Source organism: Micromonospora sp. CPCC 205739 (assembly GCF_036906795.1).
GTDB lineage: Bacteria > Actinomycetota > Actinomycetes > Mycobacteriales > Micromonosporaceae > Micromonospora.
Window position 1 is genome coordinate 1 of the sequence record NZ_JBAKHS010000018.1, and the last position, 56437, is coordinate 56437.

General features: G+C 74.2%; 52 protein-coding genes (1 of these 52 cut by a window edge). 23 read left to right on the forward strand and 29 right to left on the reverse strand.

The genetic code is table 11. From position 1 onward, the window contains the following. Nucleotides 1-97: 97 nt before the first annotated feature. From V6U88_RS22730 to V6U88_RS22750, 5 genes are all read right to left on the reverse strand, one after another. Nucleotides 98-571 carry a hypothetical protein gene (locus V6U88_RS22730; RefSeq protein WP_334455945.1) on the reverse strand — a complete coding sequence of 158 codons (474 nt, stop codon included), beginning with the start codon at nt 569-571 and terminating at the stop codon, nt 98-100. An 82-nt stretch (nt 572-653) separates the two neighbouring features. After that, the gene (locus tag V6U88_RS22735) at nt 654-2063 is read right to left on the reverse strand and encodes a GH1 family beta-glucosidase (RefSeq protein WP_334455947.1); all 1410 of its coding nucleotides are present in this window, start codon (nt 2061-2063) and stop codon (nt 654-656) included. Nucleotides 2064-2068: 5 nt separating this feature from the next. Further along, nucleotides 2069-2908: a carbohydrate ABC transporter permease gene (locus V6U88_RS22740; RefSeq protein WP_334455949.1), complete on the reverse strand. Its 840-nt coding sequence runs from the start codon at nt 2906-2908 to the stop codon at nt 2069-2071. Then, entirely contained in the window at nt 2901-3884 is a 984-nt protein-coding gene (locus V6U88_RS22745; protein WP_334455951.1) for a carbohydrate ABC transporter permease, read from the reverse strand. The genes V6U88_RS22740 and V6U88_RS22745 overlap by 8 nt, the downstream gene beginning before the upstream one ends. 68 nt (nt 3885-3952) lie before the next feature. Continuing rightward, nucleotides 3953-5251, reverse strand: coding sequence for an ABC transporter substrate-binding protein (locus V6U88_RS22750; protein WP_334455953.1), 1299 nt, complete (start codon nt 5249-5251; stop codon nt 3953-3955). Between the two features lie 227 nt (nt 5252-5478). On the opposite strand from V6U88_RS22750, the gene V6U88_RS22755 reads away from it, so the two are divergent. Next, on the forward strand, nt 5479-6678 hold the full coding sequence (locus V6U88_RS22755) for an ROK family transcriptional regulator (protein WP_334455955.1): 1200 nt from the start codon (nt 5479-5481) through the stop codon (nt 6676-6678). A gap of 4 nt (nt 6679-6682) precedes the next feature. Here V6U88_RS22755 and V6U88_RS22760 read toward each other — a convergent pair whose 3' ends face one another. From V6U88_RS22760 to V6U88_RS22775, 4 genes are all read right to left on the reverse strand, one after another. Beyond that, entirely contained in the window at nt 6683-9103 is a 2421-nt protein-coding gene (locus V6U88_RS22760; protein WP_334455957.1) for an NACHT domain-containing protein, read from the reverse strand. A 180-nt stretch (nt 9104-9283) separates the two neighbouring features. After that, the gene (locus V6U88_RS22765; RefSeq protein WP_334455959.1) at nt 9284-9964 is read right to left on the reverse strand and encodes a hypothetical protein; all 681 of its coding nucleotides are present in this window, start codon (nt 9962-9964) and stop codon (nt 9284-9286) included. 294 nt (nt 9965-10258) lie between these two features. Further along, nucleotides 10259-11455: a hypothetical protein gene (locus tag V6U88_RS22770; RefSeq protein ID WP_334455961.1), complete on the reverse strand. Its 1197-nt coding sequence runs from the start codon at nt 11453-11455 to the stop codon at nt 10259-10261. A 114-nt stretch (nt 11456-11569) separates the two neighbouring features. Continuing rightward, entirely contained in the window at nt 11570-12079 is a 510-nt protein-coding gene (locus V6U88_RS22775) for an STAS domain-containing protein (protein WP_334455963.1), read from the reverse strand. Between the two features lie 335 nt (nt 12080-12414). Between V6U88_RS22775 and V6U88_RS22780 the strand changes: the two genes are divergently transcribed. Beyond that, nucleotides 12415-13125: a GAF and ANTAR domain-containing protein gene (locus V6U88_RS22780; RefSeq protein ID WP_334455965.1), complete on the forward strand. Its 711-nt coding sequence runs from the start codon at nt 12415-12417 to the stop codon at nt 13123-13125. Between the two features lie 7 nt (nt 13126-13132). Here the strand turns inward: V6U88_RS22780 and V6U88_RS22785 are convergent, their stop codons facing one another. From V6U88_RS22785 to V6U88_RS22805, 5 genes are all read right to left on the reverse strand, one after another. Next, nucleotides 13133-13870 carry a GAF and ANTAR domain-containing protein gene (locus V6U88_RS22785; RefSeq protein WP_334455967.1) on the reverse strand — a complete coding sequence of 246 codons (738 nt, stop codon included), beginning with the start codon at nt 13868-13870 and terminating at the stop codon, nt 13133-13135. Nucleotides 13871-14251: 381 nt separating this feature from the next. Then, on the reverse strand, nt 14252-14710 hold the full coding sequence (locus V6U88_RS22790) for a Rieske (2Fe-2S) protein (RefSeq protein ID WP_334455968.1): 459 nt from the start codon (nt 14708-14710) through the stop codon (nt 14252-14254). A gap of 23 nt (nt 14711-14733) precedes the next feature. Further along, nucleotides 14734-15267, reverse strand: a complete 534-nt coding sequence (locus tag V6U88_RS22795; protein ID WP_334456164.1) for a DUF6529 family protein — start codon at nt 15265-15267, stop codon at nt 14734-14736. Nucleotides 15268-15371: 104 nt separating this feature from the next. Further along, nucleotides 15372-16097: a hypothetical protein gene (locus V6U88_RS22800; protein ID WP_334455969.1), complete on the reverse strand. Its 726-nt coding sequence runs from the start codon at nt 16095-16097 to the stop codon at nt 15372-15374. A 131-nt stretch (nt 16098-16228) separates the two neighbouring features. Next, entirely contained in the window at nt 16229-17242 is a 1014-nt protein-coding gene (locus V6U88_RS22805; RefSeq protein ID WP_334455971.1) for a LacI family DNA-binding transcriptional regulator, read from the reverse strand. Nucleotides 17243-17473: 231 nt separating this feature from the next. Between V6U88_RS22805 and V6U88_RS22810 the strand changes: the two genes are divergently transcribed. The 4 genes from V6U88_RS22810 to V6U88_RS22825 are packed head-to-tail and all read left to right on the forward strand — an operon-like array spanning nt 17474 to nt 22270. Beyond that, a complete protein-coding gene (locus V6U88_RS22810; RefSeq protein ID WP_334455973.1) occupies nt 17474-18763 on the forward strand; it encodes an ABC transporter substrate-binding protein in 1290 nt (429 codons plus the stop codon). After that, nucleotides 18760-19683: a carbohydrate ABC transporter permease gene (locus tag V6U88_RS22815; RefSeq protein ID WP_334455975.1), complete on the forward strand. Its 924-nt coding sequence runs from the start codon at nt 18760-18762 to the stop codon at nt 19681-19683. The genes V6U88_RS22810 and V6U88_RS22815 overlap by 4 nt, the downstream gene beginning before the upstream one ends. Further along, nucleotides 19680-20609, forward strand: coding sequence for a carbohydrate ABC transporter permease (locus V6U88_RS22820; protein WP_334455977.1), 930 nt, complete (start codon nt 19680-19682; stop codon nt 20607-20609). The genes V6U88_RS22815 and V6U88_RS22820 overlap by 4 nt, the downstream gene beginning before the upstream one ends. Nucleotides 20610-20635: 26 nt before the next feature. After that, complete coding sequence (locus V6U88_RS22825) at nt 20636-22270, forward strand: glycoside hydrolase family 43 protein (RefSeq protein ID WP_334455978.1); 1635 nt, start codon at nt 20636-20638, stop codon at nt 22268-22270. Nucleotides 22271-22433: 163 nt separating this feature from the next. Here V6U88_RS22825 and V6U88_RS22830 read toward each other — a convergent pair whose 3' ends face one another. Continuing rightward, the gene (locus V6U88_RS22830) at nt 22434-24065 is read right to left on the reverse strand and encodes a copper resistance CopC/CopD family protein (RefSeq protein WP_334455980.1); all 1632 of its coding nucleotides are present in this window, start codon (nt 24063-24065) and stop codon (nt 22434-22436) included. A 53-nt stretch (nt 24066-24118) separates the two neighbouring features. After that, on the reverse strand, nt 24119-25321 hold the full coding sequence (locus tag V6U88_RS22835) for a PucR family transcriptional regulator (protein ID WP_334455982.1): 1203 nt from the start codon (nt 25319-25321) through the stop codon (nt 24119-24121). Nucleotides 25322-25421: 100 nt separating this feature from the next. Between V6U88_RS22835 and V6U88_RS22840 the strand changes: the two genes are divergently transcribed. Beyond that, nucleotides 25422-27080, forward strand: coding sequence for an FAD-binding dehydrogenase (locus V6U88_RS22840; RefSeq protein ID WP_334455984.1), 1659 nt, complete (start codon nt 25422-25424; stop codon nt 27078-27080). 58 nt (nt 27081-27138) lie between these two features. On the opposite strand, the gene V6U88_RS22845 is transcribed toward V6U88_RS22840, so the two are convergent. The 3 genes from V6U88_RS22845 to V6U88_RS22855 all read right to left on the reverse strand — a co-directional run bounded on the left by V6U88_RS22845 (nt 27139) and on the right by V6U88_RS22855 (nt 31140). Continuing rightward, on the reverse strand, nt 27139-28578 hold the full coding sequence (locus V6U88_RS22845; protein WP_334455985.1) for a cellulase family glycosylhydrolase: 1440 nt from the start codon (nt 28576-28578) through the stop codon (nt 27139-27141). 282 nt (nt 28579-28860) lie between these two features. Beyond that, nucleotides 28861-30225, reverse strand: coding sequence for a carbohydrate-binding protein (locus V6U88_RS22850; RefSeq protein WP_334455987.1), 1365 nt, complete (start codon nt 30223-30225; stop codon nt 28861-28863). Nucleotides 30226-30357: 132 nt separating this feature from the next. After that, entirely contained in the window at nt 30358-31140 is a 783-nt protein-coding gene (locus V6U88_RS22855; RefSeq protein ID WP_334455989.1) for an RNA ligase family protein, read from the reverse strand. A 268-nt stretch (nt 31141-31408) separates the two neighbouring features. Between V6U88_RS22855 and V6U88_RS22860 the strand changes: the two genes are divergently transcribed. Together V6U88_RS22860 and V6U88_RS22865 are read left to right on the forward strand one after the other, a co-directional pair. Further along, nucleotides 31409-32452 (forward strand): zinc-dependent alcohol dehydrogenase family protein, encoded by a 1044-nt coding sequence (locus tag V6U88_RS22860; RefSeq protein WP_334455990.1) that lies wholly within the window; start codon nt 31409-31411, stop codon nt 32450-32452. Nucleotides 32453-32512: 60 nt separating this feature from the next. Beyond that, complete coding sequence (locus V6U88_RS22865; protein ID WP_334455991.1) at nt 32513-33439, forward strand: diacylglycerol kinase; 927 nt, start codon at nt 32513-32515, stop codon at nt 33437-33439. Here the strand turns inward: V6U88_RS22865 and V6U88_RS22870 are convergent. The 3 genes from V6U88_RS22870 to V6U88_RS22880 form a co-directional block, all read right to left on the reverse strand. Continuing rightward, nucleotides 33402-34397, reverse strand: a complete 996-nt coding sequence (locus tag V6U88_RS22870) for an EamA family transporter (RefSeq protein ID WP_334455992.1) — start codon at nt 34395-34397, stop codon at nt 33402-33404. The genes V6U88_RS22865 and V6U88_RS22870 overlap by 38 nt on opposite strands. 240 nt (nt 34398-34637) lie before the next feature. Further along, nucleotides 34638-35339, reverse strand: a complete 702-nt coding sequence (locus V6U88_RS22875; RefSeq protein ID WP_334455994.1) for a TetR/AcrR family transcriptional regulator — start codon at nt 35337-35339, stop codon at nt 34638-34640. Nucleotides 35340-35422: 83 nt separating this feature from the next. After that, on the reverse strand, nt 35423-36109 hold the full coding sequence (locus tag V6U88_RS22880) for an HAD family hydrolase (RefSeq protein WP_442934678.1): 687 nt from the start codon (nt 36107-36109) through the stop codon (nt 35423-35425). Between the two features lie 164 nt (nt 36110-36273). Between V6U88_RS22880 and V6U88_RS22885 the strand changes: the two genes are divergently transcribed. Further along, the gene (locus V6U88_RS22885; protein ID WP_334455996.1) at nt 36274-39075 is read left to right on the forward strand and encodes a DEAD/DEAH box helicase; all 2802 of its coding nucleotides are present in this window, start codon (nt 36274-36276) and stop codon (nt 39073-39075) included. Nucleotides 39076-39127: 52 nt separating this feature from the next. On the opposite strand, the gene V6U88_RS22890 is transcribed toward V6U88_RS22885, so the two are convergent. Together V6U88_RS22890 and V6U88_RS22895 are read right to left on the reverse strand one after the other, a co-directional pair. Further along, entirely contained in the window at nt 39128-40048 is a 921-nt protein-coding gene (locus tag V6U88_RS22890; RefSeq protein ID WP_334455998.1) for a 5'-3' exonuclease, read from the reverse strand. Nucleotides 40049-40149: 101 nt separating this feature from the next. After that, nucleotides 40150-40368, reverse strand: a complete 219-nt coding sequence (locus tag V6U88_RS22895) for a hypothetical protein (RefSeq protein WP_334456000.1) — start codon at nt 40366-40368, stop codon at nt 40150-40152. A gap of 105 nt (nt 40369-40473) precedes the next feature. On the opposite strand from V6U88_RS22895, the gene V6U88_RS22900 reads away from it, so the two are divergent. After that, the gene (locus V6U88_RS22900) at nt 40474-41547 is read left to right on the forward strand and encodes a DUF4037 domain-containing protein (protein WP_334456002.1); all 1074 of its coding nucleotides are present in this window, start codon (nt 40474-40476) and stop codon (nt 41545-41547) included. A gap of 6 nt (nt 41548-41553) precedes the next feature. Here the strand turns inward: V6U88_RS22900 and V6U88_RS22905 are convergent, their stop codons facing one another. Then, nucleotides 41554-42816 (reverse strand): MFS transporter, encoded by a 1263-nt coding sequence (locus V6U88_RS22905; RefSeq protein ID WP_334456004.1) that lies wholly within the window; start codon nt 42814-42816, stop codon nt 41554-41556. 85 nt (nt 42817-42901) lie between these two features. Between V6U88_RS22905 and V6U88_RS22910 the strand changes: the two genes are divergently transcribed. The 7 genes from V6U88_RS22910 (at nt 42902) to V6U88_RS22940 (ending at nt 49019) form a co-directional block, all read left to right on the forward strand. Beyond that, nucleotides 42902-43795 carry a winged helix-turn-helix transcriptional regulator gene (locus V6U88_RS22910; protein WP_334456006.1) on the forward strand — a complete coding sequence of 298 codons (894 nt, stop codon included), beginning with the start codon at nt 42902-42904 and terminating at the stop codon, nt 43793-43795. 187 nt (nt 43796-43982) lie between these two features. Then, nucleotides 43983-44570, forward strand: a complete 588-nt coding sequence (locus V6U88_RS22915) for a response regulator (protein WP_334456008.1) — start codon at nt 43983-43985, stop codon at nt 44568-44570. A gap of 121 nt (nt 44571-44691) precedes the next feature. Further along, a complete protein-coding gene (locus V6U88_RS22920; protein WP_334456009.1) occupies nt 44692-45876 on the forward strand; it encodes a low temperature requirement protein A in 1185 nt (394 codons plus the stop codon). 112 nt (nt 45877-45988) lie between these two features. Then, the gene (locus tag V6U88_RS22925) at nt 45989-47104 is read left to right on the forward strand and encodes a M24 family metallopeptidase (RefSeq protein ID WP_334456010.1); all 1116 of its coding nucleotides are present in this window, start codon (nt 45989-45991) and stop codon (nt 47102-47104) included. Then, entirely contained in the window at nt 47101-48243 is a 1143-nt protein-coding gene (locus V6U88_RS22930) for an acyl-CoA dehydrogenase family protein (RefSeq protein ID WP_334456011.1), read from the forward strand. The genes V6U88_RS22925 and V6U88_RS22930 overlap by 4 nt, the downstream gene beginning before the upstream one ends. A 9-nt stretch (nt 48244-48252) precedes the next feature. Further along, nucleotides 48253-48474 carry a DUF433 domain-containing protein gene (locus tag V6U88_RS22935; protein ID WP_334456013.1) on the forward strand — a complete coding sequence of 74 codons (222 nt, stop codon included), beginning with the start codon at nt 48253-48255 and terminating at the stop codon, nt 48472-48474. Between the two features lie 53 nt (nt 48475-48527). Beyond that, on the forward strand, nt 48528-49019 hold the full coding sequence (locus V6U88_RS22940; protein ID WP_334456015.1) for an Lrp/AsnC family transcriptional regulator: 492 nt from the start codon (nt 48528-48530) through the stop codon (nt 49017-49019). 9 nt (nt 49020-49028) lie between these two features. On the opposite strand, the gene V6U88_RS22945 is transcribed toward V6U88_RS22940, so the two are convergent. Next, nucleotides 49029-49595, reverse strand: coding sequence for a histidine phosphatase family protein (locus V6U88_RS22945; protein ID WP_334456017.1), 567 nt, complete (start codon nt 49593-49595; stop codon nt 49029-49031). Nucleotides 49596-49770: 175 nt separating this feature from the next. Then, nucleotides 49771-50790 carry an aldo/keto reductase gene (locus V6U88_RS22950; protein WP_334456019.1) on the reverse strand — a complete coding sequence of 340 codons (1020 nt, stop codon included), beginning with the start codon at nt 50788-50790 and terminating at the stop codon, nt 49771-49773. A 148-nt stretch (nt 50791-50938) separates the two neighbouring features. Between V6U88_RS22950 and V6U88_RS22955 the strand changes: the two genes are divergently transcribed. From V6U88_RS22955 to V6U88_RS22965, 3 genes are all read left to right on the forward strand, one after another. Continuing rightward, on the forward strand, nt 50939-51523 hold the full coding sequence (locus tag V6U88_RS22955; protein ID WP_334456021.1) for a TetR/AcrR family transcriptional regulator: 585 nt from the start codon (nt 50939-50941) through the stop codon (nt 51521-51523). A 312-nt stretch (nt 51524-51835) separates the two neighbouring features. Beyond that, nucleotides 51836-52027, forward strand: coding sequence for a CsbD family protein (locus tag V6U88_RS22960; RefSeq protein WP_334456022.1), 192 nt, complete (start codon nt 51836-51838; stop codon nt 52025-52027). A gap of 62 nt (nt 52028-52089) precedes the next feature. Next, the gene (locus tag V6U88_RS22965) at nt 52090-52422 is read left to right on the forward strand and encodes a YnfA family protein (RefSeq protein ID WP_334456024.1); all 333 of its coding nucleotides are present in this window, start codon (nt 52090-52092) and stop codon (nt 52420-52422) included. Here V6U88_RS22965 and V6U88_RS22970 read toward each other — a convergent pair. Beyond that, nucleotides 52400-53563, reverse strand: a complete 1164-nt coding sequence (locus V6U88_RS22970) for a low temperature requirement protein A (protein ID WP_334456026.1) — start codon at nt 53561-53563, stop codon at nt 52400-52402. The two genes, V6U88_RS22965 and V6U88_RS22970, sit on opposite strands and share 23 nt — an antisense overlap. A 94-nt stretch (nt 53564-53657) precedes the next feature. Continuing rightward, nucleotides 53658-55064: a KamA family radical SAM protein gene (locus tag V6U88_RS22975; protein ID WP_334456028.1), complete on the reverse strand. Its 1407-nt coding sequence runs from the start codon at nt 55062-55064 to the stop codon at nt 53658-53660. A 157-nt stretch (nt 55065-55221) separates the two neighbouring features. On the opposite strand from V6U88_RS22975, the gene V6U88_RS22980 reads away from it, so the two are divergent. Both V6U88_RS22980 and V6U88_RS22985 read left to right on the forward strand, forming a co-directional pair. Continuing rightward, a complete protein-coding gene (locus V6U88_RS22980; protein WP_334456166.1) occupies nt 55222-56271 on the forward strand; it encodes a zinc-binding alcohol dehydrogenase in 1050 nt (349 codons plus the stop codon). Nucleotides 56272-56276: 5 nt separating this feature from the next. Beyond that, nucleotides 56277-56437: the 5' end (the start) of an amidohydrolase gene (locus V6U88_RS22985; RefSeq protein ID WP_334456030.1), read on the forward strand. It continues 1411 nt past the right edge of the window; 161 of the gene's 1572 nt are visible here — the first part of the coding sequence; it begins with the start codon at nt 56277-56279; the stop codon falls past the right edge of the window.

Consider the following 56437-nt stretch of genomic DNA (forward strand, 5'->3'; position numbering starts at 1 on the left):
ATCGAACTACCCGGACCACTTCGAGCACCCCAACGACACGCCGACCTAACAAAGCACTACTAGCAGGCCGGGGGTTCAGCCGGGGCGGCGCTCCCGGTCAGCTGCCGTCGCGACGGTCGCGGACGTAGCTCAGCTCGAAGTCGAGGTCCCAGGTCACGCCGTCGCGGGAGATCTCCCACCGGCCGTCGATGCTGTCGCCGTCGGCGCTGAGCGTGCCAACGAAGCGCTGGCCGAATCCGGGCGCGTCCCGCCACTGCCGCCACACGCCGTCGGTGAACGTCATGCGATACACCCGGTGCACGCCGCGGGCGTCGGCGTACAGCACGGTCAGCTCGTCGGTGGCGTCGTCGAGGCCGATCACCGCGGTGGTGGGGAACGGCAGGTTCTCCCGCCAGGCCGGGGGCGTGCTGGACGGCACCGAGTCGACGTCGGAGACCTGCCGCAGGTACGACCCGCCGTCCTGCCACGTGAACTCGGCCCAGGCCGCGCCGACGCCCTCGACCCGGGGCCGCACCGTCCACCGGCCGACGAGCGCGTCGAGCCGGGCGAGCACGGGATGCCTGTCCGCCATCAGTCCCCCCACGCTGGTCCCGGCGGTACCGCTGTCCACGGTACCGCCGGGACCGCTGACGGTCTGCGACGAATCTGGCCCGTCAGCCGCGCGCCGGGACCGCCTCGCTCGACCCGGCCAGCCGCTGGTGGGCGCGGATCAGCTCGGCGTAGCGCAGGCCGCTGGCCTTGACCGTGCGTTGCTGGGTGGCGTAGTCGACGTGCACCAGACCGAAGCGCTTGTCGTAGCCGTACGCCCACTCGAAGTTGTCCAGCAGGGACCAGGCGAAGTAGCCGTCGATCGGGACACCCCGCTCCCGCGCCGCCGCGCAGGCCGCCAGGTGCCCCTCCAGGTACGCGGTCCGCTCCCGGTCCTCGACGGTGCCGTCCGGGCCGACCCGGTCGGGCCACGCCGCTCCGCTCTCGGTGACCATGATCCGCGCCGGGGCGTACTCGTCGGTGACCGCGACCAGCAGCCGCTCCAGCCCCGCCGGGTACGCCTCCCAGCCCATCGCCGTCTGCGTCGCACCCGGCACGGGCACCTGCCGGGCGTACGGCGCCGGCCCGTCCGGGTCGTCGGCCACCACCTGCCGGAAGTAGTAGTTGACGCCCAGGAAGTCGGTCGGCGTGGCGATGACGGCCAGGTCGTCGCCGCGCACCGGCGGCTCCAGCTCGTACGTGGCGAGCATGTCCGCCGGGTAGCCGCGGCCGTGCAGCGGGTCCAGCCACCACCGGTTGACGTGGCCGTCCATCCGCCGCGCCGCCGCCACGTCCGCCGGCCGGTCGCTCGCCGGCTCGCAGGGGCTGAGGTTGAGCACCGGACCGATCGACGCCGGCCGGGCGGCGTGGGCCCGCACCGCCCGGGTGGCCAGCCCGTGCCCGAGCAGCAGGTGGTGGGCGGTGCGTACCGCCCGGCCCAGGTTCCGCTCGCCGGGCGCCATCAGCCCTTCCAGGTGACCGATCCAGGCCACGCAGAGCGGCTCGTTGACGGTGCACCAGTCGGTGACCCGGTCGCCGAGCCGGGCGGCCACGACGGCGGCGTAGTCGGCGAAGGCCTCGGCGGTGGACCGCTCCGGCCAGCCACCCCGGTCCTGCAACGCCTGCGGCAGGTCCCAGTGGTACAGCGTCGCGACGGGCCGGATGCCGTCCGCCAGCAGGGCGTCCACCAGCCGGTCGTAGAAGTCCAGGCCCGCCGGGTTCACCCGGCCGACGCCGTCGGGCCGCACCCGGGGCCAGGCCACCGAGAACCGGTACGCTCCGACGCCGAGCTGCCGCATCAGCGCCACATCCTGCGGCCACCGGTGGTAGTGGTCGCAGGCCACCGCCCCGGTGTCGCCGTTGTCGACCGCGCCCGGCACCTCACAGAAGGTGTCCCAGATGGACGGAGCGCGGCCGTCGACGCGCACGGCGCCCTCGATCTGGTACGCCGAGGTGGCCACGCCCCAGCGGAAGTCGGGCGGCAGCTTGGACAGGTCGGGCACGGGTCGGTTCTCCTCGCGAGGTTCGATGGACATGGGTCCTACTTGACTGCGCCGGCGGTGAGGCCGGCGACGAAGTAGCGCTGCAACGCCAGGAAGCCGGCCACGACCGGCACGCTGACCACCAGCGAGGCGGCCATCACCTGGTTCCAGTAGACGTTGAACTGGGTGGAGTAGCCCTGCAGGCCGACGGCGAGGGTGCGGCTGCTCTCATCGGTCATCACCGAGGCGAAGAGCACCTCGCCCCAGGCGGTCATGAAGGCGTACACGGTGACCGCGACGATGCCCGGCACCGCCGCCGGCAGGATCACCTGGAACAGGGTGCGCAGCGGGCCGGCCCCGTCGACCTGCGCCGCCTCGTCGAGCTCGCGGGGGATCGAGTCGAAGTACCCGACCAGCATCCAGATCGAGAACGGCAGCGAGAAGGTCAGATAGGTGATGACCAGGCCGGTGCGGCTGGCGTAGAGCGCGATGCCGGTGGCGTTGCCCAGGTTGACGTAGATCAGGAAGAGCGGCAGCAGGAAGAGGATGCCGGGGAACATCTGGGTGGAGAGCACGGTCACCGAGAACAGGCCCCGGCCCCGGAACCGGTACCGGCTTACCGCGAACGCGGCGAAGATCGCCACGGAGACCGACAGGACCGCCGCCACGCTGGACACCACCAGGCTGTTGACCAGATAGCGGCCCAGCGGGACGGTCGACCACATGTCCACGAACGCCTGCGCGGTGGGGCGTCGCGGCCACCAGGTGAAGGCGTTCTGCACGTCCTGCAGCGGCTTCATGGCGCTGCTGGCCATCACGTACAGCGGCACCAGCACGAAGACCGCGAGCAGGGTCAGCACCACCCGGCGGCTCCAGCGCTCGGCGGCGGTCTCACGCATCGTTCCTCCGGCGGTTGGTGATCAGCAGGTATCCGGCGGTGACCGCGAGCAGGAACAGCAGCAGCGCCACCGACATCGCCGACCCGGAGCCGAAGTCCCAGGTCTTGAACGAGCTGCGGTAGATGTGGATGGAGATCAGGTTCGCCTCGTCCGGTGCCGAGCCGCCGAAGAGCACGTACGGGGTGTTGAAGTCGTTGAAGGTCCACAGGAACAGCACCAGCAGCAGCACCAGGTTCACCGGCCGCAGCATCGGCAGGGTCACCGAGCGCAGCCGCCGCCAGAAGCCGGCCCCGTCCACGGCGGCGGCCTCGTACAGGTCGCCGGGGATGTTCTGCAGACCGGCCATCACGCAGAGGAAGGCGAACGGCCAGGTCCGCCAGATCGACACCACCAGCAGCGCGAAGAAGCTGTTCCCGCCGATCAGCCAGAACGGCTTGTCGTCGAGCAGGTGCAACTGGTCGACCAGGACGTGGTTGACCAGGCCGGTGTCGCGCTGGAAGAGGAAGCTCCAGGTGATCACCGCGGTGTAGACCGGCAGCGCGTACGGGGTGAGGAACAGCGCGCGCAGCAGGCCGCGCCCCCGGAACGGGCGTTGCAGCAGCACGGCCGCGGTGGTGCCGAGCAGCCAGGAGAGTCCGACCGAGGCGATCGTGTAGACGACGGTCACCCAGAACGAGTGCAGCAGGTCGGCGCCGGCGGCCGAGTCGACGTCGAGCACGACCCGGTAGTTGTCCAGGCCGACGAAGGGCGCGGTCGACCAGTCGCGGATGTGGAACTGGGTCAGCTCCAGCAGGCTCATCCATGCGCCGACGGCCATCGGCACCACGTGCACGGCCAGTTCCAGCACGACGGCCGGGGCGAGCAGCAGGTACGGCAGCAGCGTACGACGGGAGCGGCGGCGGCCCGGGGCGGCGCCGGCGGCCTCGGCCGGCCGGTCGGGCCCGGCGACGGCGCGGGGGGTGGTGCGGGTTGCCATCGAGGTCCTCTCGCGGGGGTGGTCGTGGGAGGGTCGGCGATCCCTCCCACGACCACCGGTCCGGCGGGTCAGCGCAGCTGCTGCTGGGCCCGGGTGAGCTTCTGCCGGATGCCGTCCTCGGTGACCGGCTTGCCGCTCGCGGCGTCGGCGAACAGTTCCTTGATGGCGGTGCCGACCAGCGTCTCGAAGGTGCTCTCGTTGGGCACCTGGGGCAGCGGCGCGGCCGTGGTGGCCAGCACCTCCTGGAGCACCTTCTGCTCCGGGGCGGCGAAGGCGGGGTCGGCGGCGACGGTCTTGACGGCCGGCAGCGAGCCGTACGTCTTGTTGAGCGCCACCTGCTCGGCGTCGCTGGTCATGAACTTGACGAACTCCAGCGCGCCGTCCTTGTTCTTCGTGTGCTTGAACACGGCGATGTTGATCCCGGCGACCATGCTGTTGACCTTCTTGCCGCCGGCCGGCGGGGTGGCCGGGAACGGCACCGGGGCGACCCCGTACGCGTCGGGGGCCATGTTCTGCGACTTCAGGTTCGAGCCGGCCGCCTGCCAGAGCAGCATGGCCGCCTTGCCGTTGGCGAAGTCGGAGACGGCCTGGTTCTGCGCGTACTCGGCGTTGCTCGGGTTGACGATCTTGTCGGCGGCCATCAGGTCGACGTACCGCTTCACCGCGGCGACGTTCTGCGGGGTGTCGAACGTCGGCTTGCCGGCGGAGTCGAACCACTCGCCGCCGTACTGCTGGCTGAAGGTGAAGGCGTGGTGCGCGTTCTCCGAGGGGTTGGCGCCCTCGACGGCGAGGCCCCACTTGCCGTTGCCGGTGAGCTTGCGGCCGTACTCGGCGACCTGCTCCCAGGTGGTCGGCGGGGTGGTGATGCCGGCGTCGGCGAACGCCTTCTTGTTGTAGTAGAGGGCGTACGACAGGCTGTAGATCGGCACCGCGGCCGGCGGCTTGCCGGGTGCGCCGGCGGCGGCGAGCGCGGCGGGGACGAACCGGTCCTTGCCGCCGACCTTGGCGAGGGTCGCGTCGTCGAACTCGACCATGGCCCCGGTGGCCTGCATCGACGCCGACCAGGTGTTGCCGATGTTGACCACGTCCGGCCCCTGCCCGGAGGCGGCCGCGGCGAGCAGCCGGTTGAGCAGGTCGGACCAGGGCACGACCTCGACGTTGACCTTGATGCCGGTCTGCTTCTCGAACTTCTCGAGTTCCGGCTGGAGGATCTGCTTGTCGGCCTCCAGGCTCGGACCCTGGTTGCTGGCCCAGTAGGTGAGGGTCTTGGCGGACCCGCTGCCCGCCTCGTCCGCGCCGCCGCAGGCGGTCAGCGAGGCGGCGGCCAGCACGGCCGCGGTCAGTATCCCGAGGTGTCGTCTCGACACGGTGATGCCCTTCCGGTTGCAGTGGTGGGGGACCGGTGGGCACCCGTCGGGGGGACGGAGGTGACGGGCGGCCGACCGGGCGGTGGTGCGAGGGCGACGGCAATCCGGCGCCCCGAGGGCTTACATCACGCCTTAATTAATGTCGTCATTAAAGTGGTTGTCCGGAGGGCCGTCAAGCATGGGCACGTACAGTCGCCCGGTCGGACCGACGGGATGCGAGGTGGCGAGTGGAGCTGGCGCGAGCGACGAACCGGGGCCTTCGGCTGCGCAACCGGTCGGCCCTGCTGACGAAGGTCTTCCTCGACGGCCCGCTGACCCGGCAGGACCTGGTCCGCAGCAGCGGACTGAGCCAGCCCGCGGTGAGCAACGTCGTCGGTGACCTGATCGACGAGGGGCTGGTCGTCGAGGCCGGCGCGGCCTCCTCCGACGGGGGACGGCCGAGCATGATGCTCCGGGTCGCGCCGAACTTCGCCGCCGTCATCGGTGTCGACGTCGGGGAGACCCGGGTGCGCGTCGAGCTGTTCGACCTCGCGATGACCCTGCTGGCCAGCGTCGAGTACCCGCTGGACCCGGCCCGCACCGAGCCCGCCGCGGTGGCCGGCCACGTGCTGGCCGGCATCGACGCGGTGACCGCCCGCGCCCGGGTGGCGCCGGCGGACGTGCTCGGCGTCGGCATCGGCGTTTCCGGCGTGGTCGAACAGGGCGACCAGGCCGTGGTGCACGCCCAGGCGCTCGGCTGGGACCGGGTGCCGCTGCAACGGCTGATCGCCGACGGCACCGACCTGCCGCTGCACATCGACAACGGCGCGAAGACCCTCGGCCAGGCGGAGATGTGGTTCGGCGCCGGCCGGGGCGCCCGGCACGCCGTGTTCGCCCTGGTCGGCTCCGGGGTCGGCGCCGCCGTGGTGACCAACGGGATCACCTACCGGGGAGCGTCCAGCAGCGCCGGGGAGTGGGGGCACACCACCCTGATGTACGGCGGCCGGGCCTGCCGCTGCGGCGCTCGGGGCTGCCTGGAGGCCTACGTCGGGGCCGAGGCGATCATCGACCGCTACCGGGAGGCCCGCCGCGGCCGGCCGGTCCCCGGCGAGGACGAGGAGTCCCAGCTCTCCGCGCTGGTCGATGCGGCGGCGACCTCGGCCACCGCCCGGCGGGTGCTCGACGAGACCGCCGGCTACCTGGGTGCCGGAGTGGCGAACCTGATCAACCTGTTCAACCCGGAACGGGTGGTGCTCGGCGGCTGGGCCGCGATGGCGCTCGGCGACCTGCTGCCGGCCATCCGGGCCGCCGCCGGCCAGCAGGCGCTGCGCCAGCCGTACGAGCAGGCGTCGATCCAGCTCGGCCGGCTGGGCGTGGACGCGGTGGCGTTGGGCGCGGCCACCCTGCCGATCGCCCGCCTGCTCGCCTCCGGCGGCGTACGCGACTGACCGGTCAGCCCCCGGCCGGCACCCGCCGGCTCGGCTCCGGGAGCCGGTTGAAGGGATCCTCGGCGACCAGGTGGTCGCGCAGGGTGCGGTGGATGAAGGCGTACCCGCCGAAGACCCGCTGCATGATGACCCGGTCGTCGGCGTAGGAGAGGAAGTCCAGCAGCTGCTCGGGCAGCAGCCCGGACCGGGCGATGCCGAAGGTCACCGCCCGGTGGCGCAGCCAGGCCCGGCCCGGGCCGGCCGTCAGCATCAGGGCGACGGTCATCGGCAGGGCGGCGACGACGGCGAACCACGGGCCGCGCTGCGCGAAGGTCACCGCCAGCAAGGCCGCGACGAGGGCGAGGAGGATCATCATCAGCCGGGTGAACCGGCGCAGCGACGCCCGCAGGGCGTGGCCCGGTGACGCCGGCGGTTTGGCGAAGTCGGGCACGCTGCCCCCGCTGAGGCCCCCGCCCGTGCCGAGCGTCAGCGCGATCAGCGCGGCGGCCGGCCAGGTGGACGAGAGCGCCACCGGGAGGCCGACGAACACCGCGCCGAAGGCCGACCAGAAGAGGAAGCCGGTGGCCGCGGAGCGCGCCGAGGTGGTCCATTCGGACGCCGCGTAGGCGGTGGTCTCCTCCCGCCCGATGAAGGGCACGAACAGGCGGTTGAGCCGGGGCACCTGGAGCAGCACCCCGAAGGTGAGCCCGATCCCGAGCCCGAAGAAGGCGGCGGCGACCGCCGCGGTGACCACCGCGCCCCGGACGCCGCCGACGAGGGCGCCGAAGGGCACCGTGGCGACGGCCCCGATGAGGGCGGCCAGCCCGCCGCCCACCAGCCCGGTGCTGGTGTGGTCCCAGCCGAGCCGCCGGGCGAGCCAGGCGGTGACGCCCCGCGGCCGCGGGAGGGGCCACTCGGGGTGACGGCCCGGCAGCCAGGCCGGCGTGAGCCAGTCCGGGTAGAACACCGTCTGGCTGCGCCGGTGCATCAGCCGCGCGAGCCAGATCAGCGCGCACCGCGCCTCGTGGGGCGGGAAGTTCGCCTCGGTCTCCGGCCGACCGCGCAGGCTGCGTCGGCGGGTCAGCATTCGCTGCACGAAGAGCCGGTAGAGCACCTGGCGGTGGGCGTCGCTGTCCCCGCCGGTGGGAAGCTGGTCCGGGGTCGCACCCCGGTACGCGATCGTGGCCACGCCGAGCATCAGCGGCGTGGTCAGCAGCTCGCGCAGCGTCTCGTCCCGGTCGAGGGCGTGCCGGAGGGTGTCCAGGTCGGGACCGGCGGACCGCAGCGCCCGGTCGATCTGGGCGCGACTCAGCGGCCGCACCACCAGCGCCACGTCGAAGGCGAGCCGGTGCAGGCGTTCGTAGTCCTGCGAACGGCAGGTCACCACCATGCCGGTGCCGGCGAAGCTGTCCGCCCTGGCGAAGGAGTTGATCGCCTCCAGGCAGGCGTCCTGATACTCGTCGTCGACCTCGTCCAGGCCGTCGAGGAGCAGGATCACCCGGCCGTCGTCCAGCCACTGCCGCACCTCGGCCGGCGCGACCCCGTAGCGTTCACCGATCTCGGCGCTCGCCCACGAACAGAAGTCCGGATGGCTGGTACGCCACCTCGACAGCAGCAGCACCACCGGCGCCGGGCTGTCGTCGTCGGCGCGCGCGCGACGCAGCAGTTCCTCGGTCAGTTGCAGCAGGTGCGTGGTCTTGCCCGAGCCCGGCCGGCCGATCAGCAGGATCCGCCGGCTGGCGTCGTAGACGTCGACGAGGCGGGTCCCGTCGGGCAGCGGTTCCGGCGCCCCGAGCCGTTGCAGGGCGGCCTGCGTCGGCCCCTCGTACGCCTCCACCGCGTCGGGCTGGGCGTCCAGCGCCACGTCCAGGCGTACCGCCTGTTGCAGCGAGCGGTGCAGCGCGTCGCGTACCCACCACTGGTCCACGCGCTGGAGCACACGACTTCTCGTGGTGATGCCCGCCTCCCCGGTCCGGGTGGCCTCGGCGACCGGCTGCGGCCGTGCCGCCCTCACCGCCCACCATGCCACGAGCCACGCCACCACGGCGAAGGCGGCGAGGGTGAGGAGGACGCTGAGCCGCTCACGACCGCCCAGCCCCGGTCGCAGCCAGATGAAAGTGGCCAGTCCGGCGGTCAGGATCACGGCGCCGCCGGCGAGGATCCAGCGCTGCGCCGTCGTCATCGGAGCCGCTGCGGCCAGCGCGTCCGGTCGAGAGGGCGCGGACCCCGCGTCGGCTCTGCGGTCGAGCCACGCCACCACGGCGCTGACCACGGTCACCGCCGCCACGATCGACGCCAGCAACGTGAAGTTGTCCGTCCACCCGTGCGCCTGCGGGAACTCGGCGGTCGCGACGTTCACCGCGACCGCCACGCTGGACGAGGTGACCGCGTTGAGCACGGAGAAGAGAAGCAGCGGCGGCGATCCGGAGCGACGTCGCGGCCACATGCTGTCATCATCCCGGCGACCCGCCGCCTTCGCCAGATCGACGTAGGTCGCATCCGTTGTGGTGTGACGGCCCTCGATGCCCGATCCGCCAGCCACACCTGGCCGTTGCGTCGGACCGGGGCGGCCCGGGGGCCGCCCCGGCTCACCGGCGCGCTCGGACCGACGCGGTGCCACCCCCGGTCACCGCGGGACCCACTCCCGCGCCCGGTTCTGCCCGGGTCGAGGTGCCCGCCCGCTCGGCCAGCGCGCGACGTTGGTGCTGAACCGGCTCGCCCGCGACGCGGGCCGCCACATCGGATGGACGAGCATCCCGTTCAGCAGGGGAAAGCTGTCCCGTTCGAGGTAGCCGTGCCGGCCGTGCAGGGCACGTTGGGCGTCGGTGAAGGTCTCCGCGTACGTCGGCAGGCCGACGGTGTCCATCCACCGCTGGCTGCCGTCGAGGACGGCGTCCGCGCGCGCGGCGCGGTCCGGGCCGGGCGGCACCGCCAGGATCGCCAGGTGGTGGTGTGCCTGGGTGGGGCGGTGCGCGGCCAGCGCCTGTTCGAGCAGGAGGAAGCGTTCCCGGTGGGCGCCACAGGCCGACGCGAGGCGTTCCTCGTAGCGGGCGGGTGTCGGGATCTGACGGTAGCGGTGGAACCAGACGGTGGCGGCGGCGCCGGTGCGCAGCAGGAACACGTCGCCGACCAGCAGCGCGTGCTCGGTCCAGATCCGGGCCACGTCGGCCAGCACGTGCGGTCGCTGCCGCTCGTCGGGGACCAGCCAGGCGCCGATGACGGTGGCCTCGAGGCTCGCGGTGACGAGGTCGACGACCCGGCCGACGTCGCACCACCGGGCGCGGACAACAGGTGTGGAAGAGGTCATGGTGCGACTCCTGATCAAGATCATGATCGGGGTGTGGCAGGCAGGGCCGACCGGCCGGCCGGCCGGCTGGTGACACCAGACGCCGGTGGTGGTCGACGACACGGGGCCCGCAAAGGGCCTCAGCTCGGCGCGGGCGCCGGAGCGGTCAGCGATGTCCGATGGGGGTGGCCGGCGACGACGTGGCGGGAACGGGCGGCCGTGACGACAGCCGACCCGGCCGGAGTCGGCCCGGTGCGCCGACTGCTGGGCGAACGACCGGGTGGACGTCCGTCCACGGAATGCCGGCGGACGGCGTCAGGCGGGTCTGCTCCCGGGCCGGGGTGAGCGGGACGGCAGCCGGTCCGGACCGTCGGGACGGCAGATCCGCATCCCGGCCGGGGGAGGTGTGAGTGCGACCGTCGCGGCGTCGCCGGCGATCTGCTGGGCGCCGCCGGGCGAACCGACACCGGTGGTGTCGGTGCCCGGTGCGGCGGGGTACGGAGCGATGTCGGGTCCGAGCGGGTGCTGGACGGGGCTCGCGGTGGCGCCGCCATCCTCCGTGGACCGCGCCGTCGCCCACGACGGGGCCGGGGTGGTGAGGGCCAGGGCGGTCGCGGGTCGCTCGGTGCGCGGTGGCGTGGCGGACGGCGTCGTCGGCGGCGCCGCCGACGGATTGGTCGTCGCCGTGGTGGGTGACCGCCGGGGCGCGCCGCCCGCCGGGGCCACCCGCTCGGCGGGCGGCCGGGGACGGACCTCGACCGGCTGGAGGGCGCCCAGCACCGGGCGCAGCGGCGCGAGCACCGGATCCAGCGGCGCGAGCACCGGATCGAGGCTACGCAGCAGCGGGTCGAGCACGGGGGCCAGGATGGCACCGACCGGCTTGATCACCGGCTCCAACACGGGCGTGAGGATGGCGCCGACCGGCTCGGTGACCGGGTTGAGCACGGGCGTCAGGATGGCGCCGACCGGCTTGGTCACCGGGTCGAGCACGGGGGTGAGGGTGGCGCCGACCGGCTTGGTGACCTGGTCGAGCACGGGGGTCGCCGGTGCCGCCGCCCGGTCCTGTCGCGGCCGGGTCGTGCTCGCCGCCCCGGTCTTCGTGGGGCGCGGGTGCGCGGTGGCGGCTCGGCTCGGCCGGCCGGTCAGGGTGGGTGTCTGGCGCTTCGGCGCGGGCGTCTCGGAACGGCTGACCTTCGGTGGGGACGATTTGGCCCCGGAGGGCGCCGTGACCGTCGTCCCGCCGCCGCCGGTGGAGCCGGGCGGGGGCGCGGGCGGGGGGTCCGGGGTATCGGCCGGGACCGTGGGCGGGATCCCCGCGGGGGAGAGGGTCGCCTGGAGCAGGCCGGTCACGCCCCCGACGACCGCGTCCACCGTGACGACGGGTGTCGTGTCGGCGGCGCGTGCCGCACGATCGTCGCCCGCCTCGTATCCGATCCAGACGCAGGCGGCCGCGCCGAGCACGAGCCCGAGGCGCAGCGCGAGAGGCGCCAACCGCCCGTTTCGCCCGCCCATCACCCACCCCCGGCCTCGGCCGGCCACGAGGGCCGACACCGGGCACTCTACCGAAAGCGTCGGTGTGGTGACAGAGCGCGCGCGGCGCGGCGTCCGGCTTTCCGTCGACGCTGGTCAGCTCGGCGTCCCCCGCAGCCGGCGCGGGTGCGGCGCGCCCCGATGTGGACGGGGTACGGACGGCGGCACGACAAGGACGGCTGGCCACCGGGTCGCGCCGTCCGGAGCCGTCCCGTCCCGCGCGGCGGGGTGTCGAGGGCCGTCGTCCGCCTGGAACAGCTCCGCGGTCCCGGTGAGGTGCAGCAGCCGGGTGACGCAGCGGGGCGGCCGGCGCAGCGTCAGTTCGCCCCCTGCCGCCCGGAGCAGGCGGTGCGCCTCGACGAGGGCGCGTACCGCGTGCAGGTCGACGAAGCGGACCGCGGAGAAGTCGAGGACGACCTGCGGGGCGGGGTCGCGGCCGAGTTCCGTCGCGAGGTCGACGAGCAGGTGCGCGTTGCTCATGTCGATCTCGCCGCGCACCGACACGACCGTCACCGGTCCCTCATGCTCCCAGCTCAGCGACATCAGGGGTTGCGCCGGTGCGGGGACATGGGCGGCCGCGCGGCCGTACGGTGGATCGGTGGACATCGCGCCCCCTCGCGGGATCAACCGGACTTGACGGCACCGCGGAGCGGTGCCGGTCCTGGGCGCGTGTCTCGACCCGGGTAGGACGCTACTCCGGCCAGCTGGTTTTCACACGTCACGGGGGCCATGGCCGTCGCGGCGGAACCCGGCCGAGCCGGGCGACGGGGCACCGGCGCGGCGGGTAGGGTGCGAGATGCCACGCCGCCCCGGGTGCGAGGCCGCCACCGCGGCCCCGGGCGCACGGCCGCCGCGCGCGGTCCGGGACGGTCCGACGATGACCGACGCGGCGCACGCCCGCCGCACCCGTGGGGTACGCCCCCTCGTGAAGGGCCCGTTCCATGGCACAGAACCCGCTGTCCCCGCAGGAGGCCCTGGCCGAGCTCGGCCGGATCCGGCTCGACCAGGCCGGCGTCGACGACGTGCTGCGCTCCGTCGCCGGCCTGGCCCGGCGCAGCATCCCGGGGGCCACCGAGGTCTCCGTGACGCTGCTGCGGGGCAGCACCGCGCAGAGCGTGGCCGTCACCGGCGACCTCGCCCTCCAGCTCGACGAGTGGCAGTACGCGCAGGGCCGGGGGCCGTGCCTGGACGCCTCGGTCAGCGGCGACGCGATCTCGGTGCCGGACACCACCGCCGAGGACCGCTGGCCGGACTGGGCCGCCCGGGCCAAGGACGCCGGCGTCGGCAGCTCGCTGTCGGTCGGGCTGCCCATCCAGGAGGCGGTGGTGGGCACCCTCAACGTCTACGGGCTGGCACCGGGCGTCTTCGACCCGGGCGCGCAGGAGTTGGCGAAGACCTTCGCCGCGTACGCCGCGGTGGCCCTGTCCAACGCCCAGCTGTACGAGAACGCCGCGACGCTGGCGGAGCAGATGCGCGCCGCGATGGAGTCCCGGGCGGTGATCGAGCAGGCGAAGGGGATCATCATGGGCGAACGGCGGTGCTCGGCCGAGGAGGCGTTCGCGATCCTCGTGAAGGTCTCCCAGGACACCAACCGGAAGGTGCGCGACGTCGCCGCGGCGCTGGTCGCGCGGGCCGAGCGAAGGTCCGGCTAGCAGTCGCTCAGTCCTCCCGGCCGGCCGACGGCCGGGCGGTGCCACCGCCGGCGGTGACCTGACGCACCAGCGCCTCGGCCACGTCACGGAGCTTGCGGTTGGAGTTCTGCGACACCTTCGCCAGGATCGCGAACGCCTCCTCGGCCGAGCACCGCCGTTGCCGCATGATGATCCCCTTCGCCTGCTCGATGACGGCGCGGCTGTGCATCGCCGACTGCATCTGCTGGGCGAGGGTCGCGGTGCTGTCGTACAGGTGGGCGTTGGCCAGGGCGACCGCGGCATGGTCGGCGAAGGTCTGCGCGGCCTCCGCCACCTGGTCGAACGCGCCCGGCCGGGTGCCGTAGACGTTCAGCGCCCCGACCACCGCCTCCTGGATGGGCAGCCCGATCGACATCGAGCTGCCCGCGCCGGCGGCGTGCGCCCGCCGCGCCCACTCCGGCCAGCGGCTCTCCGCCGCCATGTCCGCCACGATCATCACCGTGCCGGTGGTCGCCGCGTCCAGGCACGGGCCCCGGCCCTGCTCGTACTGGAACTCGTCGAGCCGCAGGGCCAGGTCGCCGGTGTACGCGGCGGTGGTGGCCTCCGTGCCGTGCACCAGGGTCACCGAGACCTCAGCCGCCCCCGGAATGCCGTTCCGGGCGACCTCGGCGATCCGGGTCAGGACGGCGTCCAGACCCGTCTCGTCGTAGCGGATCGTGCCCAGCTGGATGAAGGCCTCGGTGAGGTCGAGGGGGGACTGCGGCATGGCGTCTGACGTCCTTGCGAACCGGCGCAATCGTTCCGGCGGAGCCGGGCAGCGCATGACGGGAACGGCCCGCTCCCGTCGGCCGCGGGTGCGGCTGTCGCGGGGGCGGACCGGGGATCAGCGCCGCTGCTTGACGCTCGCTCGCGACGCCCGGCGGGGCGTCGGTTGCGGGGTCCCACTCTACCGTCCCGCCCGGTCGCGGCACCCCCGGCACCGCCGGTGCGTCGCGTGCCGGGGCGGGGTCACCGTGCCGACGGTCGGGCCCCGCCGGCGCGAGGTACGGGTGCCGCGCGCAGGGCACGCGCTGTCCGTCGCCGACAACGTGACCGCCGCCACGCGCGTCGGGAGAGGCGTGACCGGCTCGCCGCCGGTCGGGCCGGCTCAGGCCAGCCGGATGCTGTTCCCCTCGACCGAGACGGCCGCCTCGGGCAGCGGCTGGCCGGCCGGTCCGCTGCGGACCGAGCCGTCGGAGATGTCGAAGACGCTGTTGTGGCAGGCGCAGACGATGGTCCCGTCGCGGACGGCGGTGACCGTGCAGCCCTGGTGGGTGCACTTGGCCGAGAACGCCTTGATGGTGCCCTCGGCGGGCTGGGTGAGCACCACCCCCTGGGCGGCGAAGATCTTCCCGCCGCCGACGGGGATGTCCGCGACCGTGGCCAGCGGCTTCGCCGGCGCACCCGGCGCACCCGCCGCCGGCCCGGCCGCCTCGGGGGCCGGCGCGGCCGGCGTCGCCTCGCCGTACGTCTGGCAGCCGGTCAGCAGCGCGCTGACGCCCACCCCACCGGCGCCGGCAAGCACCGCCCGCCGCGACGGGCACCCGCGATCGCGGTCGTCGACCATGTCCGTGCCTTCCTCTTCGTGCGTCAGAATCCGACCCCGAACGTGGTGAAGTACCACAGCGACGAGGTCAGCCAGATCCCCATCAGGACGGTGAAGACCACCCCGCCGGCCACCGGCAGCACCCAGCCGGCCAGACCCGGCCGGGGCAGCGCGAGCATCTTCGTGGTGAAGGCGCCGAAGAAGAGGCAGCCGAGCAGCGAGTGCAGCAGGGTGCGCAGGTCGTGGTCGGCGAAGCCGAGCGCGTAGAGGCAGTGCACCGCCACCGGCACGGTCAGCAGGAACGCGATCCGGCCCGACCAGCGGTGCGCGGTGCCCGCCCAGGACGGGGAGAACCCGCCGAGCCGCCCCCACATGGCCAGCGCGGAGAGCAACTGGACGACGGCGAAGGCGGCCGCGCCGCTGCCCAGCCACACCTTCACCGCCTGCGGGCTGGAGAAGCCGGCCAGGTTGACGGCGATCCCGGTCGGCGTGTGGAGCCGGCCGTAGACGCCCGTCGCCACCGCCACGCCCGCGCCGACCAGCAGCGGAACCACCAGGGACGCCCGCGGCGCGCCGATCGGGGCCGGCCGGGCCGGCGCGGGAGCCGGATCGAACTGCACGTGGACGACCGGCGTGGTGTCGTCGCCGGACTCCGCGCCGGCGACGCGCCGGTGACCGACCGTCACTCGGCCGTACCCGGCTCGGGCGCCACCGGCTCGGCGGTGACGGTGATGCCGTCGACGATCGTGGTGCCGAACGCCGGATCGAGCGGCGGGGCCGGCACCGGGGCGCCGTCGCGGGTGACCACGCCGATCTGGGAGCCGTCCGGCAGCATGATCCAGCCGCCGTCCACGCCGGCCTTGCGGAGCGCGGCGCTGGCCCGGTAGAGCACGGGCGCGGGCGTCGCGCCGGCCTTGGCGGTGAACGTCCACCGCCGGTCGCCGACGACCAGTTCGCCGGAGACGTCGCCGTCGGCGACCGTCCCGGTGAGGGTGGCGCCCTGCTTGCCGCTCAGTCGCAGCCGGCCGTCCGCGGCGGTGCCCCGCAGCCAGATCTCCAGACGCTTGCCGTCGCAGACGTACGCCACCGCCGTGCCGTCCGTGGCGGTGATGGCGATGGTGGCGCCGCTGTCGAGGCGGCCGGTCCAGTTGGCGGTGACCGGCGCGGGCGGGGCGCTGGTGGGTGCGCCGGGGCGGCTGCGCTGCTCCGACGGCTGCGCGGGCGGTTGGCCGGGCGCCTCGGCCGGCGGTGCCGGGGACGCGTCGGGCGGGGCGGCGGCGCTGGCCGAGGGGGCGGCGCCGGCCGTCGGCTGGACCGTACGCGGCGCCGCCTGGGCGCTCATCGCGAACAGCACGGCGGCCGTGCCGGCCCCGGCCAGCAGGGTGAGCAACGGGGTGATGCGCTTCATGAGCAGCTCCCTTCACCCGTTCGTACGGTGCCGGGGCGCCGGTCGTTCAATCCGCGCGCCGATCCGTCGCCGCAATTCCGCCACCGCCCCCGCTCGCGTTGCCCGGGGGACGGGGTGTCGGCCGGCCCGGATCAGGCCGGCGGCCGGGTGCTCTGCCGGACGATCAGCGGGGTGGCGAGTTCGATGCGGTGGCTGTCCAACTCCTCGCCGGCGATCAGCGCGAGCAGCATCCGGGTCGCCATCCCGGCCATCTCGGTCAGCGGCTGGCGGATGGTGGTCAACGGCGGGGCCGACCACCGGGCGGCGTCCAGGTCGTCGAACCCGACGATGCTCACGTCGTCGGGGACCCGCGCGCCGCGCTCGTACAGCGCCTCGTAGGCGCCAAGTGCCATCTGGTCGGCGCAGGCGAAGACCGCCGTCGGCGGGCGGGAGAGGTCGAGCAGGGCGTTCATCTCCCGGTACCCGGACGGCGCGTTGAAGTCGCCGTACCGGATGTAGCCGGCGGGGATCTTGCGGCCCGCCGCGTTCATCGCGGCCCGGTAGCCGTCGACGCGGGCCCGGCTGCACGGGACGTTGGGCTGGCCGCCGATCACGGCCACCCGCTCGTGCCCGAGGCCGAGCAGGTGCTCGGTGGCGGCGAGACCGCCGGCCCAGTTCGTCGCGCCGACGGACGGGATGCCGGCGCCGGGCTGCCCGGCGGGGTCGATGATGACCACCGGGATGCCCAGCTCGTCGAGTTGGCTCTGCTGGCTGGCGGACAGGTCGGAGAGCACCAGCAGCACCCCGTCGCAGCGGCGCGCGGAGAGCTGCTCGATCCAGCGCCGGTCGGGTCGGGTGCGGTGCCGGCCGTGGACGGCGGAGACCACCACGCCCATGCCGGCCCGGTAGGCGAGCTCCTCCACGCCGTCGAGGATCTGCATCGCCCAGGGGCTGCCGAGGTCGCGGAAGACCAGGTCGATGAGGCCGGCGCCGCCGGAGGTCGTGGCCCGCCGGGCCGTGTAGCCGCGCCGGTCGAGCAGGTCCTGCACCTTCTGCCGGGTGGTGGGCGCGACGTCCGGCCGACCGTTGAGCACCTTCGACACGGTGGGGACGGACACGCCCGCGGCGGCCGCGATCTCCGACAGGGTCGCCCGCTGGTCCGGCATGCCACTCTCCTCGGCGATCGGTGGGCCCGGCCCTCGATCGTATCCCGAAAGTTTCGAAGACTGCACACCCGCGTGTCCGATCCGTTAGGTTCCGCCGCCGTTCCATCGACGTCCACCCCTTGACCCGGTCTCGCGGGGCTGCCTAGTCTGCCTCGAAATCGAAACTTTCCCGAAACTTATCGAGGCATCCGGTCGGGCGTGGCCGGGCCGTGGAGAGGACGGTGATCGGCCATGCGTCGGCGCGATTTCCTGGGTGGTACGGCCGCAGCCCTGCTCGGCACCGGTGTGCTGGGTTCGCTCGGCGCCTGCGGGAACTCCGGACCGGGCGGCGGCGAGCAGCTCCAGCTCTGGGCCCTGCAGGACGCGGAATACCAGAAGGTGATCCGGCCCGCCATCGACGCCTACAACTCCGGGGCCGAGGACAAGATCCAGCTCACCACGTACGTCAACGACGCCTACAAGCAGAAGCTCCAGGTCGCGATGGGGTCGCCCCAGGCGCCGGACATCTTCTTCAACTGGGGCGGCGGCAACCTCGCCCAGTTCGTCAAGGCCGGCCAGGTGGTCGACCTGACCGACCGGACCGCCGACCTCTCCGCCGCGTTCCTGCCCAGCGTGCTCTCCGTCGGGCAGGCCGACGGCCGGCAGTACGCCCTGCCGATGAACGGGATCCAGCCGGTGATCCTCTACTACCACAAGGCCGTCTTCGCCGCCGTCGGCCTCCAGCCGCCGAAGACGTACGACCAGTTGCTGGCCGTCGTCGACGCGCTGAAGGCCCGGGGGGTCACCCCGATCGCGCTGCCCGGCTCGCAGGGCTGGACCGAGCTGATGTACCTGGAGTACCTGCTGGACCGGGTGGGCGGGCCCGACAAGTTCGCCGCGATCGCCGCCGGCGGAGCCGGCGCCTGGTCGGACCCGGCGGTGCTGCGGGCCGCCACCATGTGCCAGGAGCTGGCGAAGCGGGGCGCGTTCGGCGCGAACTTCGCCTCGATCAACTACGACAACACCGGCGCCTCGAAGCTCTTCGCCACCGGCAAGGCCGCCATGTTCCTCATGGGCAGCTGGGAGTACTCCACCCAGCTGACCAACAACCCGGCCTTCGTCAAGGACGGCAAGCTGGGCTGGCTGCCCTTCCCCACGGTCACCGACGGCGCCGGCGACCCGACGGCGGTGGTCGGCAACCCGAGCAACTACTACTCGGTGTCGGCCGGCTCCACGCACGCCGACACGGCCGTCGACTTCCTGAAGAAGACTCTGACCTCCGAGTCGTACCTCAAGGGGTTGATCGCCGCCGGGCAGGTGCCCGCGGTCAAGGGCGTGGAGACCAGGCTGGCCGGCACCCCGGGCGCCGACTTCACCACCTTCACGTACCAGCTGGTGGCCGGCGCGTCGTCGTTCACCCAGTCCTGGGACCAGGCGCTGCCGCCCTCGGTCGGCAGCGAGCTGCTGACCAACCTGCAGAAGCTCTTCCTCGCCCAGCTCACCCCCGCCGACTTCGTCGCCACGATGGGCCGGGCACGGTGACCACGGCCGTGCCGGCCCTCGGCCGGGCCCCGGCGGACCGACGCCGGCACGGCCGACCGGGCGCGCTCTGGGCCGTCCCCGCCGGGCTGTTCTTCACCGCCTTCGGGCTGGCGCCGATCCTGGTCGTGGCCTACCTGAGCCTGACCCGCTGGAACGGGCTCGGCGATCCGGTGTGGACGGGGCTGGACAACTGGCGGGCGCTGCGCGACGACGCCGACCTGACCCACGGGATCTGGACCACGCTGCTGCTCACCGCGCTGTGCTGGCTGGTGCAGACACCGCTGGCGCTGCTGCTCGGGGTCTGGGCCGCCGCGCCACAGCGCAACCGGGCCGTCCTCTCGGCGGCCTTCTTCCTGCCCCTGCTGCTCTCCACCGCCGCGATCGCGCTCGCCTGGCAGTCGCTGCTCGACCCCAATTTCGGCGCCGCGGCGACGCTGGGGCCCTGGCTGGGCGCGCCGGACGGCAACCTGATCGGCGACCCGGACCGGGCGCTGTACGTGGTCGCCCTCGTGATCGCCTGGCAGTTCGTCCCGTTCCACACGCTGATCTACCAGGCCGCCGTCCGGCAGATCCCGGCGACCCTCTACGAGGCCGCCGCCATCGACGGCGCCGACCGGGTACGCCAGTTCCGGTCGATCACCCTGCCGCTGCTGCGCCACACGATCATCGCCTCCTCGGTGCTGATGATCGTCGGCTCGCTCACCTACTTCGAGACGATCCTGCTGCTCACCGGCGGCGGGCCGGGCACCGAGACCCGGGTGCTGCCGCTGCACATGTACATCAAGGGCTTCGTCGGCTTCGACATGGGCTACGCCAGCACCCTGTCGGTGCTGCTGGTCGCCGTCGGCACCGTGCTGTCGGTGCTCATCGTCCGCGCCACCGGCTACCACCGGATGGCCAGCGACCGGGAGGGCCTGTGAGACCGCCGCCGTCCGTGCGGCCGGCGCCGTCGCCGACGCGCGGCACGACCGCCCCCACCACGACGGGGGTACGCGCCACCGCGCCGGCCGCCCCGCGCCGGGCGCGACCCCGCCGGGCGGTCAACCTGCCGGCCGGGGTCGGTGCGACCCTGTGGCTGCTCGTGGTGGTGTTGCCGCTCTACTACATCCTGGTCACCAGCCTGCGCACCCCCGACGGCTACCTCGGCGACGGGGCGCTGGCCCTGCCGGGGACGCTGACCCTCGACAACTACGGCCGGGTGCTGGGGTCGGGCTTCGCCCGCCTGCTGCTCAACAGCGCGGTGGTGACCGCCGCGACGATCGTGCTGGTGCTGGCCCTCGCGCTGCCCGCGGCGTACGCGATCGTGCGCGGCACGAGTCGGGCCGTGCGGGTCGGGTTCTCGCTGTTCCTGCTCGGCCTGGCCATCCCCGCCCAGGCCGTGGTCGTCCCGATCTACCTGATCATCACCCGGCTCCAGCTCTACGACTCGCTGCTCGCGGTCATCCTGCCCACGGTGGCGTTCTCCCTGCCCATGTCGGTCGTCGTGCTCACCAGCACGCTGCGCGACGTCCCCGACGAGCTGTACGAGGCGATGACCGTCGACGGGGCGGGACCGGCGCGCACCTTCACCCGGCTCGTCGTGCCGCTGGCCCGGCCCGGCCTGGTCAGCATCGGCATCTTCAGCGGGCTGGGCGCGTGGAACGGCTTCCTCTTCCCCCTCGTGCTCACCCAGAGCCCCGAGCAGCGGGTGCTGCCGCTCGGGCTGTGGAACTTCCAGAACCAGTTCGGCACCGACGTGCCCGGCCTGATGGCGCTGGTGGTGTTCTCCGCCCTGCCGGTGCTCACCCTCTACCTGTTCGGCCGGCGTCACCTGCTCGGCGGCCTCACCGCCGGCTTCGGCAAGTGACCCGCCCCCCACGAGGAGACCTCCCCATGACCAGCGGGGTAACCACGCCCACCACCACCCGAGTGATCCACAACCCGGTGCTGCCCGGCTTCCACCCCGACCCGTCCATCCTGCGGGTGGGGGAGGACTTCTACCTGGCCACCTCGACGTTCGAGTGGTACCCGGGGGTGCGGCTGCACCACTCCCGGGACCTGGTCCACTGGCGACCCCTCGGCGGCATCCTCACCGAGCGGCGGCTGCTCGACCTCACCGGAGTCGGCGACTCGTGCGGCGTCTGGGCCCCCTGCCTGTCGTACGCGCACGGGCGGTTCCACCTCGTCTACACCGACGTGGCCAGCTTCGCCGGCGGCTACTGGGACCCGCAGAACTACGTCATCACCGCCCCCGACGTCACCGGCCCCTGGTCGGACCCGGTGCCCGTGCACGCGCACGGCTTCGACCCGTCGCTCTTCCACGACGACGACGGCAGCACCTGGCTGCTCGCCATGCGCGCGGACTGGCGCCCCGGGCGCGACTCGTTCGGCGGCATCGAGATCCAGCGGTACGACCCGGTGGCCGGGCGGCTCCTCGGCCCGCCCCGGCTGATCTTCGAGGGCACCTCCGCCGGGGTCACCGAGGGGCCGCACCTCTACCGCCGCGACGGCTGGTACTACCTGCTCACCGCGGAGGGCGGCACGAGCTGGGAGCACCAGGCGACGGTGGCCCGCTCCCGGTCGCTGTTCGGCCCGTACCGGCCGGACCCGGGCGGCCCGCTGATCAGCTCGCACGGGCGGCCGGAGCTGCGGCTGCAGAAGGCCGGCCACGGCAGCCTGGTCGAGACCGGCAGTGGCGAGTGGTACCTGGCCCACCTCACCGGCCGCCCCTACACCCCGCTGGGCAACTGTGTGCTGGGCCGGGAGACCGCCCTGCAACCGGTCGAGTGGACCGCCGACGGGTGGCCCCGGGTGCACGGGGGCGTACCGGCCGACGTGGTGGCCGCCCCGGACCTGCCGCCCGCGCCCTGGCCGGCGGAACCGGCGACCGACGACTTCGACGCCCCGGTCCTCGGGCCGGCCTGGTCGACGCTGCGCCGCCCGGCCGGCCCGGACTGGGTCGACCTCGCCGCCCGCCCGTCGTACCTGCGGATCGTCGGTGGCCAGTCCCCGGTCGGGCGGCACCGGCCCAGCCTGGTCGCCCGCCGGGTCACCGACCCGCGCTGCGCCCTGTCCACGGTGATGGAGTTCCGGCCGGAGACCTTCCGCCAGCTCGCCGGGATCGCCGGCTACTACAACAGCCGCAACTGGCACTACGCCTACGTGAGTGTGGACGACGCGGGGGAGCGGGTGCTGGCGGTGCTCAGCTGCGACTCCGGCCGGCGCACCGCGTACCCGGAGGCGACCGTGCGGCTGGGGCGGCGCGAACGGATCGGGCTGCGGGTCGTCTTCGACGGGCCGGCCCTGCGGTTCTGCTACGACCTCGGCGACGGCTGGCAACCCCTGTCGCCGGTCCTCGACGCCACCATCCTCTCCGACGAGCACGCCGCCCGCGCGGTCGACGGCGAGCCGACCGGCTGGGGCTTCACCGGCGCGTTCGCCGGCCTCTGGGTGCAGGACATCGGCGCCGACGGCGGGTACGCCGACTTCGACTCGGCGACCTGGCACACCGGCGCCGCCGCCGACTGACCGGCGGGTGCGCGCCACCGGGACACCCGGTCGGCGCGCCGGGTGCGGGCCGGCGCGCCGACCGGGGCGGAAGGCCCGGCGGAGACTGCGGGCACCCGCGCCGTGGGGCCGAGCGGCTCAGCCGGTGTGCGCGGCGGCTCAGCTGGCGTGCCCGGCGGCCGGCTCAGCCGACGGGCACGGTCGCGGTGACGGTGGCCTGGTCGATGTCGCTGGTCCGGGCGGTGAACCGCAGCGTCCACTCGCCCCGGACCGGGAAGGTGATCTCCGCGCTGGCGTGGTGCGCTTCCGGCGTGTCGACCGGCACCCGGACCGGTTCCACGCCGGCCGCCGGCAGGGCAAGGCTGACCGTCCACTCGACCACCGGCAGCGCCTGCCCCTGCGGGGTGTAGACGTACGCGTGCAGGGAGTTCGGCACGCCGACCCGCACCGGGTAGACGTCGAACTGCAAGGTGTAGAGGCCGCTGGTCAGCGTCTGGGCCACCCCCTCCCGGCTGGCCCGGGCGGCCTCCGTGTCGGCGGTGCGGCCCGGCGGCGTCTGCACCAGCACGGCGCTGAGGGCCAGCACCAGCGCGGTCGCGGCCAGCTCGACCCCGGCCGCCCGGGTGACCCGGCCCGCCCGCCCCGCCGCGAGCCCCCGGCGCACCAGGCGGCGCTGCCCGGCGGCGACCGCCAGCACCGCACCGAGCAGGGCGGCCTTGCCGCACAGCAGCCGCCCGTACGTCGTGTCGAGCAGCGCGGCGGGCCGCCCGAGCTCGAACGCGGCCTGCGCGACGCCACTGGCGACCAGCCAGCACACCGCGAGGGTGGCCAGGCGAGACCAGGCGGGCAGGACGCGGGCACGCACCCGCTCGGGCAGGCCGGGCAGCAGGAACGCCACCAGCGCGAGCAGCCCGCCCAACCAGACCGCCATCCCGGCCAGGTGCACGACGCCGACGGCGACGCTCACCGGCGGCAGCGGGGCGGCCACGGGGTGCCCGGCCAGCGGCCAGGTGCTCAGCGCGGCGACACCGACCACCGCCAGCGCGGCTCGTCGCCGGCGGCCCGACCGGCCGGCCACGACGGCGGGCAGCAGCGCCGCGGCCACGCCGACCAGGGCCAGCCGGGCCCCCAGCACCGCGCCGACGTCGCTGGCGCCCACCGCCCGCAGGTCGGCCGGGGACAGCTCACCCACCGGCGCTCCCACCATGTCCGCCGCCTGTCCCACCCACTGCCCGACGGTGGCCGCGACGATCAGGCCGAGCCCGGCGCAGGCGGCGACCACGGCCGGGCGGCGCGACCGTCGGCGGGGCCACATCCCGACCGCCAGCGGCACCGGGCCGACGGCCAGGACCAGCCCCAGATAGCCGACGTACCGGGCGGCCGGCGCCAGCGCGCCGCTCTGCCGGGTGTCCCCGTCCGGCGGCGGGGGCGCCGCCGAGGGGGCGCCGGCGGAATAGGTGAAGCTGCCGGCCACCGGGTGGCTGTCGGCCGAGATCACCCGGTAGCTCACCAGGTAGGTGCCGAGCGGCCGCTCGGGCACCCGCACCGGGATGCGCAGGGTGCCGCCGCGCACCACGGGCTCGCCCGTGTGGACCTTGCGCCCGTCGGGACCGAGGACCTGCACCCGCCCGGCGACCGGGGACACCGGCTCGCTGAAGGTCACCACCACCTCCCGGGGCGGATAGCCGACCACCGCGTCGCGTACCGGGCTGGTGGCGACCAGCACGGCGTGGGCGGCGGCGGGGCTGGGCGGCGCCAGCGGTACGGACAGCAGGGCGAGCAGCAGCCCCAGCAGCGCGGCGGTTCGGGTACGCACGACCAGTGGTTCGGATCGGACGGCCGTACGGTTCAACGCGGACGGGTCCCGGATCACCCGTGGGCACCGGCCGGCCGGCTCAGCCGGTGCCGCAGGGCGAGTTGCAGGGTGAGCCGGGCGTCCGGGTCGTCCAGCGCCGGGCCGAACAGCTCCCGCAGCCGGCGCATCCGGTAGCGGACGGTCTGCGGGTGGGTGTGCAGCTCCTCGGCGACGGCGACCACCTGCCCCTGCCGCCGCAGCCAGCTGTGCAGCGTCTCGGCCAGCGCGTGCCGGGCGGCCGGGCGGACGCCGTCCAGCGCGGCGAGCGCGGTGCCGGCCAGCCGGTCGGCGACGCCGGGTTCCCACGCCGTGAGCAGGGTGAGCAGGTGCCCGTCGCAGCTCAGCAACCCGTCGGGCAGCACGCCCTCGTGCTGCAGGGCCAGCGCGCGCCGGGAGAGCCGGTAGGAGAGCCGGGCCTGCCCCGACTCGACGGTCGGGCCGAGCGCCGCCCGCCGACCCGCCAGCGCGTGGCGGGCGCGGGCCAGCCGCCCGGGCGTACCCGGGTCGGGCAGCACGACCCGTACCGCGTCGTCGATGACGGTGGCGATCGCCCCGCCGCCGGTGGACCGGGCCAGGTGCTCGGCGTCGGTGCCGTCGACGCTGACCACGGCGACGGTCCGGGGCAGCGGCCAGCGGGCGGCGTTGGCGGCGGCGTGCAGCGCGCTCTCGGCCGGGGGCTCGGGCTGGACGAGCAGGGTGATCAGCCGCCGTCGGGTGGTCGCCCAGTCCCGCGCGGCGTCGCGCTGCTCGTCGAGGAACCCTTCCGCGGCCGCGCCGGCGAGGGCGTCGGCGAAACCGAAGAGCGCCCCGGCGACGACGTACAGGTCGGCCGGCGCCGGGCCGGTCGGGCCGGCGTTCTCCACGACGAAGGCCCAGATGTCCCGGGCGCCCAGGGTGAGCACCGTACGCAGCGCGTCGACCCGGTGGCCCTCCCGGTACTCGGTGCGGCCGAGGGTGTGGAAGACGGCCCGGGTGGCGGCGAGGTCGCGGCCGGGGTCGGCGACCGCCTCGACGAACGCGTCGACGGCGGTCTCCACGCCGAGGGTGAGGCCCTGCCCCTGCCCGCCGGTGAGCGACCGGCCCTGCGCCCGCATGGCGGCGCGGACGGTGCCGAGGATCCGCCGGCGCAGGGGTGGCCGCAGCGCGCGGAGATGCTCGCCGACCGCCGGCGGGAGGGCGGCGAGGCCCGGCTCGATGTCGATCAGTGCGTCGGACACGCCACCGCCCCTTTTCTTGTCATCCAGGTGACAAAAACTACTCCGGATCTTGCGCGTGCGCCCCCACCGCCTTGGCACCCCCGTACGTAGCGTCGGGGGCATGGATACGGATGTCATCGTCATCGGCGCCGGACTGGCCGGTCTGGTCGCCGCCGCCGAGGCCGCCGACGCGGGGCGGCGGGTGCTGCTGCTCGACCAGGAGCCGGCGCAGAACCTCGGCGGGCAGGCGTTCTGGTCGTTCGGCGGCCTCTTCCTCGTCGACTCGCCGGAGCAGCGGCGGATGGGCATCCGCGACTCGGTCGAGCTGGCCTGGCAGGACTGGACCGGCAGCGCGGCCTTCGACCGGCCGGAGGACCACTGGCCCCGCCGGTGGGCCGAGGCGTACGTGCACTTCGCCGCCGGTGAGAAGCGGGCCTGGCTGCGGGGGATGGGGCACCGGGTCTTCCCGGTGGTCAGCTGGGCCGAGCGGGGCGGGGGAGCGGCCCACGGCCACGGCAACTCCGTACCCCGGTTCCACGTCACCTGGGGCACCGGCCCGGGGCTGGTCGAGCCGTTCGCCCGGCGGGTTCAGCAGGCCGTCGACGACGGCCGGGTGCGGTTGCTGTTCCGGCACCGGGTCGACGAACTCGTCACCGCCGGCGGCGTGGTCACCGGGGTACGCGGGACGGTCCTTGAACCCGACGACGCGCCCCGGGGGCAGAGCACCTCCCGGGTGGCCGTCGGCGACTTCTCCTACGGCGCGCAGGCGGTGATCATCACCTCGGGCGGCATCGGTGGCAACCACGACCTGGTCCGGCGGGCCTGGCCGGCGCGGCTCGGTACGCCCCCGGCCCGGATGGTCGCCGGGGTGCCCGCCCACGTCGACGGCCGGATGCTGGCCATCACCGAGGCCGCCGGCGGGCAGGTCATCAACCCGGACCGGATGTGGCACTACACCGAGGGCCTGCGCAACTGGGACCCGGTCTGGCCGGGCCACGGCATCCGGATCCTGCCCGGACCGTCGTCGCTCTGGCTCGACGCGACCGGCCGGCGCCTGCCCGCGCCGCTCTTCCCCGGCTTCGACACCCTGGCCACCCTAAAGCACCTGCGCGGCACCGGGCACGACTACAGCTGGTTCCTGCTCACCCAGAAGATCATCGAGAAGGAGTTCGCGCTGTCGGGCTCCGAGCAGAACCCGGACCTCACCAACCGCAGCGTCCGGCAGGTCCTGCAACGGGTCCGTCCCGGCGCGCCCGGCCCGGTCGAGGCGTTCAAGCGCCACGGCGCCGACTTCGTCGTCGCGGACACCCTGGAGCAGCTGGTCGACGGGATGAACGCGCTGGCGGCCGAGACCGGCGGCCCGCAGCTCGACGTCGCGCCGCTGCGCCGCCTGGTCGAGGCGCGCGACCGCGACATCGACCACCCGTTCGGCAAGGACGCCCAGCTGCACGCCGTCCGGGGCGCCCGCCGGTACCGGGGCGACCGGCTGATCCGGGTCGCCACGCCGCACCGCCTGCTCGACCCGGCGGCCGGCCCGCTGATCGCCGTCCAGCTGCACGTGCTGACCCGCAAGACGCTGGGCGGGCTGCACACCGACCTCTCCGGCCGGGTGCTGCGCCCGGACGGCGAGCCGCTGGGCGGCGTGTACGCCGCCGGCGAGGTCGCCGGGTTCGGCGGCGGCGGCATGCACGGCTACAACGCCCTGGAGGGCACCTTCCTCGGCGGCTGCCTCTTCTCCGGGCGGACGGCCGGGCGGGCCGCCGCGGCGGCCGTCGCCTGATCCGCCGACGACGGCGCCCCGTCCCGGTGCGGGGACGGGGCGCCGTGCGGTGCGCTGGTCAGCTGGTGGGGAAATTGTCCGGGGTACGGATGCGCTCGCGCATGAAGACGCCGGACTCGGTGAGCACGCCGGTGCCCGCGTACGTGCTGCCGGAGCAGGTGCCGGGTCGGAAGGCGGCGCTGCCCTCGTCGGCGTCGGAGTACGTCCAGTTGGCGTAGCTGATCTTCAGCCGGTCGAGCAGGTTCAGCCAGGCCGTGCTGCTGGCCGCGTCGACGGCGCCGCCACCGGTGTAGGTGACCGTGCCGAACTCGGTGACGAACAGCGGCAGCCGAGCGGCGGCCCGCTCGACCTCGGCCCGGTAGTTGTCCTTGTGCGAGGCGGCGTAGAAGTGGAACGCGTACATGATGTTGCCGGCGTTGACCGGGTTGTTGACCACCTCGGTGGAGTTACCGCCCTCGGAGACGCCCAGCGAGGACCAGGCCCGGGTGCCGACGACGACGACCGCGTCCGGGTCGTTGGCGCGGATGACCGGGATGACCTGCTCGGCGTAGTTCTTGATGGTCTGCCAGCTCACCCCGTTGGGCTCGTTGGTGATCTCGTAGATCACGTTGTTCCGGTTCGCGTTGCGCGCCGAGACGGCGGCGAAGAAGGTCTTCGCCCGCTCCAGGTTGTACATCGGGTCGCCCGGCGTCAGCGTGTGGAAGTCGATCAGCGCGTACATGCCCCGCTCACCGGCCTCGTCGACGAGCGTGTTGACCCGGTCGGTGAAGGCGCCGGGGTTGGTCTCGTAGCCGCCCTCCTGCACGTACATCGAGATCCGCAGCAGGTCGGCGCGCCAGTCGGTGGCGAGCGCGTCCAGCGACGCGTCGTTGTAGCACCGGGCGAACCACTGCAGGCCGTGCGTGCTCATGCCCCGCAGCTGGATCGGCCTGCCGTACTGGTTGCACAGGTTCACCCCGCAGACCCGGAGCTGCCCGTTGACCGCCACCGGCGTCTGGCCGGTCGGCGGCGGTGTGGTGGGCGGCGGCGTGGTCGGCGGGGGTGTGGTGGGTGGCGGGGTGGTGGGGGTCGTGGTGCCGGTGCAGGCCGTGCCGTTGAGGGTGAACGACGTGGGCGCCGGGTTGCTGCCGGTCCAGGTGCCGTTGAAGCCGATGGTGGTGGACGCTCCGGTGGCCAGGGCGCCGTTCCAGCTCAGGCTCTGGGCGGTGACGGCCTGGCCGCTCTGCTGGTAGGTCGCCGACCAGCCCTGGCCCACTCGCTGGCCCGCGTCGGGGAAGCTGAAGCCGAGGGTCCAGCCGTTGAGCGCGTCCCCGAGGTTCTTGACCGTGATGTTGGCGGTGAACCCGCCGGGCCAGGAGTTGGTCGTGTAGGTGACGGCGCAGCCGGGCGCCGCCATCGCGTTGGCGACCGGCAGGAGCGCCGACGCGCCGATGGTCAGTGCGGCCGCGGCACCGGCGGCGAGCAGGTGCCGCCGCGTCGGACGGGGGATCTTCTGCATGGGACCGTCTCAATCTGTGCGGGGGTCGGGTGCGAGGTGGTGCGGCCCGGGCCGGTGCCTGGACCGGGTGGCGGTGGTGCCCACACACCGCACCCACCGGTCCGGGCGGTGCCCGGTGTCGCCTCGATGCCCGGACGAGACTCGGGAGCGCTCCCATGGCAGCCTAGAGGGGTTGCTGACCTCCTCGCAACATGTCGATGTGTCGAAGTCCGCGCGGCGCGACGGTCAACGCCGACCGGCCCCGCACCCCGGTGACCCGGGGGCGGGGCCGGTCGGCGGACGTCAGCGGCCCTGCAGGGTCCGGACGTTGTCCCCGAAGGTCCAGCCCTTCGCGCCGTCCCAGTTCAACGACCAGGTCATCAGGCCCTTCAGCCCGCCCCGGTAGGTGTTCCACGCCTGCGCCACCGACGCCGGCGGCAGGTGACCGCCGCCGGCGCCGGGCTGCGCCGGCAGACCGGGGACCTGCTTGTCGTACGGGACGCGAATGGTGGTGCCCTGCACGACCAGTCCGGCGTGGAGGCAGTCCGTCTGCGCGGTGAAGCCCTGCACCGTGCCGGCCGAGTAGGAGTCGCCGGAGCAGCCGTACATGCTGCCGTTGTAGTACTGCATGTTCAGCCACCAGAGTCGGCCGTTGTCGGCGTACCGCTTGATGATGGGCAGGTACGCGCCCCAGATGGAGCCGTAGGTGACGCTGCCGCCGGTGACGTACGCGGTCTCCGGGGCCATGGTGAGGCCGAAGCCCGCCGGCATCTGGGCGAGCACCCCGTCGATGATCCGGATCAGGTTCGCCTGGGAGGTGGAGAGGCGGTTGATGTCACCGCTGCCGGTCAGCCCGGTCTCGATGTCGATGTCGATGCCGTCGAAGTTGTACCTCTTCAGGATCGGCACCACGGTGGCGACGAACCGGTCGGCGACCGCCGTCGAGCTGAGGTCGATGCCGGCGGTGGCGCCGCCGATCGACAGCAGGACGGTCAGGCCGGCCGCCTTCGCCTGGCACATCTCGGCGGGGGTGGGGACCTTGACGGTGACGTCCATGCCGTCCTCCCAGAGCACCCAGCCGTCGGAGCGGATCACCGGGAAGGCGGCGTTGATCACGTTGTAGCCGTGCGCGGGGATCCTCGGGTCGGTGATCGGGATCCAGCCCAGCGGCGGGTGGACGCCGTTCACGGCGCCGTCCCAGTTCTCCCAGTAGCCCTGGAGCACCTTGCCCGCCGGGCGGGGCTTGAGGGCGCAGGTCGGCGTGCCGGGCGGGGGAGTGACGGTCGGCGACGGCGTGGGCGACGGCGTGGGCGACGGCGTGGGCGACGGCGTGGGCGTGGGCGACGACGTGGGTGAGGGTGGCGGGGAGGGCGTGCCGGTGCCGTCGCAGGCGCCCAGGTCCGTCCAGAGCGAGGGCGTGGCGGCCGGGCTCCAGCCGGCGCCCGCCGGTGGCGTGTGGGTCACCAGGGCCTGGTAGCGCCGGCCCGCGTAGCTGACCTGGCTGCCCGCCGGGTAGCTGGTGCCCTCGGCCCAGGCCGGCGCGGTGCAGGCGGCCGCGGCGACGTCGGTGGCGGCCTCCGCGAACCCCTGCATCGTCGGCAGGGCGGTGGCGGTCGCGGCCAGCGCCACGCCGACGGCCAGGGCGGTGAGTCGGGGTCGAAGTCGCATGACATGCCTCCTCGTCGATGCGCGGGAGGCTATCAGTAAACTTTGTTAAATGTAAATGTGTCGTTGAGGCCGGCCCCCAGGGTGGGCGGCCGGCGACGCGGCCCGGGGGAGCGGGCCCGCCGCCGGCCGTGCTCAGCGCCCGCCGGAGCGCCGCCGCCGGGCCCGCTCGTAGTCCTGGAAGCGGGCCTTGGCGATCACTGACCGGTCCGCGCCGCGCAGCACCAGCCCCTCCGACCGGCCGGGTACGCCGTCCAGCGCCACCAGCGTGTGCGGCAGGTGGTCGGTGAGGAACGCGTACGTCTTGTCCAGGTCACGAGGCAGCTCGGCGGCGTCCACCGTCGCCAGCCGGGGAACCGTGTCCACGCCGTACGCCTGCGCCCGGGCGAGGAGTTCCCGCTCGTCGAGCCAGCGCTGGCCGCCACCGTCGCGCCAGGCGGCGAGCTGCTCCGGCGACCGGCCCAGCAGGTCGGCGTACCCGTCGAACTCGGCGATGTCGAAGAGCCGGTAGCCGATCCGGCGATCGTCGGTGTAGTGCTTGGACGCGCCGGTCACCTTGCCGCCGTACACCTCCAGGTAGCAGACGGTGAACCGGTCGGCGGCGGTGGCGCGCAGCCGCTCGGCCAGCCCGCGCAGCGCGTCGACGATGCCCAGCGCCGGGTTGGCGATCAGGTCGCCGTGAGCGTGCAGCAGCTCCTCACGGCTGCCGATCAGGTACCGCCCGTCCGGGGTAAGGATGATCCGGCTGTTCGTGCCGTCCACCTTCTCGGTCAGCGTCACCGGCCCGGTGAACTCCACGGTCTCCTCGCGCAGGCCCCCGTCGCGCGGGTCGAGCGAGTGGTAGGTCGGGATCGACGGGTACTTGGTCATCGAGTTGACCGCGCGCAGGTCGACGGTCCGGAGGTCGAAGCTCGGCACTGGCGTTCCTCCCCGTGGCGTCCGCCGGTCCTCGGCGGCGGGCCGCAGCGTATCGGGACCCGCTCCGGCGGCGCCCGCCCTTTTCCGCCCCGCCGGGGCGCATCGTGTCCGCGCCGCCGGACCGTGCGGGGGTGAGCCCCGCCACCTCGGTCGCGCGCCGCGTGCCGTGGACGCGCCGTCTCGGTCTACCGTCGTCCGGGCCCGCCGCCCGCCCAAGCGGGGCGGCGGCGTGCCGCCGAGCACTGTCGATCCCGCGAAAGACGGTCACATGCGCGCCACCGTGATCCACGGCCCGAACGACATCCGCGTCGAGGAGGTGCCCGACGCCGCCGTGCGCCACCGGACCGATGCGGTCGTCCGGGTGGTCACCGCCTGCATCTGCGGCAGCGACCTGTGGGCGTACCGGGGCGTCGCCAACCGCCAGCCCGGGCAGCGCATCGGCCACGAGTTCCTGGGCGTCGTGGAGGCCACCGGCGCGGAGGTGACCTCGGTGCGGGCCGGCGACCTGGTGGTGGCCCCGTTCGTCTGGTCCGACGGTGTCTGCGACTTCTGCCGCGAGGGCCTGCACACCTCCTGCCCGCACGGCGGGTTCTGGGGCGAGCCCGGCTCCGACGGCGGGCAGGGCGAGGCCGTCCGCGTCCCGTACGCCGACGGCACCCTGGTGCGGCTCCCCGCCGAGGCCGCCGGCGACGACCGGCTGCTCGCCGCGCTGCTGGCGCTCTCGGACGTGATGTCCACCGGCCACCACGCGGCCCTCGCCGCCCGGGTCCGTCCCGGCGCCACCGTCGCCGTGGTCGGCGACGGCGCGGTGGGGCTCTGCGGCGTGCTGGCCGCCCGGCGGCTCGGCGCCGAGCAGATCATCGCGCTGGGCCGGCACACAGCCCGCACCGACATCGCCCGGGCCTTCGGCGCCACCGACGTGGTCGCCGAGCGCGGCGACGCCGCGGTGGCCGCGGTCCGGGAGCTCACCAAGGGCCAGGGCGCGCACGCCGTGCTGGAGGCGGTCGGCACCGAGGAGTCCATGCGTACGGCGATCTCGATCGCCCGCGACGGCGGCGCGGTCGGCTACGTCGGGGTGCCGCACGGCGGCAGCGCCGGGGTGGAGATCGGCCAGATGTTCAACCGCAACGTCGCCCTGGGCGGCGGGGTCGCCCCGGCCCGCGCGTACATCCCGGAACTGCTCGCCGACGTGCTCGACGGCACCATCGACCCGTCCCCGGTCTTCGACCGGACCGTCACCCTCGACGGGGTGCCCGACGGGTACCGCGCGATGGACGAGCGCACCGCGCTCAAGGTCCGCATCAGCTTCTGACCCGCCGCCACGGACGGTGACGACGCCGCCCCTGGTGGGCGGCGTCCGCCGTACCGTACGGTGCTCGCCGTGACCGTAGACGATCACTCCTCGACCGGCCCCGTGGCCGTACTCGCCAACCCCACCGCGGGCCGGGGGCGACACCGTGACCTGCTGGCCGCAGTGCTGCAGCGACTGGCCGCCGGCGGCCGCCCGGTCGAGCTGCTGACGGCCCATGACCCGGACGAGGCGGAGGCGGCCTGTCGCGCCGCGGTCGCCGGTGGTGCGGGCGCGTTGGTCACGGTCGGCGGTGACGGCACCGTCCACCGGGCGGTGCAGGCGGTCGCCGGTACGGCGGTGCCGTTCGGGCCGATCCCGGCCGGCACCGGCAACGACTTCGCGGTCGACACCGGCTTCCCGGCCGACCCGCTGGCCGCCGCCGACGTGGTCGCCGCCGCGCTGCGCGAGGGCCGCAGCCGCCCGGTCGACCTGGCCCGGATGACCGGGGCGGACGGCGGCGACCGCTGGTACGGGGCGGTGCTCGCGGCGGGCTTCGACGCGATCGTCAACGAGCGGGCCAACCGGATGCGCTGGCCGCGCGGCCCCCGCCGGTACGACCTGGCGATCCTGGTGGAGCTGGCCCGGCTGCGCCCGCGCCGCTACACGCTGCGCCTCGACGGTGAGGCGCACGAGCTGGACGCGGTGCTGGTGGCGGTCGGCAACTGCCGCAGCTACGGCGGCGGGATGCGGATCTGCCCCGACGCCGACCCCACCGACGGGCTGCTGGACGTGGTGGTCGGCGGGCGGTTCGACCGGCGCACCCTGATGCGGGTCAAGCCCCGCATCTACCAGGGCACCCACGTGACGCACCCGCTGGTGCGCAGCTACCGGGCGCGGACGGTGGAGCTGGCCGCCGAGGGGATCACCACGTACGCCGACGGGGAACGCTCGCTCGACCTGCCGGTGCGGATCACCGCCGTGCCGGCGGCGGTGCGGCTGCTGCGCTGAGCGGGCCGTCCGGTCCCTCGGCGACCGGGCCGGCCGGTGCGGCATCGGGGTGCTCCGGTCGTCCGGCGGTGCGTGGCGTACCGGCCCGCACGGCGCCGATGCTGGCGGCGACCACCAGGGCGATGGCGAGCACCTCCGTCAGCTGCAGGTCCTGCCCGAGGACCAGCCAGCCGGCGAGCGCGGCGAGCGCCGGGCCGAGGCTCATCAGCACCGCGAAGGTCGAGGTGGCCAGCCGGCGCAGCGCCAGCAGTTCGAGGGTGTAGGGCAGCACCGAGGCGAGCAGCGCCAGGCCGGCGCCGAGCGCCAGCACGGCCGGGTGCCACAGCCGCGTCCCGGCGTCGGCCAGCCCGAACGGCAGGGTGAGCAGGGCCGCCACCGTCATGGCCAGGGCCAGCCCGTCGGCCCGGGGGAACCGGCCGCCGACCCGGGCCGAGCAGACGATGTACGCCGCCCAGAGCGCCCCCGCGCCCAGCGCCAGGGCGGCGCCGACCGGGTTCAGCCGGTCGAACCCGCCCTGGCCGAGCAGCGCCACCCCGGCCAGCGCCAGACCGGCCCAGCACCACGCGGTCCACCGGTGGGCGGTCAGCACCGACAGCGCGAGCGGCCCGAGCACCTCCAGGGTCACCGCCGGCCCCAGCGGGATCCGCTCGATGGCCTGGTAGAAGACCGAGTTCATGCCGGCCAGGGCCAGCCCGAACAGGACCACCGACGCCCAGTCGCCCCGGCCGTACCCCCGCAGCCGGGGCCGGCACGCCAGCAGCATGAGCAGCGCCCCGATGGCCAGCCGCAGCGTGACCGTGCCGGCCACCCCGGCCCGCGGGAAGAGCAGCGCGGCGACCGCCGAGCCGAAGTGCACCGAGAGCGCGCCGCCGAGCACCAGCCCGACCGCCCCCACCTGGCCGGTTCCCCAGCGTCGCAGCATGCTGGCCGAGGTCGACGGGCGGGCGTGGGAGTCCATTCCCGCGACGCTAGTGCGCCCACCGGGCCGGCCCGCAGCCGGTGGCCCGCCACGTGCAGGCCCACACACCAGCCACGGCGCTCACCGCCGCCGGGCCGGCTCGCCACCGCGCCGACCTGGCGGTCTCCCGCCCTTTCGGACACCGCCGTGCCGCCAGAGCGGTGGATCCTGCCCGCGGTCGACGCTGACCCGGCGGTCGCCCGCGCGCCTGGATCCCGCCACGCCGCCGGGACGGAGGGGTCAGGCGTGCCGGTCGGCGCCGGCGAGCCGGTCCAGCCACTCGGCCAGCAGCGCCCGCTCGGCCGGGGTGAGGTCGCCGGCCAGTTGCGGCAGCGCCGCCCGCAGCGCGACGGCGTGGCGCACCGGCCGGTCGGGTGGGCGGACGGCGCGGGCGGCGGGGCTGTCCGCGCAGATCGCGGTGACGACCGCCTCCCGGGTACCGATCGACAGGCTCGGGTCGCCGCCCTGGATCAGGGTGAGGGTGACGCCGCAGCTGGCCGCGTGGACCATCTCGGCCGCCCGGTCCACGTCGACGCGCAGCCGCCCCGCCTCGGCCACCCGCACGACGAGCTGGCGGAAGATGTCGGCGGCCACCCGGGCGGCGGTGGGGCGCGCGCCGGGGCGCGGGTCGCCGTACATCAGGGTGTGGAACGCGGGGTTGGCGACGCCGAATGCGACGTGCATGTCCCAGCCCCGGCGCAGGTCGTCCACCGGGTCGTCGGCGGGCTCGCGGGCGGCCTGCGCGTGCAGGTGCGCGGCGAAGCCGTAGCTGGCGGCGGCGTCGAGCAGGCCGCGCAGGTCGCCGAACTGGCGGTAGATGGTGGGGGCCTGCACCCCGGCGGCGCGGCTCACCGCGCGGGTGGAGACCGCCGCCCGGCCGCCCTCGGCGAGCAGTGCGGCGGCGGCCCGCACGATCCGGTCCCGGGCCGACGTCTCGGTCACGATAGCGACGATAACCCCTCGGTGTTAGCGGCTGGTGCTAACGCGAGTATCAAGATCTCGTTAGCGCTGATATTCGCCGCAGGTCAGTCGCGCAGCGCCAGATCGAGCACGGCGCCGAGGCCGTTGTCACGGCTCGGCTCGGCGGCGGGCAGCACCAGCACCGCACAGCCCGCGTTCACCGCGCCGGCGTCGGCGGGGGTGTCGCCCACCATCAGGGTGCGCTCCGGGTCCACGCCGAGCATCCCGCACGCGCGCAGGAAGATCCCCGGGTCCGGCTTGCAGCGCCCCACCTCGTACGACAGGGCGTACGCGTCGACCAGCCCGTCCAGGCCCCAGGCGGCGAAGATCGGCCGGATGTCGAAGCCGATGTTGCTGACCACCGCCACCTTCACCCCCGCCTTGCGCAGCGCGCCCAGGGTGTCCGCCACCCCCGGGTAGAGCACCCAGCCGTCCGGGACCAGCAGCCGCTCGTAGAGCGCCTCGGCGAACCCCTCGATGCCCGCGTCCACCGTCTCGGCCAAACCCGTGTACGCCCCCCGGTGCGCGTACGGGTAGAGGTCCCGGTCGGCCCAGAGCTCGGCCAGCCGGGGCGGCACCCGCGCCGGCAGCGGCCCGCCCGCCCGGCCCGCGGTGACCAGCCGGTCGGCCAGCGCGGTGGCCCGGATCCGCTCCAGCGTCACCCCGCAGGCGGCGGCCGCGTGCCGGACCCACTCGTGGGCCTCCTCGACCTGGGCCAGGGTGCCGTGGAAGTCGAATAGGACCGCCTCCACGTGACGGCGGGACGGACCCGGGCGGACGGCGTCGTCGGCGCCGCTCGGGACATGGGGTGGTTGGGCATGATCCGGCACGTCGTGCACCCTACCGACCCACTCCGACCGGCCTGGCGGACGGCCTTGGCACGTAGCCGTGCGAGGTACGCACTAATCTTGGAGACATGTCGAGCCCCGCCGAGCGGTACGCCGCGGCGCGCCGCCGGGCCGCGCAGGCCTCTCAGTTCCCGGCGTTGGACGAGTTCGCCCTCGATCTGGGGTTCGATCTCGACGACTTCCAGCGCGAGGCGTGTCAGGCGCTGGAACGGGGAAGCGGCGTACTCGTCTGCGCTCCCACCGGCGCCGGCAAGACCGTGGTCGGCGAGTTCGCCGTACACCTGGCCCTGACGGGGACGCCCGCGCGGCCGGCGGCGGCCGACGGTGAACCGGAGGCGCCCGCCCGGCGCAAGTGCTTCTACACCACGCCGATCAAGGCACTGTCCAACCAGAAGTACCACGACCTGGTGGACCGCTACGGCGCCGAGCAGGTCGGCCTGCTCACCGGCGACAACGCGATCAACGGCGACGCGCCCGTGGTGGTGATGACCACCGAGGTGCTGCGCAACATGCTCTACGCCGGCTCGGCCACCCTCGAGGGCCTGGCCTACGTGGTGATGGACGAGGTGCACTACCTCGCCGACCGGTTCCGCGGCGGGGTCTGGGAAGAGGTGATCATCCACCTGCCCGCCTCGGTCACCCTGGTCTCGCTGTCGGCCACCGTCTCCAACGCCGAGGAGTTCGCCGACTGGCTGGTCACCGTGCGCGGCGAGACCGCGGTGGTGGTCAGCGAACACCGGCCGGTGCCGCTCTGGCAGCACATGCTGGTCGGCAAGCGGATGTTCGACCTGTTCCACGACGCCGACGCCGCCCGCAAGCACGACGTGCACCCGGAACTGCTGCGCTACACCCGCGACACGGTGCGCCGGCTGGAGCTGGGCGAGGGACGCAGCGCCGGCCCCGGCGCCGGCCGGCGCGGCCCCCGCTGGCGCGGCCCGATGCGCCCGGACATCGTCGACCGGCTCGACCGGGAGGGACTGCTTCCGGCGATCCTGTTCATCTTCAGCCGCGCCGGCTGCGCCGCCGCCGTGCAGCAGTGCCTCGCCGCCGGGCTGCGCCTCACCTCGCCCGAGGAACGCGCCGAGATCCGCCGGGTGGTCGAGTCCCGGGTCACCGCCATCCCCGGCGAGGACCTGACCGTGCTGGGCTACTGGGAGTGGCTCGACGGGCTGGAGCGCGGCCTGGCCGCGCACCACGCCGGCATGCTGCCGGTGTTCAAGGAGGTCGTCGAGGAGCTGTTCGTCCGCGGCCTGGTCAAGGCCGTGTTCGCCACCGAGACCCTCGCGCTGGGCATCAACATGCCGGCCCGCTGCGTGGTGCTGGAACGGCTGGTCAAGTTCAACGGCGAGGCGCACGTCGACCTGACGCCGGGGGAGTACACCCAGCTCACCGGCCGGGCCGGCCGGCGCGGCATCGACGTCGAGGGGCACGCCGTCGTGGTCTGGTCCCCGGAGACCGACCCGCGGCACGTCGCCGGCCTCGCCTCCACCCGCACCTACCCGCTGCGCTCCAGCTTCCGGCCGTCGTACAACATGGCGGTCAACCTGGTCGGCACGGTCGGCGCGGAGCCCGCCCGGGCGCTGCTGGAGTCGTCGTTCGCGCAGTTCCAGGCGGACCGGTCGGTGGTCGGCCTGGCCCGCCAGGTGCAGCGCAACACCGAGACCATCGAGGCGTACGGCGTGGAGGCCGCCTGCCACCACGGCGACTTCGACGAGTACTTCGGGCTGCGGGTGGCGATCGCCGACCGCGAGCGGGCCATCGCCCGGCAGGGGCAGACCCAGCGCAAGGCGGCGGCGGTGGAGTCGCTGGAGCGGCTGCGGGTCGGCGACGTGATCCGGGTGCCGTCGGGGCGGCGGGCCGGGCTCGCGGTCGTCCTCGACCCGGCCACCGGGGGCTTCGGCGAGCCGCGCCCGCTGGTGCTCACCCAGGACCGCTGGGCCGGGCGGGTCAGCCCCGGCGACTTCACCACCCCGGCGGAGGTGCTCGCCCGCATCCGGGTGCCCAAGCACTTCAACCACCGCTCCCCGGCCGCCCGGCGCGACCTCGCCGCCGAGGTCAGCGGCACCGGCCTGGACCGGCACGGCGGTCGCCGCGGCGGCCGGTCCCGGCAGGCCGCCGGCGAGGACCACACGCTCAGCCAGCTCCGCACCGAGCTGCGTCGGCACCCCTGCCACGGCTGCCCGGACCGGGAGGAGCACGCCCGTTGGGCCGAGCGGCGTCGCCGGCTGGAGAAGGACACCGAGGAGCTGCGTCAGCGGGTCGCCGGCCGCACCGGCTCGCTGGCCCGGACGTTCGACCGGATCGTCGCGCTGCTCACCGATCGGGGCTACCTCGCCGCCGACGGTGGGGTCACCGACGCCGGCCGGATGCTCGGCCGGATCTGGACCGAGGCGGACCTGCTGGTCGCCGAGTGCCTGCGCCAGGGTGTCTGGGACGGGCTCTCCCCGGCCGAGCTGGCCGCCGCCGTCTCGGTGGTGGTCTTCGAGGCCCGCCGCGACGTCGACGAGCGGGCCTCGCTGCCGCGCGGTCCGGTCGCCGACGCGGTCGACGAGACGCTCAAGCTGTGGGGGGAGATCGAGGCCGACGAGGCCGACCGCGGTCTCACCGTCACCCGCGAGCCGGACCTCGGCTTCGCCTGGCCGATCTACCGCTGGGCCCGGGGCGAGGCCCTGGCCAAGGTGCTGGCCAGCGGCCACGAGATCGACGGGGAGATGCCGGCGGGCGACTTCGTGCGCTGGTCCCGGCAGGTCGTCGACCTGCTCGGGCAACTCGCCGACTCCGGGGGCGCCTCGGCCGACCTGCGCTCCACCGCACGGCAGGCGATCGCCGCCGTCAACCGGGGCGTGCTGGCGTACCACTTCTCGACCTGAGCCCCCGCGTCGTCGGTCCCGGCCCGCGCCGCCGCCCGCCCCGGGCCGGTGGTCAGGGCCGGTCGGCGAGGGCGTCGACCAGCCGCCGGCACGAGCCGGCCAGGTTCCACCGCTGCGCCAGCTCCAGCAGCCGCTCCGGCTGCGCGGGCGCCGTCGGCAACGCGGTGGGCAGCTCGGGCAGCGGGACGTCCCGCGCCACCTCCACCACCTTCGGTGCGACCGCCAGATAGCCGCGCGCCGCGTCCAGCTTGGTCCGCAGGCCGGGCGCGAAGCCGGAGGCGGGGTCGTCCAGCGCGGCCAGGATGCCGGCGAGGCCGCCGTACCGGTCGATCAGCCGGGCGGCGGTCTTCTCGCCCACCCCCGGCACCCCGGGCAGCCCGTCGCTGGGGTCACCGCGCAGCGCCGCGAAGTCGGCGTACCGGTCGGCGGGCACCCCGTAACGGGCGCGGACCGCCGCGTCGTCGCAGTCGTCCAGCTTCGCCACGCCCCGGCCGATGTAGAGCAGGCGTACCCCGCGCACGTCGTCGACGAGCTGGAACAGGTCGCGGTCGCCGGAGACCACCTCCACCGGCGCGTCCTGGGTCACCGACAGCGTGCCCAGCACGTCGTCGGCCTCGTAGCCGGTCGCGCCCACCGCGGTGATGCCGATCGCCTCCAGCACCTGAAGGATCATCGGCACCTGCGGGGAGAGGGTGTCCGGCACCACCTCGCCGCCCTCCGGGGCCACCCGGTGCGCCTTGTACGACGGCAGCAGCTCCACCCGCCAGGCCGGCCGCCAGTCGTGGTCCAGCGCGCAGACCATCCGGTCCGGCCGACGGGTGCGGACCAGTTGGGCGAGCATGTCGAGAAAGCCGCGTACGGCGTTGACCGGCTGGCCGTCCTCGGTCTTCGCGGCCGACTCGGGGATGCCGAAGTAGGCGCGGAAGTAGAGACTCGGCGCGTCGATCAGCAGGATCGGGGGTCGCTGTGTCACGCCCGACAGCCTGTCACAGCACTACGACGGTGTGGGGACGGCGCGTCCCCGCGTCGACCTGGCCGGTTTCCGGCCGGTGCCGGTGCGACGCCCGCCCGGCCTCACCGCTGGTCGTCGTGGCGGTAGAGCGTCTCGCGGCGGGCCGCGTACTGCAGGGCGTAGCTGGCCAGCAGCAGCACGATCGCCAGCACCACCTCGACGCCGGCGAGGACGCCGTCGGCGACGGTGAGGCCGAACGCGAGCAGGGCCAGCCCGATCACGGTGAGGATGGCGGCCGCGAACATCCGGCGACGCCGTGCCGCTGCGCGCTCCTGCGTCACCGTCCCCACCTTCCCATCCGTCACCTCCGCTTCAGGCTATCGGCGGCGACCGGCAGGCGGACCGATATCCGGTGGCGGCCGGGTTCGCACCGGCAGACTGCCGGCATGGCGTTCGTACCCGGCCTGACGCTCTGCCGCAGATTCCACGACGAGGTCCTCGCGCCGCTGCTGGCGCGGCGCTGTCCCGGTCTGGCCTACGCCGCAGGCCTGCTCGACGGCGGCTCGGAACTGCTCGGGCTGGACACGCCCCGCTCCACCGACCACGACTGGGGTCCGCGGGGCCAGCTCTTCGTCGCCGACGCCGCAGACGTCGCGCCGGTCCGCGCCGCGCTGGACGCCGGCCTGCCGGCGCGGTTCCTGGGCTGGCCGACCCGGTTCGCCGGCGGCCCCGACACCCGCCTCGGGGTGGTGGACGCGGCCGGTGACCGACACGGGGTCAGCGTGGACGAACTGGGCGGCTGGCTACGTGGCCGGCTCGGTCTCGACCCGGCCGCCGGGGTCAGCACGGAGGACTGGCTGTCGCTGCCGACCCAGCGACTGGCCGAGCTCACCGGCGGGGCGGTCTTCCATGACGGGCTCGGCGGGGCGCTGCGCGCCGCCCGGACCCGGCTGGCCTGGTACCCGGACGACGTGTGGCGCCACGTGCTAAGCGCCGCCTGGACCCGGATCGGCCAGGGCGAGCATCTGGCCGGACGGTGCGCCGAGGTCGGCGACGAGCTGGGCAGCCGGGTGGTCACCGCCGGGCTGGCCCGCGACCTGATGCGCCTCGGACTGCTGCTGCACCGCCGCTGGCCCCCGTACGACAAGTGGCTCGGCACGCTCTTCGCCCGGCTGCCGCAGGCGCCGCCGGTGGTGGCCGCGCTGACCGATGCCCTGGGACCGGGCGGCTGGACGGCGCGGGAGGCCGGGCTCGGCCGGGCCCTGGAGACCCTCGCCGACTGGACGAACGGCACGGGCCTCGCCGCGCCGGTCGACCCCCGGGTGCGGCCCTTCCACGGCCGCCCGTTCCTGGTGCTGGACGCCGGCCGGTTCGCCACCGCGTTGCGCGCCGCGATCGGTGACCCGGCGCTGCGCGCGCGTCCGCCGGTCGGCGCCGTCGACCAGTACCTGGACAACGTGGACGTGCTCACCCACCCGGAGCGGGTCCGCCGGCTCGCGGCGGCCCTGCCACCGCGCTGAGGCCCGTCACCGGGCGCTGAAGACCTCACGGCGGTCGACGCCGTCCACGCGCAGGTCGGTGAAGTCCCGCAGCCGACGCACGGGCGACAGGAACAGCGCCAGCGGGGCGCACACCGTGGCGGCGGCGAAGACGAACAGGGTGACCCGCGCGCCGAAGAGACCGGCCAGGGCGCCGGCGACCACCCCGCCGACCGGAATGGCGCCCCAGGAGACGAAGCGGACCTTGGCCATCACCCGGGAGAGCAGCTCCGGAGGGCTCGCCGTCTGCCGGTAGGTGCGGGTGGTCACGCTGAGCACCACCACACCGCCGGCGAAGACCACGTTGCCGACGGCGAACGCCAGGTACGCCGGCCAGCCGACGCCGAGGGGCACGACGAACGCGCCGGCGACGGAGATCACGCAAGCGACCAGCACCGCCCGGGCGGTGCCCCACCGGCCGGTGATCCACGGGGTCAGCGCGGCGCCCACCAGCGACCCGACGCCCTCCACGGCGAGCAGCACCCCCACCAGCACGGCCGGGGCGTGCAGCTCCCGGACGAGGTAGAGCGGGTAGACGGCGAACTGCGCCCCGCAGACGAAGTTCACCGCCGTGGCGGCCCACATGGTCGGACCCATGACCCGGTGGCGGGTCACGTACCGCCAGCCCTCGCCGATCATCCGGCGGACCGGGGGCCACCGGTCGGGGGCGTCGGTGCGGCGGGCGGGCAGGGAGCGCAGCAGCGCCGCCGAGACCAGGTAGCTGGCCGCGTCGAGCAGCATCGTCGGCACCGCCCCGAGGGCCTGCACCGCGAGCCCGCCGAGCGCGGGACCGCTGAGCTGGGTGCCGGCGTGGGTGGCGGAGGTGAGGCTGTTGCGGGAGTGCAACTGCTCCCGGCTGACGATGGCCGGCAGGAAGGTGGCGTTGGCGACGTCGAAGAGCACGTTGGCGAAGCTGACCACCAGCGCCACGACGACCAGCTGGGCGACGGTCAGCCACCCCCACCACCAGGCCAGCGGGATGGACGCCACCGCCACGGCGCGGGCCAGGTCGGCGCCGACCTGGGCGCCGCGCAGCGGCAGCCGCTGCACGATGACTCCCGCGGGCAGCCCGATGACGAGCCAGGCGACGTAGTTGGAGGCGGCGACCAGGCCCATCTCGAACGCGCTGGCGTCCAGCACGGTCAGCGCGGTCAGCGGCAGCGCGACCGCGCCGACCGCCGACCCGACCATGCTGGTCGTGCCGGCGGCCCACCAGCGCCAGAACACCCCGGCTCCCTGCTCGACGGTCATCACCGTCAACCCCCGTCCCCGAACCGGTGAGTTCCAATTCGGAACGGACTATAGTCGACGCCGGACCGAACGAGGGGGGTGGCGGATGAGGCGGACCGACCTCGCCGACGCCGACTGCGGCATCGCCCAGGCCCTCGGCGTGCTGGGTGACTGGTGGACCTTCCTGATCGTCCGTGACGTCGCCGGCGGCACCACCCGCTTCGACGCGCTCCAGCGTGAACTCGGCGTCAGCCGCCGGGCCCTGACCGAACGACTCGCCACGCTGGTGGAGCACGGGGTGCTGCGCCGGGAGCCCTACTCGCGCCACCCGCCGCGCTACGACTACCTGCTCACGCCGAAGGGCGAGGGCCTGCTGCCGGTGCTGGTCGCGCTGCAGGACTGGGGCACCCGCCACGTGATGGGCGACGGGGCCCTCACCGCCACCGCCGCCGCCGAATCCGCCGAGGTCCGCCGGGTGCACCAGCTCGCCGGCCGCCGCTTGCCGTCGCTCACCCTGCCCCGGCACGACGACGGCGGGGAGCCGCCGGCCGTCCCGGGCCGCTGGACCGTGCTCTACCTCTTCCCCGGTGCGTTCGCCCCGGGTGGGCAGGGACTTCCGCCGGACTGGGCGGACATCCCCGGCGCCGTCGGGTGCACGCTGGAGGCCCGCACGTACGCCGACCGGCACGACCTCATCCGGGCCGCCGGCGCCGAGGTACGGGGAGTGAGCACCCAGCGTCCCGACCAGTTGCGCGCCTTCGCCGAGTACGCCCGGCTGCCGTACCCGCTCCTCTCCGACCAGGACGGGCGGCTCGCGGCGGGGCTGCTCCTGCCGACGTTCCGGGCCGGCGGGATGGACCGGTTCAAGCGGCTCACCCTGCTGGTCGACCCGGACGCGGTGGTCCGCGCGGTGCAGTTCCCGGTGACCGACCCGGCCGGTTCGGTCACGGAGATGGTGGAGCTGGTCCGGCGGTCCTGCGGCCGCCCGTCGCCGCGCTGACCGTCGAGACCACCACCACCGCGAGCCGGGCCGACCCGCGGCCGTTCGCCGTGGGTCACCCCGTGCCGGACGCCGCCCGGAAGGCCCGTCACGGGCCCGCGCCGTCGGTGCCACGCGGGCGCAGCTCACCCCGGGTCCGGCGCTGCTCAAGGCCCTCGACGACGACCCGGACCTGCGCCGTCTGCCGGTGCTGGCGTACCACGGGCAGCCGTTGGCCGCGAACCAGGAGACCCTGCTCCAGGCCATGGCCAAGGACCGGCCGTTGGAGGTGCTGCGCAGCCTCGATGACCTGCGCGAGCGTATCGCCCTGCACCTGTCGGCGGAGAGCCCCGATCGGGTCGTACCGCTCACGCCCCCGATCGCCGAGCCGGCGCTCGCCGGCGATTCGCTGGTGACGGCGCTCGCCGGGCGCAAGGTCCTGGTCGTCGACGACGACGCCCGCAACGTCTTCGCGCTCACCAACATCCTGGAGCTGCACGGCATCGAGGTCGTCTACGCGGAGAACGGCCGCAAGGGCATCGAGACGCTGATGCGCCACGACGACATCGACCTCGTGCTGATGGACGTGATGATGCCGGAGATGGACGGGTACGCCGCCACGGCGGCGATCCGCGCCATGCCCCGCTACGCCGACCTGCCGATCATCGCCGTCACCGCCAAGGCGATGCACGGCGACCGGGAGAAGAGCATCTCCTCGGGCGCCAGCGACTACGTCACCAAGCCGGTCGACGCCGACGACCTGCTGCACTGCATTCACCGTTGGCTCAACAGCTGACGCGACCGTCCGCCTCCCGGGCCCGTCGCCCGGGAGGCGGACGTTGCCCTGATCGGCCGCTGCGGCCCCGCCACCAGCCCTAGCATCGGGCCCAGCGGCCGGAGGGACGGGTGGTGGTGCCGTGCGGTTCTCGACGCGCGGCCCGGCGGCCCGGGTGGCGCAGGATCATCCGGCCACCACCTTCGAGATCTTCTTCGACCTCGTCTTCGTCTTCGCGCTCACCCGGATCATCGCGTTCATGGGCCAGCCGCCGTCGGCGCAGTCCATGGCGCGGGGACTGCTCCTGCTGGTGCTGCTCTGGTTCTCCTGGTCGTCGTACGCCTGGTTGGGCAACCAGACGCCGGCGGACGTCGGTGCGATCCGGGCCGGCGTCCTGGTCGCCATGGCCGCGCTCTTCGTCGCCGCCCTGGTCATGCCGGAGGCCTGGTCGTCCGGCCGGGGCCTGGACGCGCCGCTGCTGCTGGCGCTGGCCTACCTGCTGCTGCGCGCGGTGCACCTGGCGCTCTACTACTGGTCGGCGGCGGCGACGCCGGGTCTGCGGGCCCGGATCCGGGTCTTCGCGGCGGTCAGTGCCGTCGGCTGGCTGCCGCTCGTGCTCGGCGCGGTGCTCGGCGGGACGGCGCAGACGGTGCTCTGGGTGCTGGCCTTCGCGGTGGAGGTCGGCGGGCAGCGGCTGGCCCACGCCTTCCATGGCGGCTGGCCGTTGCGCAACCCGCGCCACTTCACCGAACGCCACGGCCTGGTGATGATCATCGCGTTGGGCGAGTCGCTGGTCGCGGCCGGTGTCGGCGCCGGGTCGGCCGTGACGCGGCCGCCGGTCCTCGGCGTCGCGCTGATCGGGCTCGCGGTGGCCGCCTGCCTCTGGTGGCTCTACTTCGACCACGTCGCACCCGCCGCCGGGCGGACCCTCGACCTGGCGACGGGGGACCGCCGGGACCGGATCGCCAGCGACGCCTACAGCCTCTCCCACCTGCTGCTGGTCGTCGGCGTCATCTACGTCGCGCTCGGCGTCGAGGAGGTGCTGACCCTCGTCGCCGGCGGACACGGCACGGCCCCGGCCCACGAGTCGATGAGCTGGCCCGGGGCCACCGCCCTGTACGGCGGGGTGGCGCTCTTCCTGGCCGGGCGGCTGCTGTTCCTGTGGTTCTCGGTGCGCACCCGGCGCCGGGCCCAGGTGGCCCTGGTCGGGTTGGTCCTGGTGTTGCTGCCGGTCGGCCGGGCCCTGCCCGGGGCGGCGGCGCTCGGCCTGCTCGCCCTGGTCGTCCTGGTGACCGCCGTCGCCGAGCGGCTGCGCCGCACCGGCTGAGCGCGTCACCGCCCGGATGGGGGCGGGAGTCGCCGCACGCTACCGTCTCTTCGGTGCCCCAGTCGGGGTGACCGACTCCCGGCACCGCCCAAACGACCGTTAAGCTGACGGGGTGGGAACCGACGAGCTGTATCCGCCCGACCGGCTGGCCGCCGCGCGCCGCGCCACCGCCGCCGCCGGCCTGGACGCGCTGCTGCTCACCCCCGGTTCCGACCTGCGCTACCTGACCGGTTACGACGCGCACGCGGGGGAGCGGCTGACCTGTCTGGTGCTGCCCGCCGAGGGCGAGCCCACCCTGATCGTCCCCACCCTGGAACGCCCGGCCGCCGAGGCGTCCCCGGCACCGGCCACCGGCGTCCGCATCGTCGACCACGCCGACGGCACCGACCCGTACCCCCTGGTCACCGCCGCCCTCGGCGGACCGGTCGCGGCAGTCGGGCTGGCCGACCGGATGTGGGCCGAGCAGGTCCTCGCGCTGCGCGCCGCGCTGCCCGGTGCCACCCAGCGGCTGGCCGGCGAGGTGCTGCGCGAGCTGCGGATACGCAAGTCGCCGGCCGAGGTGGCCGCCCTGGCGGAGGCGGGCGCGGCGATCGACGCGGTGCACGCCCGGATGGGGGAGTGGCTGCGCCCGGGACGGACCGAGGCCGAGGTGGCCACCGACATCGCCGCGGCCATCCGCGCCGCCGGCCACGCGACGGTGGACTTCGTCATCGTCGCCGCCGGCCCGAACGGCGCCAGCCCGCACCACGGCACCTCCGACCGCCCGATCGGCGCGGGCGAGCCGGTCATCGTCGACATTGGCGGCACCATGCCGTCGGGCTACTGCTCCGACTCGACCCGCACCTACCTCGCCGGCGGGCGCGCCCCGGCCGAGTTCACTGACTACTTCCAGGTGCTGCACGCGGCGCAGCGCGCCGCGGTGGCCGCCGTCGCGCCCGGCGTCACCGCCGAGGCGGTCGACGCCGCCGCCCGCGAGCCGATCACCGCCGCCGGGTACGGCCCCGCCTTCCTGCACCGCACCGGCCACGGCATCGGCCTGGACGGGCACGAGGAGCCGTATGTCGTCGCGGGCAACTCCCGGCCGTTGGAGCCCGGCATGGCCTTCTCCATCGAACCCGGCATCTACCTCGCGGGCCGACACGGCGCCCGCATCGAGGACATCGTCGTCTGCACGACGGACGGCGTGCACCGGCTCAACACCACCCCCACGGAGCTCATCGCGCTATGACTGTCGACCGGATCCTCCCCACCGACGAGGCCCACGACCTGCTCGACCTCGCCACGGAACTCGCCGACCGCGAGCTCGCCCCCCGGGCCGCCGGCTTCGAGGAGCGCGCCGAGTTCCCCCGGGAGGTGCTGCGCACCCTGGGCCGGGCCGGCCTGCTCGGCCTGCCCTACCCCGAGGAGCACGGCGGTGCCGCCCAGCCGTACGAGGTCTACCTCCAGGTGCTGGAGATCCTGGCCAGCCGCTGGCTCGCCGTCGCCGAGGCGGTCAGCGTGCACACCCTGTCCTGCTACCCGGTGGCCCAGTTCGGCACCGACGCCCAGCGCAAGCTGCTGCCCGACATGATCGGCGGGGAACTGCTCGGGGCGTACTGCCTCTCGGAGCCGCAGGGTGGCTCGGACGCGGCGGCGCTGACCACGAAGGCCGTCCGCGACGGCGACTCCTACGTGGTCACCGGCACCAAGGCGTGGATCACCCACGCCCGGGTCGCCGACTTCTACAACATCTTCTGCCGCACCGGCGGGCCCGGCCCGAAGGGGATCTCCTGTCTGCTCGCCGACCGGGGCACGCCGGGCATCCTGCCGCAGGCCGCCGAGCGGACGATGGGGCTGCACGCCTCCCCGGTGGCCCAGATCGCCTTCGACGACGCCCGGGTGCCCGCCGACCGGCTGATCGGCGGCGAGGGCGCGGGCTTCCGGATCGCCATGTCCGCCCTGGACTCCGGCCGGCTCGGCATCGCCGCCTGCGCGGTCGGTCTGGCCCAGGCGGCGCTGGACTACGCGGTCGGCTACGCCAAGGAGCGCCAGCAGTTCGGCCGGGCGATCATCGACTTCCAGGGGCTCGGCTTCAACCTGGCCGACCTGGCCACCCAGATCTCCGCCGCCCGGGCGCTGATGCTCTCCGCCGCCCGGCTGCGCGACGCCGGCCGGCCGTACTCGATCGAGGCGGCGAAGGCGAAGCTCTTCGCCACCGACGTGGCGATGCGGGTGACCACCGACGCGGTGCAGGTGCTCGGCGGCGCCGGCTACGTCGCCGACCACCCGGTCGAGCGGTACATGCGGGAGGCGAAGGTGCTGCAGATCGTCGAGGGCACCAACCAGATCCAGCGGCTGGTCATCTCCCGGGCCCTGGCGAAGGGCTAGCCTGTCCCGGTGACCTTCCCCCGGATCACCGTCGACCCCGAGGTGATGGGCGGCGCGCCCTGCGTGCGGCAGTCCCGGGTCCCGGTGGCCACCCTGCTGGCGATGATGGCGGAGGGGATGTCCGTCACTGACATCCTCACCGACCTGCCCTTCCTCGACGAGGAGGACCTGGTCGAGGTGCTCAACTACGCGGCCGATGCGGTGCGCGACCGGACGGCCCGCCCAGCGTGACCGCGACCGGCCGGTCGTCGCACCCGGCCCCCGCACCCGGTAGGTTGCACGCCGTGGAGGAGATCGACCGCGCCATCGTCGCCGCACTGACCGCTGACGGTCGGCTGTCGTACACGGATCTGGCGGAGAAGGTGGGGCTGTCGGTCTCCGCGGTGCACCAGCGGGTCCGCCGGCTGGAGCAGCGCGGGGTGATCAACGGGTACGCCGCCCGGGTGTCCTTCGAGGCGCTGGACCTGCCGCTGACCGCGTTCGTGGCGATCCGCCCGTTCGACCCGTCGCAGCCGGACGACGCGCCGGAGCGGCTGGCCCACCTGCCCGAGATCGACTCGTGCTACTCGGTGGCGGGGGAGGACTTCTACCTGCTGCTGGTGCGGGTGGCCGGCCCGGCTGACCTGGAGCGGGTGCTCCAGGAGATCCGCACCGCGGCCAACGTCACCACCCGCACCACGGTGGTGCTCTCCACCCCGTACGAGGGGCGGCCGCCGAAGATCGACCTCGACCCGCGGACCCGGACGCGGTCCCGGGCCAACGGCGAGGCGGGCTGAGCGGGGCGGTCAGCCGCCGTTCCAGCGGAGGATGACCTGCCGGCCGTGCTCGTGCCCGAGCACGCTCACCGTGCCGGTGTCCAGCCGCAGCTTGCCGCCGCCGGACGGGGGCAGCCCGATCCAGCGCGCGCCGACGACCCGCAGGCTGTGCGCGTGGCCGACCAGGGCGACGCTGCCCTGGTCGAGCAGGGGAGTGACCCGGGCGAGCAGCCGGTCGACCCGCTCGCCTACCTGTTCGGGCGTCTCGCCGCCGGGGCAGCCGTCGGTCCAGATGTTCCAGTCCGGCCGCTCCTGGTGGATGTCCACGGTGGTGCGGCCCTCGTACTCGCCGTAGTTCCACTCGACCAGGTCCTCGTCCACCTCGTCCACGGTGAGGCCGGCGAGCTGCGCGGTGGTCCGCGCCCGGATGCGGGGGCTGGACAGCACCCGGGCGAACCGCCGACCGACCAGCACCCCGGCGAGGGCCCGGGACTGTCGCTCGCCGTCGGGGGTCAGCTCCAGCTCGGTGTACGAGGTGTGCTGGCGGCTGGCGCTCCAGGCGGTTTCGCCGTGCCGGACCAGGAGGATCTCGCTCATGCCCCCAGTCAACCAGCCCCGGCCGGGGTCGGCTGTGACTGCCCGCGATAGTTGGCGGAAGTCTGCCCCGCTGGTCGTCGGAAGCGGCGCTGGCGCCACCGGCGGCGCTGCGTGTCAGGCGGCTGCGAGCGCAAGCGCACGCCAGTCAGCCCCTGGTTACTGACCTGCCGAGGGATCAGCGGCGGCGCAGCGCCGGGTCGAGCAGGGCGGGCGGGGTGTCGTTCTTCTCGTGGGCGGCGAGGTCGACGCCGGGAGCCACGATCGCGTCGATCGCGTCCAGCACGTCGCTGGAGAGCACGGTGTCCGCGGCAGCGAGCTGCGAGCGGAGGTGGTCCGTGGTGCGGGGGCCGATGATCGCGCTGGTCACGCCCGGGTGCGCGGTGACGAAGCCGAGCGCGAGCTGGATCATGCTGAGGCCGGCTTCGTCGGCGACCGTGGCGAGCTGCTCGACCGCGTCGAGTTTGGCGCGGTTGGCGGGGATGCTGGTGTCGTAGCGCTGCTGCATGAAGCCCGAGCGGTTCGTGCGGATCTCCTGGCCGGCACGGATCGCGCCGGACAGCCAGCCCGAGGCCAGCGGGCTCCAGGCGAGCACGCCCATGCCGTACTCCTGCGTCACGGGCAGCACGTGGGTCTCGATGCCACGCTGCAGGATCGAGTAGCTCGGCTGCTCGGTCACGTAGCGGCTCAGGTGCGCCTCGCGGGCGGCCCACTGCGCCTGCACGATGCGGTACGCGGGGAAGGTCGAGGAGCCGAAGTAGCGGATCTTTCCCGCGCGCTGCAGGTCGGTCAGCGCCGACAGCGTCTCCTCGTCGCTGGTCGTCGGGTCCCACCGGTGCATCTGGTAGAGGTCGACGTGGTCGACGCCGAGGCGGCGCAGGCTGTCGTCCAGCGCGGTGACCAGCCAGCGGCGCGAGGCGCCCCGACGTTGGCGCTCGTCGCCCATGGGCAGGGTCGCCTTGGTGGCCAGCACGACGTCGTCGCGGCGGCCGGCGATGGCCTTGCCGACCATTTCCTCGGACTGGCCGCCGCTGTAGACGTCGGCGGTGTCGATGAGGTTGATCCCGGCCTCGAGCGCCGCGTCGACGATGGCGGTGGCTTCCTCCTGGGTGGTGTCGCCGATCCTGCCGAAGTTCATTGCGCCGAGCACGAGGGTGCTGACCTGCACACCCGTGCGGCCCAAGGTGCGGTACTGCATGACTGTTCCTCCTGTGGACGTGCAGCGATGCATCGGTTGGTGGGTAGTCCGCCCGGTCGGTATGCTGAACAAGCGGAGCGCTGTTCCGGTAACCAAGATACGGAACACTGTTCCGGATGCCAAGCGGAGTGATGGAGGTAACGGGGCGGTGGCCGACATCGACAGCGGCTCGGAGCGACCGGTCGCGCGCAAGCGGGCCGACGCCCGGCGCAACGAGAAGACCCTGCTGGACGCTGCCGCCGCGGCGTTCGTCGCCTCCGGCGTTGACGCGCCCGTGCGCGACATCGCCGCCAGGGCGGGCGTCGGCGTGGGCACGATCTACCGCCACTTCCCGACGCGAGCGGACCTCATCGTCGCCGTCTACCGCCACCAGATCGAGGCGTGCGCCGAGGCGGGTCCGGCCTTGCTGGCCGACAGCAGCACACCGCACGCCGCCCTGGTGCAGTGGATCAACCTGTTCGTCGACTTCCTGGTCACCAAGCACGGCCTCGCCGCGGCGCTGCAGTCCGACGACGCCGCCTTCCAGACCCTGCACGCCCACTTCCTCGACCGCCTCGTCCCGGTGTGTGACCAGCTGCTCGACGCCGCCGTCGCGGCGGGGGAGATCCGCCCCATGGACGCCTACGGACTGCTGCGCGGCGTCGGCAATCTCTGCATCGGCGCGGGCAGCGACCCCCGTTACGACGCGCGCTGCCTGGTCGAGCTCCTCATCGCCGGACTTCGCCTGCACTGAGGGGGAGTCGCCAACCACCTCACTCGCCGCCGTCATCGACAGGAGATTGCTGCCAGCCAGGGCGGGCGGTCCGACCGGCCGACGGAAGCGGACCCGCCTATTGTCCTAGGACGGCTTAGAGGGTGTCCGCGCCGTCACCGAGCCCTTCGCCATCCCACCAGTATCCTAGGATGCCTTACAAAGTGTGCGGTCTCGCACGAGCCAGCCGCCCAATCGCCGGAACAGGAGCCGGTTTCGGGGCACCACGCTCGGGGACGCACCAGGGGAGCGGGGCGGCCGGCCCCAGGCACCGCCGGAGCAGCAGGAGGCGAGATGAGCTTCACGGACAAGGTGAAGAACAAGGCCCAGCAGCTCGCCGGCGCCGCGAAGGAGCGGATCGGCGACGTCACCGACAACGAGCGGTTGCGGGGAGAGGGCGCCATCGACCAGAGCACCGCCCGGGCCCGGCAGACGGGCGGGGACCCCCGCGACGCCGGTCGCCGGGCACGCGACACGTTCCACTGACCCGGGCACCTGACGAGCGGTCCCCGGGCACCCGCGGGGGACCGCTCGACTAGCGTTGCGGCGTGACGGTCGCCCGCTCCCTGCTGCTGTTCGCCCTGGCGGCGCTCGCCGAGATCGGCGGAGCCTGGCTGGTCTGGCAGGGCTGGCGGGAGCACCGGGGCCTGTGGTGGATCGCGGCCGGGGTGATCGCGCTGGGCTGCTACGGCTTCGTCGCCACCTTCCAGCCGGATCCGCACTTCGGCCGGATCCTGGCCGCGTACGGCGGCGTGTTCGTGGCGGGGTCGCTGGCGTGGGGGATGGTGGTGGACGGCTTCCGGCCGGACCGCTGGGACCTGGCCGGGGCGGCGATCTGCCTGGTCGGCGTCGCGGTGATCATGTACGCCCCCCGCGGCTGACGCCCGTGACCGCCGCGACGTCGTGGCGGCGACGGTCGGCCACCAGCATCACGGTGAGCAGGCCGGTCACCACGGCCAAATGCAGCACAGCGTTCACCGTGGCACCGATCGGGGTGCTGAGCAGGATCAGGGCGGCGACGGCGAGGCGATCGGCCAGCCGGCCGGTGCCGAAGGCGCGACGCGCGTCGACCATGCCGGCGAGGAAGAGCGCCGGGCCGCCGGCGAGGGCGAGCGCGGCCGGCCAGCCGGAGGGTTCGTCGGGGTGGGCGACGACGGCGTGCAGCCCGGTGGCGGTGAGGATGACGCCGAGCAGCAGCACGAAGTGCCCGAAGACGTAGACGTGGGCGGTGAGCCGGGCGCGGGTGGCGGGGGCGGCCTCGGCGAGGGCGTGCTCGGTGGTCGGGGTGTCGGTGAAGTAGGTCCACCAGAGGGCGGCGGGCAGGGCGAGGGCCAGCACGACGGCGCCGGCGGTGCCGGGGCCGAGGTGGTCGGGGGGTACGCCCATGCCGATGGCGATGACGGTTTCGCCCAGGGCCACGATGAGCAGCAGGCCGTGCCGTTCGACGAAGTAGGCGGCGCTGATCTGGAAGCTCGCCGCCACGCCGATCCAGGAGTGGTGGGGGATCAGGTAGGGCAGGACGCTCTGGGTGAGCACGGCCGCGATCCAGAGGACGGTTACGGCGGGGCCGGTGAGCAGGCCGGCGGCGAGGACCAGTGCGGCGGCGCCGAGGTTGTAGGGGGCGAGTCGGCGGACGCCGGCGCGGGCGGTGCTGCGGGCGAAGAGGCTGAGGTGGACGAGGACGACGATCAGGTAGCCGAACCCGAAGAGCAGGCCGCTGCCGGTGAGGGCGTCGGGGAGGGTGACGGCGGTGAGCAGGAAGCCGGCCATGCCGGCGAAGAGCAGGAGTTTGCGGCCGGGGCGGCGGGGCGGCACGTGGTTGGTGAGCCAGGCGTAGCCGGTGTAGAGGTACCAGAGCAGCCCGAAGATCAGGACGGTGCGGCCCAGCCCGGTCCAGTCCAGGTCGGTCTCGAGCAGCTGCGCCAGCTGGGTGATGGTGAGGACGAAGACGACGTCGAAGAAGAGTTCGACGGGGGTGACGCGGTCGGCGGTGTCGGGACGGTCGGCTGGTGGAGGCCGCATGTCGTGACGCTAGCGCCGGTGGGGCGGGCCGGGGAGCGAAGTCGCCACCCCCGCCGGCCGGGTGGCCGTGCGGGGGTGGCGGGGGTGGTGCGGGTCAGTCGTCGCGGTGGGCGGCCCACCACTGCTGGCCGGTCTCCGGCAGGGTGTCGATCGGGTCGTAGTAGGCGTAGCGCTTGTTGAGCGCCTCCAGGTCGGCCGACTCGATCGAGGTGCGGTAGTTCTTGGTCCAGTACGAGATGCCGCGGTCGCGGTCGTACTCGGTGAGCATGTGCACCCAGCGCTTGCCGACGAAGGGGACGTCGCAGACGATCCGCGGGGTGGCGTAGCCGGGCAGGTAGCCCATGATGTCGTGCTGGAGCTGCTGGGCGTGCCAGACGGGGACCCGCCAGTGCTCGGCGTTGGGGATCATGTCGCACATGTAGAAGTAGTACGGCAGGATGCCTGCTTCGCCCTGCAGGGCGAAGCAGAGGTCGAGCAGGTCGGGGGCGGTGGCGTTGACGCCGCGCATGAGCACGCCCTGGTTGCGTACGTCGCGGACGCCGACGTCGAGGGCGGTCTGGGCGGCCTTGGCGACCAGTGGGGTGAGCGACTGGGCGTGGTTGACGTGGGTGTGGATGGCCAGGTTGACGCCGCGCCGGGCGGCGGTGCGGGCGACCCGCTCCAGGCCCTCGACGACGTCGTGCTGCAGCCAGTGCTGGGGCAGGCCCATGAGGGCCTTGGTGGCGAGCCGGATGTCGCGGACGGTTTCCAGTTCCAGCAGCCGCATCAGGTACGACTCGAGGTTGCGCCACGGCACGTTGGCCACGTCGCCGCCGGAGACGACGACGTCGCGGACCCCGGGGTGGGCCTTGAGGTAGGCGATGTGGGCGTCGTAGCGGTCGACGGGCTTGAGGGTGAGCTTGAGCTTGTCGACGGCGGGGGTGGAGTTGCCGACGAGGTCCATCCGGGTGCAGTGCCCGCAGTACTGCGGGCAGGTGGAGAGCAGCTCGGCGAGGACCTTGGTGGGGTAGCGGTGGGTGAGGCCCTCGGCGACCCACATGTCGTGCTCGTGCAGCGAGTCGCGGCTGGCGTAGGGGTGGGACGGCCAGTCGGTGCGCCGGTCGGAGGCGACGGGGATCATGTAGCGCCGCACGGGGTCGGCGAGGAACGCCTCGGTGGTCATCGGGGCGAACGGGACCATGGTGTTGAGCATCTGCGGCGTCACCAGCATGGACATGGTGGCCAGGGCGCTCTGGTCGGCGGCGAGGTCGTCGTAGAAGGTCTCGTCGACGAGGTCACCGAGGACGGTGCGCAGCTGCTTGATGTTCTTGACGCAGTTGACGCGCTGCCACTGGGCGTTCTCCCACTGCTCGCGGGTGACGTGGCGCCAGCCGGGGAAGCGGGTCCAGTCGGGTTCGACCAGGGGGCTGCGGCGGTATTCGTACGGCTGCCCGGCGGTCGGCGTCGCGACCGGGGCGTGACGGGGTCGAGGGATGGTCTCAACCGGTTGGGTCTGGGTCACGGCCCCTCCTCGGTGCGTGGTGGTGCAGATGATCAGCGGCCCGTAGGCTACTGGAAAATATCCGGTGAAGAAATTAGTCTGCCGGAAGTTTTCCCGCGATGCGAGCCCAGGCCGGGGCTTCACGCGGCTGACAGGGGAGGTCGGCGTGACGTCACCGGTGGGTCTGCACCGCGTTGTGGAACCGGCGGGGGTGCTGCCGCAGGCGGCGTGGCGGCTGGACGCCGACCCGCGGATCGCGCCGAACGAGGTGCGGATCCGGGTCGAGCGGTTGAACCTGGACGCGGCGAGCTTCCGGCAGCTGTCGGAGAAGCACGGCGGCGACGGGGAGAAGGTCCGCGCCGAGGTGCTGGAGATCGTCGCCGCCCGGGGCAAGATGCAGAACCCGGTGACCGGGTCGGGCGGCATGCTGATCGGCACGGTCGAGGAGGTGGGCCGGCGTTCCCCGCTGGAGCTGAAGGCCGGTGACCGGGTGGCGACGCTGGTGTCGCTGACGCTGACCCCGCTGACGATCCTCGACGGGCTGGCCCGCTGGGACGGGCGCAGCGAGCAGGTGCCGTGCGACGGGTACGCGATCCTGTTCGCCCGGTCGATCGCGGCGGTGCTGCCGGCGGATCTGCACCCGGAGCTGTCCCTGGCGGTGCTGGACGTGTGCGGGGCGCCGGCGTTGACCGCGCGGGTGGTGGCCGGGTACGTCGAGCAGCGCCGCGGGGCCGGTGACCCGACGCCGGTGACCGTGGCGGTGATCGGTGGCGCGGGTAAGAGCGGGTCGCTGTCGCTGGCCGCGGCGCGGCGGGCGGGCGCGGGTCGTACCGTCGGGGTGGTGCCGGTGGCGGCGGAGCGTGACGCGCTGAACGACGCCGGCCTGGCGTCGGTGGTGGCGTTGGCCGACGCCCGGGATCCGGTGGCGGTGTCGACGGCGGTGACGTCGGTGCTGGGGGTGCCGGCGGACGTGACGGTGGTCTGCGTGGACGTGCCGGGTTGTGAGCACGGGGCGGTGCTGGCCACGGCGGACGGCGGCACGGTGATCTTCTTCTCGATGGCGACGAGCTTCGCGGCGGCGGCGTTGGGCGCGGAGGGTCTGGCGGCCGACGTGACGATGCTGGTGGGCAACGGGTACGTGCCCGGTCACGCGGAGCTGGCGCTGGGTCTGCTGCGGTCGGAGCCGGGGGTGCGCGCTCTGTTCGAGTCCCGGTTGGCGGCAGACTGAGTGCCATGACGAACCCCTCGACTCTGTACCGCGGCGGCGTGCTGCACTGTCCGGCCGACCCGAGCGCGACGGCCCTGCTGGTCGTCGATGGCCGGATCGCGTGGCTGGGCGCGGACGCCGACGCGCCGGCCGCCGACCGGGTGGTGGAGCTGGACGGCGCGCTGGT

Bases quoted from the DNA above. Each gene is read 5' to 3' on its own strand.
- V6U88_RS22730 (WP_334455945.1), bottom strand. From the start codon at position 571: ATGGCGGACAGGCATCCCGTGCTCGCCCGGCTCGACGCGCTCGTCGGC.
- V6U88_RS22735 (WP_334455947.1), bottom strand. From the start codon at position 2,063: ATGTCCATCGAACCTCGCGAGGAGAACCGACCCGTGCCCGACCTGTCC.
- V6U88_RS22740 (WP_334455949.1), bottom strand. From the start codon at position 2,908: ATGCGTGAGACCGCCGCCGAGCGCTGGAGCCGCCGGGTGGTGCTGACC.
- V6U88_RS22745 (WP_334455951.1), bottom strand. From the start codon at position 3,884: ATGGCAACCCGCACCACCCCCCGCGCCGTCGCCGGGCCCGACCGGCCG.
- V6U88_RS22760 (WP_334455957.1), bottom strand. From the start codon at position 9,103: ATGTGGCCGCGACGTCGCTCCGGATCGCCGCCGCTGCTTCTCTTCTCC.
- V6U88_RS22765 (WP_334455959.1), bottom strand. From the start codon at position 9,964: ATGACCTCTTCCACACCTGTTGTCCGCGCCCGGTGGTGCGACGTCGGC.
- V6U88_RS22770 (WP_334455961.1), bottom strand. From the start codon at position 11,455: ATGGGCGGGCGAAACGGGCGGTTGGCGCCTCTCGCGCTGCGCCTCGGG.
- V6U88_RS22775 (WP_334455963.1), bottom strand. From the start codon at position 12,079: ATGTCCACCGATCCACCGTACGGCCGCGCGGCCGCCCATGTCCCCGCA.
- V6U88_RS22780 (WP_334455965.1), top strand. From the start codon at position 12,415: ATGGCACAGAACCCGCTGTCCCCGCAGGAGGCCCTGGCCGAGCTCGGC.
- V6U88_RS22785 (WP_334455967.1), bottom strand. From the start codon at position 13,870: ATGCCGCAGTCCCCCCTCGACCTCACCGAGGCCTTCATCCAGCTGGGC.
- V6U88_RS22790 (WP_334455968.1), bottom strand. From the start codon at position 14,710: ATGGTCGACGACCGCGATCGCGGGTGCCCGTCGCGGCGGGCGGTGCTT.
- V6U88_RS22800 (WP_334455969.1), bottom strand. From the start codon at position 16,097: ATGAAGCGCATCACCCCGTTGCTCACCCTGCTGGCCGGGGCCGGCACG.
- V6U88_RS22805 (WP_334455971.1), bottom strand. From the start codon at position 17,242: ATGCCGGACCAGCGGGCGACCCTGTCGGAGATCGCGGCCGCCGCGGGC.
- V6U88_RS22810 (WP_334455973.1), top strand. From the start codon at position 17,474: ATGCGTCGGCGCGATTTCCTGGGTGGTACGGCCGCAGCCCTGCTCGGC.
- V6U88_RS22825 (WP_334455978.1), top strand. From the start codon at position 20,636: ATGACCAGCGGGGTAACCACGCCCACCACCACCCGAGTGATCCACAAC.
- V6U88_RS22840 (WP_334455984.1), top strand. From the start codon at position 25,422: ATGGATACGGATGTCATCGTCATCGGCGCCGGACTGGCCGGTCTGGTC.
- V6U88_RS22845 (WP_334455985.1), bottom strand. From the start codon at position 28,578: ATGCAGAAGATCCCCCGTCCGACGCGGCGGCACCTGCTCGCCGCCGGT.
- V6U88_RS22850 (WP_334455987.1), bottom strand. From the start codon at position 30,225: ATGCGACTTCGACCCCGACTCACCGCCCTGGCCGTCGGCGTGGCGCTG.
- V6U88_RS22860 (WP_334455990.1), top strand. From the start codon at position 31,409: ATGCGCGCCACCGTGATCCACGGCCCGAACGACATCCGCGTCGAGGAG.
- V6U88_RS22870 (WP_334455992.1), bottom strand. From the start codon at position 34,397: ATGGACTCCCACGCCCGCCCGTCGACCTCGGCCAGCATGCTGCGACGC.
- V6U88_RS22885 (WP_334455996.1), top strand. From the start codon at position 36,274: ATGTCGAGCCCCGCCGAGCGGTACGCCGCGGCGCGCCGCCGGGCCGCG.
- V6U88_RS22900 (WP_334456002.1), top strand. From the start codon at position 40,474: ATGGCGTTCGTACCCGGCCTGACGCTCTGCCGCAGATTCCACGACGAG.
- V6U88_RS22905 (WP_334456004.1), bottom strand. From the start codon at position 42,816: ATGACCGTCGAGCAGGGAGCCGGGGTGTTCTGGCGCTGGTGGGCCGCC.
- V6U88_RS22910 (WP_334456006.1), top strand. From the start codon at position 42,902: ATGAGGCGGACCGACCTCGCCGACGCCGACTGCGGCATCGCCCAGGCC.
- V6U88_RS22930 (WP_334456011.1), top strand. From the start codon at position 47,101: ATGACTGTCGACCGGATCCTCCCCACCGACGAGGCCCACGACCTGCTC.
- V6U88_RS22945 (WP_334456017.1), bottom strand. From the start codon at position 49,595: ATGAGCGAGATCCTCCTGGTCCGGCACGGCGAAACCGCCTGGAGCGCC.
- V6U88_RS22950 (WP_334456019.1), bottom strand. From the start codon at position 50,790: ATGCAGTACCGCACCTTGGGCCGCACGGGTGTGCAGGTCAGCACCCTC.
- V6U88_RS22960 (WP_334456022.1), top strand. From the start codon at position 51,836: ATGAGCTTCACGGACAAGGTGAAGAACAAGGCCCAGCAGCTCGCCGGC.
- V6U88_RS22970 (WP_334456026.1), bottom strand. From the start codon at position 53,563: ATGCGGCCTCCACCAGCCGACCGTCCCGACACCGCCGACCGCGTCACC.